The organism is Conexibacter sp. JCM 18997, from assembly GCF_055391915.1.
This window is the reverse complement of record NZ_AP043885.1, coordinates 4,751,054-4,807,394: the sequence shown is the minus strand read 5'-3', so window position 1 is coordinate 4,807,394 and position 56,341 is coordinate 4,751,054. Positions and strand designations below refer to the sequence as shown.

The 56,341-nt window shown below is 73.8% G+C and carries 49 protein-coding genes (2 of these 49 cut by a window edge); 19 read left to right on the top strand and 30 right to left on the bottom strand.

The window, feature by feature from the left end; all coding sequences use genetic code 11:
• Positions 1–811: the 5' portion of an L-glyceraldehyde 3-phosphate reductase gene (mgrA, locus tag ACZ5UI_RS24085; RefSeq protein ID WP_464191900.1), read on the bottom strand. It extends 254 nt beyond the left edge of the window; only the first 811 of its 1,065 coding nucleotides appear in the window; the start codon lies at positions 809–811; the stop codon falls past the left edge of the window.
• Positions 812–871: 60 nt separating this feature from the next.
• On the opposite strand from mgrA, the gene ACZ5UI_RS24080 reads away from it, so the two are divergent.
• The 3 genes from ACZ5UI_RS24080 to ACZ5UI_RS24070 are packed head-to-tail and all read left to right on the top strand — an operon-like array spanning position 872 to position 9,057.
• Positions 872–4,204: a tandem-95 repeat protein gene (locus tag ACZ5UI_RS24080; RefSeq protein ID WP_464191898.1), complete on the top strand. Its 3,333-nt coding sequence runs from the start codon at positions 872–874 to the stop codon at positions 4,202–4,204.
• A gap of 33 nt (positions 4,205–4,237) precedes the next feature.
• Entirely contained in the window at positions 4,238–6,622 is a 2,385-nt protein-coding gene (locus ACZ5UI_RS24075; protein WP_464191896.1) for a choice-of-anchor Q domain-containing protein, read from the top strand.
• A gap of 32 nt (positions 6,623–6,654) precedes the next feature.
• Positions 6,655–9,057: a choice-of-anchor Q domain-containing protein gene (locus tag ACZ5UI_RS24070; protein WP_464191894.1), complete on the top strand. Its 2,403-nt coding sequence runs from the start codon at positions 6,655–6,657 to the stop codon at positions 9,055–9,057.
• 3 nt (positions 9,058–9,060) lie between these two features.
• Here ACZ5UI_RS24070 and ACZ5UI_RS24065 read toward each other — a convergent pair whose 3' ends face one another.
• Together ACZ5UI_RS24065 and ACZ5UI_RS24060 are read right to left on the bottom strand one after the other, a co-directional pair.
• Positions 9,061–10,065 (bottom strand): asparaginase, encoded by a 1,005-nt coding sequence (locus ACZ5UI_RS24065; protein WP_464191890.1) that lies wholly within the window; start codon positions 10,063–10,065, stop codon positions 9,061–9,063.
• A 68-nt stretch (positions 10,066–10,133) separates the two neighbouring features.
• Positions 10,134–10,853 carry a hypothetical protein gene (locus ACZ5UI_RS24060; RefSeq protein WP_464191888.1) on the bottom strand — a complete coding sequence of 240 codons (720 nt, stop codon included), beginning with the start codon at positions 10,851–10,853 and terminating at the stop codon, positions 10,134–10,136.
• A 296-nt stretch (positions 10,854–11,149) separates the two neighbouring features.
• Between ACZ5UI_RS24060 and ACZ5UI_RS24055 the strand changes: the two genes are divergently transcribed.
• Genes ACZ5UI_RS24055 through ACZ5UI_RS24045 form a run of 3 tightly spaced genes read left to right on the top strand, consistent with a single transcriptional unit; the run spans position 11,150 to position 16,775 of the window.
• Positions 11,150–13,933, top strand: coding sequence for a helix-turn-helix transcriptional regulator (locus ACZ5UI_RS24055; protein ID WP_464191885.1), 2,784 nt, complete (start codon positions 11,150–11,152; stop codon positions 13,931–13,933).
• Between the two features lie 20 nt (positions 13,934–13,953).
• Positions 13,954–15,327 (top strand): GntT/GntP/DsdX family permease, encoded by a 1,374-nt coding sequence (locus ACZ5UI_RS24050; RefSeq protein WP_464191883.1) that lies wholly within the window; start codon positions 13,954–13,956, stop codon positions 15,325–15,327.
• Entirely contained in the window at positions 15,324–16,775 is a 1,452-nt protein-coding gene (locus ACZ5UI_RS24045; RefSeq protein WP_464191880.1) for a gluconokinase, read from the top strand. Before ACZ5UI_RS24050 ends, ACZ5UI_RS24045 begins: the two co-directional genes overlap by 4 nt.
• Here ACZ5UI_RS24045 and ACZ5UI_RS24040 read toward each other — a convergent pair whose 3' ends face one another.
• From ACZ5UI_RS24040 to ACZ5UI_RS24030, 3 genes are read right to left on the bottom strand one after another with little or no spacing between them, the layout of a single operon-like run.
• Complete coding sequence (locus ACZ5UI_RS24040; protein WP_464191878.1) at positions 16,776–18,149, bottom strand: FAD-binding oxidoreductase; 1,374 nt, start codon at positions 18,147–18,149, stop codon at positions 16,776–16,778.
• A 35-nt stretch (positions 18,150–18,184) separates the two neighbouring features.
• Positions 18,185–18,862, bottom strand: coding sequence for a hypothetical protein (locus ACZ5UI_RS24035; RefSeq protein ID WP_464191876.1), 678 nt, complete (start codon positions 18,860–18,862; stop codon positions 18,185–18,187).
• Positions 18,862–19,482: an O-methyltransferase gene (locus tag ACZ5UI_RS24030; RefSeq protein ID WP_464191874.1), complete on the bottom strand. Its 621-nt coding sequence runs from the start codon at positions 19,480–19,482 to the stop codon at positions 18,862–18,864. The genes ACZ5UI_RS24035 and ACZ5UI_RS24030 overlap by 1 nt, the downstream gene beginning before the upstream one ends.
• A 38-nt stretch (positions 19,483–19,520) precedes the next feature.
• Between ACZ5UI_RS24030 and ACZ5UI_RS24025 the strand changes: the two genes are divergently transcribed.
• Both ACZ5UI_RS24025 and ACZ5UI_RS24020 read left to right on the top strand, forming a co-directional pair.
• The gene (locus ACZ5UI_RS24025) at positions 19,521–21,893 is read left to right on the top strand and encodes an HAD-IC family P-type ATPase (protein ID WP_464191872.1); all 2,373 of its coding nucleotides are present in this window, start codon (positions 19,521–19,523) and stop codon (positions 21,891–21,893) included.
• Positions 21,890–22,849, top strand: coding sequence for a glycerate kinase family protein (locus ACZ5UI_RS24020; RefSeq protein ID WP_464191870.1), 960 nt, complete (start codon positions 21,890–21,892; stop codon positions 22,847–22,849). The genes ACZ5UI_RS24025 and ACZ5UI_RS24020 overlap by 4 nt, the downstream gene beginning before the upstream one ends.
• Before the next feature lie 259 nt (positions 22,850–23,108).
• Here ACZ5UI_RS24020 and fdhD read toward each other — a convergent pair whose 3' ends face one another.
• The 4 genes from fdhD to ACZ5UI_RS24000 are packed head-to-tail and all read right to left on the bottom strand — an operon-like array spanning position 23,109 to position 28,251.
• Positions 23,109–23,864, bottom strand: coding sequence for a formate dehydrogenase accessory sulfurtransferase FdhD (gene fdhD / locus ACZ5UI_RS24015; RefSeq protein ID WP_464191868.1), 756 nt, complete (start codon positions 23,862–23,864; stop codon positions 23,109–23,111).
• 10 nt (positions 23,865–23,874) lie between these two features.
• Entirely contained in the window at positions 23,875–25,962 is a 2,088-nt protein-coding gene (gene fdhF / locus ACZ5UI_RS24010) for a formate dehydrogenase subunit alpha (protein WP_464191866.1), read from the bottom strand.
• A gap of 4 nt (positions 25,963–25,966) precedes the next feature.
• On the bottom strand, positions 25,967–26,599 hold the full coding sequence (locus ACZ5UI_RS24005; RefSeq protein ID WP_464191864.1) for a 2Fe-2S iron-sulfur cluster-binding protein: 633 nt from the start codon (positions 26,597–26,599) through the stop codon (positions 25,967–25,969).
• Positions 26,596–28,251: an NAD(P)H-dependent oxidoreductase subunit E gene (locus ACZ5UI_RS24000; RefSeq protein ID WP_464191862.1), complete on the bottom strand. Its 1,656-nt coding sequence runs from the start codon at positions 28,249–28,251 to the stop codon at positions 26,596–26,598. Before ACZ5UI_RS24000 ends, ACZ5UI_RS24005 begins: the two co-directional genes overlap by 4 nt.
• Before the next feature lie 84 nt (positions 28,252–28,335).
• On the opposite strand from ACZ5UI_RS24000, the gene ACZ5UI_RS23995 reads away from it, so the two are divergent.
• Positions 28,336–29,238, top strand: coding sequence for a LysR family transcriptional regulator (locus ACZ5UI_RS23995; protein WP_464191860.1), 903 nt, complete (start codon positions 28,336–28,338; stop codon positions 29,236–29,238).
• Here the strand turns inward: ACZ5UI_RS23995 and mobA are convergent.
• From mobA to ACZ5UI_RS23980, 3 genes are read right to left on the bottom strand one after another with little or no spacing between them, the layout of a single operon-like run.
• On the bottom strand, positions 29,224–29,838 hold the full coding sequence (mobA, locus tag ACZ5UI_RS23990; protein ID WP_464191858.1) for a molybdenum cofactor guanylyltransferase: 615 nt from the start codon (positions 29,836–29,838) through the stop codon (positions 29,224–29,226). The genes ACZ5UI_RS23995 and mobA overlap by 15 nt on opposite strands.
• Positions 29,835–30,383, bottom strand: a complete 549-nt coding sequence (locus tag ACZ5UI_RS23985) for a cyclodeaminase/cyclohydrolase family protein (RefSeq protein WP_464191856.1) — start codon at positions 30,381–30,383, stop codon at positions 29,835–29,837. The genes mobA and ACZ5UI_RS23985 overlap by 4 nt, the downstream gene beginning before the upstream one ends.
• 4 nt (positions 30,384–30,387) lie before the next feature.
• Positions 30,388–32,037 (bottom strand): formate--tetrahydrofolate ligase, encoded by a 1,650-nt coding sequence (locus tag ACZ5UI_RS23980; RefSeq protein WP_464191854.1) that lies wholly within the window; start codon positions 32,035–32,037, stop codon positions 30,388–30,390.
• Between the two features lie 21 nt (positions 32,038–32,058).
• Between ACZ5UI_RS23980 and ACZ5UI_RS23975 the strand changes: the two genes are divergently transcribed.
• Positions 32,059–32,757: a 2-keto-4-pentenoate hydratase gene (locus tag ACZ5UI_RS23975; RefSeq protein WP_464191852.1), complete on the top strand. Its 699-nt coding sequence runs from the start codon at positions 32,059–32,061 to the stop codon at positions 32,755–32,757.
• Here the strand turns inward: ACZ5UI_RS23975 and ACZ5UI_RS23970 are convergent.
• Positions 32,750–33,934, bottom strand: coding sequence for a multidrug effflux MFS transporter (locus ACZ5UI_RS23970; RefSeq protein ID WP_464191850.1), 1,185 nt, complete (start codon positions 33,932–33,934; stop codon positions 32,750–32,752). The two genes, ACZ5UI_RS23975 and ACZ5UI_RS23970, sit on opposite strands and share 8 nt — an antisense overlap.
• Positions 33,935–34,039: 105 nt before the next feature.
• Between ACZ5UI_RS23970 and ACZ5UI_RS23965 the strand changes: the two genes are divergently transcribed.
• Positions 34,040–35,206 carry a TolB-like translocation protein gene (locus ACZ5UI_RS23965; RefSeq protein WP_464191848.1) on the top strand — a complete coding sequence of 389 codons (1,167 nt, stop codon included), beginning with the start codon at positions 34,040–34,042 and terminating at the stop codon, positions 35,204–35,206.
• On the opposite strand, the gene ACZ5UI_RS23960 is transcribed toward ACZ5UI_RS23965, so the two are convergent.
• Positions 35,203–36,096 (bottom strand): alpha/beta hydrolase, encoded by an 894-nt coding sequence (locus ACZ5UI_RS23960; protein ID WP_464191846.1) that lies wholly within the window; start codon positions 36,094–36,096, stop codon positions 35,203–35,205. The two genes, ACZ5UI_RS23965 and ACZ5UI_RS23960, sit on opposite strands and share 4 nt — an antisense overlap.
• On the bottom strand, positions 36,093–37,613 hold the full coding sequence (locus tag ACZ5UI_RS23955) for an FGGY-family carbohydrate kinase (RefSeq protein ID WP_464191844.1): 1,521 nt from the start codon (positions 37,611–37,613) through the stop codon (positions 36,093–36,095). The genes ACZ5UI_RS23960 and ACZ5UI_RS23955 overlap by 4 nt, the downstream gene beginning before the upstream one ends.
• A gap of 7 nt (positions 37,614–37,620) precedes the next feature.
• Here ACZ5UI_RS23955 and ACZ5UI_RS23950 point away from each other — a divergent pair, with 7 nt between their 5' ends.
• Positions 37,621–39,207, top strand: a complete 1,587-nt coding sequence (locus ACZ5UI_RS23950; RefSeq protein WP_464191843.1) for a Na+/H+ antiporter — start codon at positions 37,621–37,623, stop codon at positions 39,205–39,207.
• 12 nt (positions 39,208–39,219) lie between these two features.
• Here ACZ5UI_RS23950 and ACZ5UI_RS23945 read toward each other — a convergent pair whose 3' ends face one another.
• Together ACZ5UI_RS23945 and ACZ5UI_RS23940 are read right to left on the bottom strand one after the other, a co-directional pair.
• Positions 39,220–39,609, bottom strand: coding sequence for a hypothetical protein (locus ACZ5UI_RS23945; protein ID WP_464191842.1), 390 nt, complete (start codon positions 39,607–39,609; stop codon positions 39,220–39,222).
• A gap of 11 nt (positions 39,610–39,620) precedes the next feature.
• Positions 39,621–40,877 (bottom strand): Glu/Leu/Phe/Val family dehydrogenase, encoded by a 1,257-nt coding sequence (locus tag ACZ5UI_RS23940; RefSeq protein WP_464191840.1) that lies wholly within the window; start codon positions 40,875–40,877, stop codon positions 39,621–39,623.
• Positions 40,878–40,994: 117 nt separating this feature from the next.
• On the opposite strand from ACZ5UI_RS23940, the gene ACZ5UI_RS23935 reads away from it, so the two are divergent.
• Positions 40,995–41,933 carry a helix-turn-helix transcriptional regulator gene (locus tag ACZ5UI_RS23935; RefSeq protein WP_464197868.1) on the top strand — a complete coding sequence of 313 codons (939 nt, stop codon included), beginning with the start codon at positions 40,995–40,997 and terminating at the stop codon, positions 41,931–41,933.
• Here ACZ5UI_RS23935 and ACZ5UI_RS23930 read toward each other — a convergent pair.
• The gene (locus tag ACZ5UI_RS23930; protein WP_464191838.1) at positions 41,921–42,310 is read right to left on the bottom strand and encodes a hypothetical protein; all 390 of its coding nucleotides are present in this window, start codon (positions 42,308–42,310) and stop codon (positions 41,921–41,923) included. The genes ACZ5UI_RS23935 and ACZ5UI_RS23930 overlap by 13 nt on opposite strands.
• A 197-nt stretch (positions 42,311–42,507) precedes the next feature.
• Between ACZ5UI_RS23930 and ACZ5UI_RS23925 the strand changes: the two genes are divergently transcribed.
• From ACZ5UI_RS23925 to ACZ5UI_RS23915, 3 genes are read left to right on the top strand one after another with little or no spacing between them, the layout of a single operon-like run.
• The gene (locus tag ACZ5UI_RS23925; RefSeq protein WP_464191836.1) at positions 42,508–42,933 is read left to right on the top strand and encodes a MarR family winged helix-turn-helix transcriptional regulator; all 426 of its coding nucleotides are present in this window, start codon (positions 42,508–42,510) and stop codon (positions 42,931–42,933) included.
• A complete protein-coding gene (locus ACZ5UI_RS23920) occupies positions 42,930–43,355 on the top strand; it encodes a helix-turn-helix domain-containing protein (protein WP_464191834.1) in 426 nt (141 codons plus the stop codon). Before ACZ5UI_RS23925 ends, ACZ5UI_RS23920 begins: the two co-directional genes overlap by 4 nt.
• A 10-nt stretch (positions 43,356–43,365) precedes the next feature.
• Positions 43,366–43,785 carry a VOC family protein gene (locus ACZ5UI_RS23915; protein WP_464191832.1) on the top strand — a complete coding sequence of 140 codons (420 nt, stop codon included), beginning with the start codon at positions 43,366–43,368 and terminating at the stop codon, positions 43,783–43,785.
• Here the strand turns inward: ACZ5UI_RS23915 and ACZ5UI_RS23910 are convergent.
• Positions 43,778–44,098: an ArsR/SmtB family transcription factor gene (locus ACZ5UI_RS23910; protein ID WP_464191830.1), complete on the bottom strand. Its 321-nt coding sequence runs from the start codon at positions 44,096–44,098 to the stop codon at positions 43,778–43,780. The genes ACZ5UI_RS23915 and ACZ5UI_RS23910 overlap by 8 nt on opposite strands.
• Positions 44,099–44,151: 53 nt before the next feature.
• On the opposite strand from ACZ5UI_RS23910, the gene ACZ5UI_RS23905 reads away from it, so the two are divergent.
• On the top strand, positions 44,152–45,363 hold the full coding sequence (locus tag ACZ5UI_RS23905) for an MFS transporter (RefSeq protein ID WP_464191828.1): 1,212 nt from the start codon (positions 44,152–44,154) through the stop codon (positions 45,361–45,363).
• A 10-nt stretch (positions 45,364–45,373) separates the two neighbouring features.
• Here the strand turns inward: ACZ5UI_RS23905 and ACZ5UI_RS23900 are convergent, their stop codons facing one another.
• From ACZ5UI_RS23900 to ACZ5UI_RS23890, 3 genes are read right to left on the bottom strand one after another with little or no spacing between them, the layout of a single operon-like run.
• Positions 45,374–45,514 carry a hypothetical protein gene (locus tag ACZ5UI_RS23900; protein WP_464191826.1) on the bottom strand — a complete coding sequence of 47 codons (141 nt, stop codon included), beginning with the start codon at positions 45,512–45,514 and terminating at the stop codon, positions 45,374–45,376.
• Positions 45,515–45,523: 9 nt separating this feature from the next.
• Positions 45,524–46,609, bottom strand: coding sequence for an asparagine synthase-related protein (locus ACZ5UI_RS23895; RefSeq protein ID WP_464191824.1), 1,086 nt, complete (start codon positions 46,607–46,609; stop codon positions 45,524–45,526).
• Complete coding sequence (locus tag ACZ5UI_RS23890) at positions 46,576–47,739, bottom strand: hypothetical protein (RefSeq protein WP_464191822.1); 1,164 nt, start codon at positions 47,737–47,739, stop codon at positions 46,576–46,578. Before ACZ5UI_RS23890 ends, ACZ5UI_RS23895 begins: the two co-directional genes overlap by 34 nt.
• An 80-nt stretch (positions 47,740–47,819) precedes the next feature.
• Between ACZ5UI_RS23890 and ACZ5UI_RS23885 the strand changes: the two genes are divergently transcribed.
• Together ACZ5UI_RS23885 and ACZ5UI_RS23880 are read left to right on the top strand one after the other, a co-directional pair.
• Complete coding sequence (locus tag ACZ5UI_RS23885) at positions 47,820–48,155, top strand: ArsR/SmtB family transcription factor (RefSeq protein ID WP_464191820.1); 336 nt, start codon at positions 47,820–47,822, stop codon at positions 48,153–48,155.
• A complete protein-coding gene (locus tag ACZ5UI_RS23880) occupies positions 48,152–48,868 on the top strand; it encodes an SRPBCC family protein (RefSeq protein WP_464191818.1) in 717 nt (238 codons plus the stop codon). The genes ACZ5UI_RS23885 and ACZ5UI_RS23880 overlap by 4 nt, the downstream gene beginning before the upstream one ends.
• Here the strand turns inward: ACZ5UI_RS23880 and ACZ5UI_RS23875 are convergent.
• The 7 genes from ACZ5UI_RS23875 to ACZ5UI_RS23845 all read right to left on the bottom strand — a co-directional run.
• On the bottom strand, positions 48,833–49,780 hold the full coding sequence (locus tag ACZ5UI_RS23875; protein ID WP_464191816.1) for an alpha/beta fold hydrolase: 948 nt from the start codon (positions 49,778–49,780) through the stop codon (positions 48,833–48,835). The two genes, ACZ5UI_RS23880 and ACZ5UI_RS23875, sit on opposite strands and share 36 nt — an antisense overlap.
• Before the next feature lie 19 nt (positions 49,781–49,799).
• On the bottom strand, positions 49,800–50,819 hold the full coding sequence (locus ACZ5UI_RS23870) for an ABC transporter permease (protein WP_464191814.1): 1,020 nt from the start codon (positions 50,817–50,819) through the stop codon (positions 49,800–49,802).
• Positions 50,816–51,766, bottom strand: coding sequence for an ABC transporter permease (locus tag ACZ5UI_RS23865; protein ID WP_464191812.1), 951 nt, complete (start codon positions 51,764–51,766; stop codon positions 50,816–50,818). Before ACZ5UI_RS23865 ends, ACZ5UI_RS23870 begins: the two co-directional genes overlap by 4 nt.
• Positions 51,763–53,223 carry a sugar ABC transporter ATP-binding protein gene (locus tag ACZ5UI_RS23860; RefSeq protein ID WP_464191810.1) on the bottom strand — a complete coding sequence of 487 codons (1,461 nt, stop codon included), beginning with the start codon at positions 53,221–53,223 and terminating at the stop codon, positions 51,763–51,765. The genes ACZ5UI_RS23865 and ACZ5UI_RS23860 overlap by 4 nt, the downstream gene beginning before the upstream one ends.
• An 85-nt stretch (positions 53,224–53,308) precedes the next feature.
• Complete coding sequence (locus tag ACZ5UI_RS23855) at positions 53,309–54,334, bottom strand: sugar ABC transporter substrate-binding protein (RefSeq protein ID WP_464191808.1); 1,026 nt, start codon at positions 54,332–54,334, stop codon at positions 53,309–53,311.
• A gap of 183 nt (positions 54,335–54,517) precedes the next feature.
• Positions 54,518–55,774: an aspartate aminotransferase family protein gene (locus tag ACZ5UI_RS23850; RefSeq protein WP_464191806.1), complete on the bottom strand. Its 1,257-nt coding sequence runs from the start codon at positions 55,772–55,774 to the stop codon at positions 54,518–54,520.
• A gap of 89 nt (positions 55,775–55,863) precedes the next feature.
• Positions 55,864–56,341: the end of a N,N-dimethylformamidase beta subunit family domain-containing protein gene (locus ACZ5UI_RS23845; RefSeq protein WP_464191804.1), read on the bottom strand. It continues 1,718 nt past the right edge of the window; the window shows 478 of its 2,196 coding nt (coding positions 1,719–2,196); its start codon lies off the right edge, out of view; the stop codon is at positions 55,864–55,866.

Sequence of the window (56,341 nt, the reverse complement as noted above, 5' to 3'; positions counted from 1 at the left end):
TCTGCTCGGAGAGCATGTCGGTGGACAGGTAGGGCGACGTGTTCACGCGCGCGTCGTCGGGCACGCCGTCGAGGTACTTGTCGGTGAGCATCCCCTGGGCCAGCGGCGAGAAGACGATCGCGCCCGCGCCGACGTCCTCGAGCACGTCGAGCAGGTCCTCCTCGACCCAGCGGTTCAGCAGCGAGTAGGAGGGCTGGTGGATCAGCAGCGGCGTGCCCAGCTCGCGCAGGATCCGCGCCGCCTCGGTGGTGCGCTCGCCCGAGTAGGACGAGATGCCCACGTACAGCGCCTTGCCCGCGCGGACGGCGGCGTCCAGCGCACCGCAGGTCTCCTCCAGCGGCGTCTCCGGGTCGAACCGGTGGCTGTAGAAGATGTCGACGTAGTCCAGGCCCATCCGCTGCAGCGACTGGTCCAGCGAGGCCAGCAGGTACTTGCGCGAGCCCCACTCACCGTAGGGCCCGGGCCACATGTCGTAGCCCGCCTTGGACGAGATGATCAGCTCGTCGCGGAACGGGCGGAAGTCGTCGGCCAGGTGGCGGGCGAAGTTGCGCTCGGCCGCGCCGTAGGGCGGCCCGTAGTTGTTGGCCAGGTCGAAGTGCGTGATGCCCAGGTCGAACGCCCGGCGCAGGATCGCGCGCTGGTCGCCCAGCGTGCGGTCGTCGCCGAAGTTGTGCCACAGGCCGAGCGAGACGGCCGGCAGCTGCAGGCCGGAGCGCCCACAGCGGCGGTAGGGCATGCGCCCGTCGTACCGCTCTGGGTCGGGGGCGTAGACCGCGGCGGGGGCGGCGTCGGGACGCGGTTCTGAGGGCATGGCCACCAGAGTCGCACACAGCACTTGACGTGGCGCGTTGACACTCAAGAGAATTGCTCCGTGTTCCTGCCGCGTGCCATCCTGGCCGGCCTGGTCCTGGCGCTCTCGCTGCCCGCGGGAGCCCAGGCGGCCACGTGGGTCGTCGAGGTCGAGAGCGACACGCCCGACGGCCGGTCGTGCCCCGGCTTCACGGGCTGCTCGCTGCGCGAGGCGCTGACCTCGGCCAACGCGAACCCGGGAACGGACACGCTCATCGTCGACCCCGGCACGTACGCGCTGACGGGCGGGCAGCTCGACGTGACCGATGCCGTGCGGATCGTGTCGGAGGACGCGAACGGGACGGTGATCGACGCCGGTGACCGATCGCGGATCTTCTCGGTGGGGGTCGACGTCGACCTCACGCTGCGCGACCTGACCCTGCGCAACGGCGCCGGGGTGCTGGCCGGCGGGGCCGTGCGGACGGTGGGCGACCTGTTCCTGGAGCGGGTGATCGTCGAGGCCAGCGATGTCAGCGACAGCACCGGCGACGTCCGGGGCGGCGCCGTGGCGGCGGACGGCGACATTCTCTCCGTCGAGGGCTCGACGTTCCGGCGCAACACCGCCAGCGGCCTGGACAGCACCACGGCCCGGGGCGGCGCCGTGGCCACCGGCCCGAGCACGCTGGCGCTGATCAGCGACTCGACGTTCTCCGACAACCTCGTGTCCGACGGCACCGCGGCCGACGGCGGCGCGCTCGCCGCCCGGGGCGAGACCCGCGTTCAGCGAAGCGCCTTCCGCACCAACTCGACGGCGGGGGACGACGCCTCCGGCGGCGCCGTACACGTGACGGCCGCCGAGCTGCGGGCGGAGGCGTCGGAGTTCTCCAGCAACACGGTCGTCGCCTCCAGCCGCGCGGCCGGCGGCGCGATCGCCGGGGACGTCGGTGACGTCACGCTGGACGACGTCACGATCGCCGCGAACGCCGCGATCGGCGGCTCCCAGGCCCTGGGCGGCGGCATCGCGACGGAGGGCGGACGAGTGCTGACCGTGACCGCCTCCCGCGTGCACGACAACCTCGCGTCGGCCGCGTCCGCCCGCGGAGGCGGCGTCGCGGTCACCGGCCCAGGTTCGAGCATCACCGCCTCGACGATCGACCACAACAGCGCCGCCTCCGGCGGGGACGCTCGCGGCGGCGGGATCGCGACCCTCGGGCCGGCGACGCTCACCGCGACGAACGCCACGATCGTCTGGAACATCGCCGAGGGCCCGGACGCCAGCGCGACCGTCCTCGGCGCCGGGCTGTGGGTGGCCGCCAACGCCAGCCCCGACGAGGTGGTCCTCGAGGCGGCGACGGTCGCCGACAACGACACGGAGACCTCCGGCACCGTCGACGGGGGCGAGGGCGGCGCCATCGCCTCCGACGGCGCCCAGGTTCAGGCTCTCGGATCGATCCTCGCCGGCAACCGCCAGAACAACTCCTTCGCCGACTGCGACGGGGTGACCGTCGCCAGCTTGGGCGGCAACGTCCTGGCGGCAGATCCCCGCGGCAGCTGCGCGCCCGCGGCACCGGAGCCGACGGACCACACCATGCGCAGCGGGTCGGTCTGGTTCGGACCCTTCGGCGACCACGGCGGCCCGACGCCGACGATGGTGCCGGACGAGCGCAGCCCGGCGCTGGACCGCTACGCGACCGGCTGCCCGGCGACCGACCAACGCGGCGTCCCGCGACCGCAAGGCGCCCAGTGCGACAGCGGCGCCACCGAGCGGGCGCTGAACTGGTTCGCCGCGACCCCCGCCGCGCTCGACTTCCCCGACACGGTCGTGGGCCAGACGAGCGCCGGGCAGACGCTCACGGTCGAGAACCTGGGTGACGTCGACGCGACGCCCGACCTGCAGGTCGCCGGTGCGGACGCCTCGTCGTTCGCGCTCAGCGGCTGCGACGCCCCGTTGGCGCCCGCTGCGACGTGCACGGCCACCGTGACGTTCAGCCCGACCGCGGCGGGTGACCGCGCGGCCGAGATCACCGGGCTCGCGGACCCGGTGGAGCTGACCGGCACCGGGCTGGTGCCCGCGCCGGCGTGCTCCGCGGTCGACGCCTCGACGGCATACGACACCGCGACGACGGTGGTGCCCGACTGCACCCCAGCGCCCACGTCGGTGGCGATCGCCGACCCGCCGACCCACGGGACGGCCACGGTCGATGCGGGCACGTTCACCTACACGCCGGCGGCCGGCTACTTCGGGTCCGACACGTTCACGTACACGGGCACGAACTCCACGGGCACGTCGTCCCCCGCCACCGTGACGGTCACGGTGAACCCGCCGCCGCCGCCCGCCTGCGCGGACACCACGCTGACGGTGCCCTACGAGACGTCCGGCCCGGTGACCCTCCCGTGCACGGGCGAGATCGACGGCTACGCGATCACGACCGGTCCGAGCGACGGCGCCGCCGGACTGGCCGGGGCGGTGCTGACGTACACGCCCGACGCGGGCTACGTGGGCCCCGACGCGATCGCGTTCACGGCCTCCGGTCCGGGCGGGACCTCGGTCGCGGCCGAGGTGGCCGTGACGGTGTCCCCGCCGCCTGATCCCGTCTGCGCGGACGGGACGCTCGCCGTCGCGTACGAGACCGAGGGGGATGTCGCGCTGGACTGCACGGGCGTGATCACCGGCTGGACCGTCGTGGACGAGCCCGAGCACGGCACGGTGCTCGTCGACGCGGCCGGTGTGGCGACCTACACGCCCGATGCGGGCTTCAGCGGCCCCGACACGTTCGTCTTCCGCGCCGATGGGCCCGGCGGCACCGCCTCCGACGAGGCCGAGATCGCCGTGACGGTCGGCGCCCCGCCCCCGCCGCCGGCCGCCCCGCCGAGCGCGGCGAGCTGCGCCGACGTGCTCGCCGACACGACCGCCGGCACGCCCGTGACCGTCACCCTGGCCTGTGGCGCCACGACCTGGAGCTGGTCGATCCTCGCCGGCCCGGACGGCGGCAGCCTGGGCCCGGTCGACGGCGCCGGCCGCGTGACCTACACCCCGGCCGCCGGCTTCAGCGGCGTCGATCGCTTCACCTACCGCGCGAACGGCCCCGACGGCGGCTCGCCGGCCGCGTCGGTGATCGTGCGGGTCGCGCCGGTCCCCGCGGAGGCCGCCAGCGCGCAGCCCGCGGCCGGCCCGCCCGCGCGCTGCGCGGGCCGGCAGGTCGTCATCCGGCTCAACCCCCGCGGTGTGCGCTTCACGCGGGCCCGGGTGACGGTCGACGGAGTCCGCGTCCGGGCCACGCGCGACGGTGAGCGCTGGGTGGCCCGCCTGGACCTGCGGGCGGTGCGCGCCGACAGCGTGACGTTGCGCGTCGTCGCCCGCCGCGCCGATGGGCGGCTGCAGCGCGCGTCGCGCAGCGTCAGCGTGTGCGGGTAGCTCGCGCACGGGATCCCGGTGTATCGTCGCCCTGTGCGGCGATTCGGGGCGGGGATGGCGGCTGCGGCCGCGCTGCTGGCGTGGACGGCAGCCGCGAACGCCGCCACGTTCACGACGACCACCACGGCGGACTCCGCCGTCGGTGATGGTGCGTGCACGCTGGCCAGCTGCACGTTGCGCCAGGCGATCACGGCGGCCAACGCCGCCGGGGGCGCCGACACCGTCTCGGTCATCGCCGGCGACTACCACCTGACGACCGGGGTCGAGCTCGTCATCTCCGACTCCGTGTTCCTCCAGCGCGGCGGCGCCGGCACGGTGACGATCGATGCCGACGGGACCTCCCGCGTCCTGCGCATCACGGCGCCCACGTCGATCTCCAACGTGACCATCACGGGCGGCAACGTCGTCGACACCACGGGCATCGTCGAGGCCCACGGCGGCGGCATCGAGGCGTCCGCCGCGCTGGCGCTGGACACCGTCGTGGTGACCGACAACCACGTGTCGTCCAACGGCGGTGGCGCCTACGGCGGCGGTCTGTGGATCGACGCGCAGCTGAGCCCATCGGACACGACGTTCAGCGACAACTCGGTCGACGGGACCGCCAGCTCCCGGGCCTACGGCGGCGGGCTGTACCTCGGTGCCGGCGGGTCCTCGAACCTGCTTGGACTGACCGTCAGCGGCAACAGCGCCTCGACCGAGGACGGTGCCGCCCTCGGCGGTGGGCTGTTCTCCGAGGCCACCGGCGCGACCAACCTCTTCGCCACGTTTGCCGACAACCACGTCACCTCGACCGGCGCCGGCGGTGTGGGCACCGGCGGCGGTGGCGCGTTCATGACCAGCGGGACGAGCTACGGCATCTCCTCGTCGCGCTTCAGCGCCAACACCGCGCAGACCGCCGCTGGGTACGCCAGCGGCGGCGGGCTGGTCGCCGGCGCGCCGACCGTGACCATCCGCGACTCCACCTTCGACGCCAACCGCGTGACCAGCGCGACCGTCCAGGTCAGCGGCGGCGCGATGCAGGTCGGGGGCGACGTCACCATCGCCAACAGCACCCTTGTCGACAACCAGGCCACGGGCGCGGACGCGAGCGGCGGCGCTGCCCTGCTGGGCTTCGTGTACGCGCTGAGCGACGTGTCGCTGCAGGGGGTCACGCTCACGCGCAACAGCGCCGGTACGGGCGGCGGCATCGCGCTCGTGCGCAACACGACCGTGACCCCGACCGGCTCGATCCTGTCGGCCAACACCGCGGGAACGGACGCCGACTGCACGCTGCTGCCCGGGCCGGTCACCCCCACGTTCGTCTCGGGCGGCGGGAACGTGCTCGGCTCGGCCGCGATGTGCGGATCGACGACGACCACCGACGACGTCGTGGCCACCGACCCCGGGGTCGGGCCGCTGGCCGACAACGGCGGGCTGACGCCGACCGCGCTGCTGACCGCGGCCAGCCCGGCCGTGGATCGCTACTCGACGGGCTGCCCCGCGCTCGACCAACGCGGGATCGGCCGACCACAGGGCAGCGCGTGTGACGCGGGCGCCGTCGAGATGCGCGCGGCGACGTACACGGCCGCGCCGGGCTTCCTGGCCTTCGGGTCGGTCACCGTCGGGTCGTCGAGCCCGACGCAGGGCGTGACGATCACCAACGCCGGCGACTTCCCCGGCGTGCCCCCGCTGGCCATCGGCAGCGCCGACGCGGGCAACTTCACCCTCAGCGGGTGCGCCGCCGCGGTGGCGGCAGGCGACACCTGCACCGCCTCGGTCGGCTTCGCCCCGACCTCCACCGGGTTCAAGGCCGCAGGCCTCAACGGCGCGGCGACCACGGTCACGCTGGGCGGCACCGGAGTCGCCGCCCCGCCGCCGCCCCCCGCGCCGACCGCCGGCGGTGGCAGCGTGCCCCAGTGCCGCGACCTCGACGCCTCCACGCCGTTCCAGACCGCGTTCGGCCTCCAGCTGGAGTGCAGCGCGACCGTGTGGAACTGGGCGATCACGCGCGCGCCGGAGCACGGGACGCTCAGCCCGATCGGCCCCCGCGGCCAGGTCGACTACACGCCCGACACCGGCTTCAGCGGCGATGACAGCTTCCGCTACGTCGCCGAGGGCGGCGGTGGTCAGTCGGCCCCCGCGACCGTCGTGGTGCACGTCGGGCCCGGGCCCGCGACGTCCGCGCAGTCGACCAGCACCGCCGGGCGGACCTGCAAGCCGTACCGCGTGACGGTCCGGCTCAACCCGCACGGCGTGCGCTTCGTCCGCGCCCGCGTGAGCGTCGACGGCGCCGGCGTCCAGCCGGTCCATCGCGGCGCGCGCTGGACGGCGAGCTTCGAGCTCAAGGGCGCCCCCGGCCAGCAGGTGACCGTGCGCATCCGCGGTCGTCGGACCGACGGTCGACTGCTGACCCGCACGCGGGTCCTGACGGTCTGCTGACGCCTCGGGTCAGGTCGGATAGGGTCGCGTCCATGCTCCGATCGCTGGCGGCGATCTGCGCGGCTGTCGCCCTGGCGGCGCCGGCGGGCGCCGCGGCCGCGACGTACGACGTGAGCAACACCGCCGACACCCCCGTCGGGCAGGCGTGTGCGGGCACGACCGGCTGCTCGCTGCGTGAGGCGATCACCTCGGCCAACGCCCTGGGCGGCGCGGACACGATCGCCGTCGCCGCCGGGACGTACGTCCTGGCCAACGGTCAGCTGGAGACCGACGACGAGGTCACGATCGAAGGTGCGGGCGCGGACATCACCGGGATCGATGCGGCGTTGGCGTCGCGCGCGCTGTTCGCCAACGCGACGACGACCGTGCGCGACCTGACCATCCGCCGCGGTCAGGTGGGCGACGACGGCGGCACCGTCGACGCGTTGGGCGGTGGGATCCTGGGCGCGGGTGCGCTGATGCTCGATGGCGTGGCGCTGGTCAACAACAGCGCGGTGGGCACCAACACGGCCTACGGCGGCGCGATCTTCACGACGGGGTCGCTGGTGATCGAGAACTCGACGATCAGCCGCAACGGGGTCTCGGGCGGCGCCACCGGCGGCGGCGTGGCCGGCGGCGCGGTGTTCGCCGACAACAGCATCGTCCACATCGTCGACAGCACCCTGTCGGACAACGCCGCGACCGCCTCGGCCGGCGCGACGGCCAACGCCGGCGCGGTGCGCGTCAACACCGACGACCTGCAGATCAGCGGCTCGCTCTTCACCGGCAACTCGGCGACGAGCCCGACGAGCTCGGCCACCGCGGGCGCCATCTCCACCGGCTACGGCGTGACGGCCAGCATCACGGACTCGACCGTGCAGGGCAACAGCGTCGACGGGGCCGGGAGCGCCGGCGGGGCCCTCTTCCTCGGCGGGCCGGCCGCGTTCACGATCACCGGCTCGACCTTCGCCGACAACGAAGCGATCGCCCGCGGCGCCAGCGAGCTGGCCCAGGGCGGCGCGATCGGCGTGAGCCCGTATTCCGGCGGCTCGCTGCGCCTGGAGAACGCGACGCTGATGGACAACCGAGCCACCGCCTACGGCACCAGCGGCGCGATCGGCGGAGCGATCTACGCGAGCCTGGGCGCGACGATCAGCGCGTCCACGCTCACGGCCAACACGTCCGAGGTGCTGGAAGGCGGCGGCATCGCCGCCGGCGGCGCCATCTCCGGTGACTTCTTCACCGCGTCGACCATCGCGCTGCACGGCTCGATCCTGTCCGGCAACACCCAGGCCACGGGCGACGACTGCGCCTACAGCACGATCGCCTCGACGGGCGGCAACGTGGTGAACGCCGGGTCCGCCGCGCCGAGCTGCCCCTACGCCGACAGCGGCAGCGCCGACGTGCTGACCGCCTCGCCCGGGGTCGGCACGCTGGGCGACCACGACGGCCCCACCCCCACCGCGCTGCTGCTGCCGACCAGCCCGGCCCTGGACCTGTACGACGCCGACTGCCCGGCGGCCGATCAGCGCTGGGTCGCCCGCCCGCAGGGCTCCGCCTGCGACGCCGGCGCCGTCGAGATGCGCCCGGCGCTGTTCACCGCCGACCCGGCCGACCTGGACTTCGGCTCGGCGCTGGTCGGCACGACGACGCCGGCGCAGCTGGCCGCGCTGACCAACCGCGGCGACCTCCCGGGTCCGCCGACGCTGGCCCTCGACCCCGCTCCAGCGCCCTTCACCATGAACGGGTGCGACGCCGTCGTCGAGCCCGGCGACACCTGCGACGTCGCGCTGGCCTTCGCTCCGACCGAGGCCGGCGCGCGGGCCGCGGATCTCGTCGTCGACGGCGCGCCGCTCGTCCTGCTGACCGGGGTCGGCACCGTCCCGGCCCCGGCGACGACCACCGCGGTCCCGGCCTGCACCGACGTCTCGGCGAGGACGCCGACGGGCACCCCGACCTCGGTCGCGCTGCGCTGCAGCGCGCCGGTCTGGAGCTGGGAGATCGTCGGGCCGCCGGCCCACGGGACGATCGGGCCGATCGGCGCCGACGGCACGATCGCCTACACGCCCGAGGCCGGCTTCACCGGCGTCGACGCGTTCCGCTACCGCGCCGTCGGACCGGCCGGACCGTCGGGGCCGGCCACGGTGAACGTCGTCGTCGGTGACCTGGCCGCCGCCGCGACGGAGTCGTCCACCAGCCCGGGCGGCGGCGGCGATTCCGCCACCGGCTGTCGCGCCCGCTCGGTCACGCTGCGGCTCAACCGCACCGGCGCCCGCCTGGTGCGCGCCCGCGTCACGGTCGACGGCGTCCCGGCCGCGGTCAGCCACACGGGACGGCGCTGGACGGCGACCTTCGAGCTGCGCGGCAGGCCCGGCAAGCGCGTCACGGTGGCCATCAGCGCACGGCGCGCCGATGGGAAGCTCGTGCGCTCGACGCGCACGCTCACCGTCTGCTGAGCGTCAGCCGTCGTCCTGGCGGAAGGCCCAGCGGGTCTCGTCGATCGAGAGCCCGGAGGCCACGCAGGCCAGCAGCTTCATGCGCGCGGCCTGCGGAGAGAGGAAGCCGACGGGGATCATGTTCGTCCCGCGCAGGTCGCGCTCGGAGCCCGCGTAGCCGTAGGTCCCGGTCAGCACCACGCCGCGCTCGGGACGGCAGTAGGCGACGATCGGGATGCGCTCGGCCGCCTCGGCCCACAGCTCCATCACCGCGGGCGGCAGATGCCCGGCCCCGAGCGTGCCGATCACGACGCCGTCGGGCTCGGTGTCCAGCGCCGCGCGGGCCATCGTGCCGTCGTCGCCGGCGCCCGTGGGCACCACGAGCACGCGCCGGTCGAGATCGGGCGGATCGAGCGGCGGGTTGCGCGGCAGGCGCGACCACAGCGTCGGGTGGCCCTCGGTGACGCGGCCGACCGGGCCGGTCTGGGGCGAGGAGAAGGCGGTCAGCGACGTCGTGTCGGTCTTGCGCGCGCAGCGCGCGTGATGGATCTCGCCGCCGAAGACGACGAGCACGCCCATGCCCGCGGACTCGGGGCTCTCGGCCACCGAGACGGCGTCCATCAGGTTGGCGGGGCCGTCGGCGCCGGCCGCCGTGGCCGGCCGGATCGCGCCGGTGAAGACGATCGGCGCCTCGGCGTCGTGGATGACGTCGCACAGCATCGCCGTCTCCTCCAGCGAGTCGGTGCCGTGCGTGACCACGACCCCGATCCCCCGGCGCGCGGCGTCGCGCGCCTCACGGCAGATCAGCAGGATGTCGGCCAGCTGCAGATGCGCGCTGGGCAGGTTGACGATCGTCCGGGCCTCCAGGCCCTCGCGCGCCTCCAGACCCGGAATCGCGGCCACGAGCTCGGCGGCCGACAGCGCCGGCGTGGCCGACGCCCCCGGCCCGGGGTCGCCCGCCATGGCGATCGTGCCGCCCGCGCCGAGAATGCGAACGCGGCGGGGGAAGATGTCCGTGCGGCTGCCCATGTGAACACGAAGCCTAGAGACCGGTGCCGCCCGCCCGGCACCGGTCCCTGGCGCTCTGCTCCGCGCCGCTACCGGCAGGCGCGGTACGTGCGTTGGCCGGTGATGGTCTGGCCGAGCACGGTCTGGGCCGAGACGCGCACCTTCACGCGCCGGCGCGGCACGTGGGTGAGCGTCTGCGTGCCGATCGCGTTGGTGGCGTCGAGCGCCTTCGCGCGGCGGCCGTTCATCGTGATCCGCACGGACTTCAGCGCGTCGCCGGGCGGCTGACGCAGACGCAGGCGCAGGCTGGAGGTGCGGCAGCTGCGCTTGGCCGTCGGCAGCGTGGCCACCGTCGAGATCGTCGGCTTGGCGGTGGGCAGCGTCGAGATCAGGTCGGAGTCCACGCAGGAGCGCACGACGTCCGTCGACGTCCCGTCGGGGGCGATCTTCGGCTGGGACTCCGGGTTCTCGGGCGGGCTGAAGCAGACGCGCATGAACTGCGCCTGGTTCATCCCGATCAGCACCCGGTAGGCCGTGTTCCCGCGCTCGATCGGCCCGCAGGTGGCCGAGTTGAACCACTGGTGCCTGCCCCAGTAGGAGCCGTCGGCCTGGGCGGTCATCGTGGCCCACACCTCTTCGCCGATCTGGTGCGGGCAGTTCTCGAAGCGGGTCTCGCGGATGACCCACCCCGCGAAGGTCCCGTCGGGTTGGGCCTTGACGGCGATCTGGCCGCCGTTGAACGACCACACTCCCTCGGCGTCGGCGGCCGACGCGATGGCCGGCGCTCCCAACGCCAGCACTACGGCCACAAGGGCCGAACGCAGCAACATCACACTGCCTCCCGGTGAGTTGGTTCCCCTGCCGTCGTGCGCGCCGCTTCGAGCAGCGCGCACAACTCCAACCAGCCCTCGAATCCCCGGGGCACGCCATCGGGACCCTCGACCGACCCCGCGATGGGGCCGGGTGAGGGCTCGACGACGACAACGAGGCGGCGTGGCGGAGCGACGGTCACGCGGCGATCCTCCGCCCGCGGCCCACCGGTTCGCATCGTGGAGCCTCCACGAACCTTGCACGCACCCTCCGCAGGGCCGATACTCGCGGTGTCATGGCGGCGGGGGCCACGGTGATGCTGCTCGAACGCGACCTCGAGCTCGCGGCGCTGGCGGACGCGGTGGCCCAGGCCCGCGAGGGATCGGGCGCGATCGTCGTGATCGACGGACCGGCTGGCATCGGCAAGACGCAGCTGCTGCGCGCGACGATCGAGGACGCGACGCTCGGCGGGGTGCGCGTGCTGCGGGCCGCGGGCGCGGGCCTCGAGCGCGAGCTGCCCTACGGCTGCGCGGTCGCGCTCCTGGCCGGCGCCTTCGCCGAGCTGCCGCCCGCCGACCAGCTGGCCATCCCGGGCGCGGCCCGCGCGCTGCTGATGGGCGGCGAGCCACCCGCCGGCCTGGACCCGACCCTGCCCCTGCTGCACGGCCTGCACGTGCTCTGCGTGCGGCTGGCCGCCGCCGGGCCGCTGATGCTCGTGCTCGACGACGCACACGACGCCGATGCCGCCTCGCTGCGCCTGCTGGCCTACCTGGCCGCGCGGATCGAGGAGCTGCCCGCCGCGCTCGTCGTCGCCGCCCGCGCCGGTGCCGCGCCGACCGACCCCGCCGCGCTGGACGCCCTGCGCGACGGCGCCCGCCGCCTGACCCCGCAGGCGCTCAGCGACGCGGCCGTGGCCGAGTGCGTCCGCGCCGGGCGCCCCGAGGCCACCGACGCCTTCTGCGACGGCTGCGCGCGCGTGACCGCCGGCAACCCGCTCTACCTGTCGGCGCTGCTGGGCGCGCTGGCCGCCGACGCGGTGGCCGCCGACGACGCCTCGGCGCAGCGGCTGTCGCGCCTCGGCGTGGACAGCGTCTCGCGCGCGGTCCTGGCCCGGATCGCCGCGCTGGGCGTCGACGCGACGGCGCTGGCCGGCGCGATCGCCGTGCTGGGCGAGGGCATGCCGCTGCGGCTGGCGGCGACGCTGGCCGGGGTCGACGCCGAGGACGCGCCGGCCGCCGCCGACCGGCTCGCCTCCGCCGACGTGCTGACGCCCGGTCCGCGGCCCGCGTTCACCCACCCGATCGTGCGCGAGGCGGTCTACGACGACCTCGGCGCCGCGCGCCGCGCGCGCGACCACCTGCAGGCCGCGCGCCTGGTCGCCTCCACGCCGGACCTCGCCGCTGCCCACCTGCTGCGGGCGGAGTCCTGCGGCGAGCCCTGGGCGATCGAGCTGCTGCGCGAGGCGGCGTTCGCGGCGCGTGCCCGCGGCGCGCCCGCCCGCGCCGTCGCGCTGCTGGTCCGCGCGCTGGACGAGGCTCCGTCGCGACCCGTCCGCGCCGCCCTGTTGCGCGAGCTGGGCGCCGCGCAGGCGCTCGTCTTCGAGCCCGACGCGGTGCAGACGCTGCGCGCCGCCTGGGACCTGGAGACCGATCCGGCCCAGCGCAGCCGCGTCGCGCTGGAGCTCGGTCGCGCGCTGATCATGCAGGGCCGCCTGGCCGACTGCGTCGAGGTGTGCGATCGCGCCGCGGTCGAGCCGGGCGGCGACCCGTCGCTGGTCGAGCGGCTGCAGACCGAGCTGATCTCCGCCGCGCGCCTGGACCTCTCCACCCGCCCGCTGTCGCTGCAGCGCATCGCGGTGGCGCCCGCCGATCCCGAGGACCCGCTGTGGCTGGCCAACCTGGCCTACGAGCACGCGCTGGCCGGCGATCCGTTCGCGCAGACCGCCGCGCAGGCCCGGCGCGCGTACGGCGGCGGCACGCTGCTCGCCGCGGAGACGAGCGACTCCCCCACGCTGTACCTGGCCACCAACGCGCTGACGCTGTGCGAGCAGTTCGCCGAGGTCGATCGCGCGTTCGCCGACGTCATCACCGAGGCGCGCGGCCGCGGCTCCGCGCTGGGCTTCGCGATCGCCTCGTGCTTCCGGGCCGACGCGGCCAACCGGCGCGGCGACCCGCGTGCCGGCCATGTCCACGCCGCGGCGTCGATCGCCGCCGCCGAGGCGCACGGCTGGGCGCTGGGGCTGCCGATGGCCTTCGCCGTCGCGGTCGACGCGCTGCTCGAGCTCGACCAGGCCGACGCGGCGCAGGCCACGCTCGAGCACGCCCCGCTGACCGCCGGCGAGCTGCCCGAGAACGTCTTCTTCATCCCGGTCCTGTTCAGCCGCGGCCGCCTGCGCATCGCCCAGGGCGACGTGCGCGCGGGCCTGGCCGACGTGCTCGAGGCCGGCCGCCGGCAGGACGACTGGGGCGCGCCCAACCCGTCCGTGCTGCCCTGGCGATCGACCGCGGCCGAGGCGCTGCTGACGGTGGGCGACCTCGAGCAGGCGGCCGAGCTGGCCGCGACCGAGCTCGCGCTGGCCGAGCGCTTCGGCGCGCCGCGCACGCTCCTGGTCGCCCGCCGCGCGGTCGCGCTGGCCGCCGGGGGCGACGCGGCGATCGACCAGCTGACCGCCGCCATCGCCGCCGTCAGCGCCGAGCAGGCGCCCGTCGAGCGGGCCCGCTGCCAGGTCGATCTGGGCGCCGCGCTGCGCCGTGGCGGCCACCGCCGCGACGCGCGCGAGCCGCTGCGCGAGGCGCTCGACGCGGCCGGCGCCGCGGGCGCGCTGGCCCTCGCCCGGCGCGCTGAGGCCGAGCTGCAGGCCACCGGCGCGCGGCCGCGCCGCGTGCGCCTGAGCGGCGCCGACGCGCTCACGCCCTCCGAGCGGCGCGTGGCCGAACTGGCCGCCGCCGGGCGCTCGAACCCGGAGATCGCCCAGTCGCTGTTCGTCACCCGGCGCACCGTCGAGACGCACCTGACCAGCGCCTACCGCAAGCTCGACGTGCGCTCGCGCGAAGAGCTCGCGTTTGCCCTGAACAGCTGACGGGAAGCCCGGTCCCCGGCATGTGGGACAGTCACGACACCGAGCTCGTGATCTACGCGGCGGTGGCGATCGGGCTCGTCATCGTCCTGGTCGCCTGGGCCAAGGTCCACCCGTTCGTCGCGCTGCTGCTCGGGTGCATCACGATGGGCCTGCTGGCGGGCGAGGACCCGCCCAAGCTGATCGAGTCGATCACCGGCGGCGCCGGCGACACGCTGGGCAGCGTCGGCCTGATCCTCGCGCTGGGCACGATGCTGGGAAAGCTGTTGGCCGAGTCGGGCGGCGCCGACCGGCTGGCCGAGGCGGTGATCGGCAGCGCCGGGCCCAAACGCGTGCCCTGGGCGATGGCGCTCGTGGCGATGATCGTCGGGATCCCGCTGTTCTTCGAGATCGGCGTCGTGCTGATGATCCCGATCATCTTCGTCGTCGCCCGGCGCGTGCAGGAGGCCGGCTTCAAGGGCGACGCCTACCTGATGGTCGGCCTGCCCGCGCTGGCCGGCCTGTCCGTGCTGCACGGGCTGGTGCCGCCGCATCCCGGGCCGCTGATCGGCATCGACGCGCTCCACGCCGACCTGGGCAAGACGATGCTCTACGGCTTCATCATCGCGATCCCGACCGTGATCATCGCCGGCCCGCTGTTCGCCCGCTTCGCCACGCACTGGGCCCACGCCGACCCGCCGCAGGCGCTGATCGACCAGGTGGCCAAGGAGACTGAGAACGAGAGCCCGCCGTCGGTCTTCGCGGTCGTCTTCACGATCCTGCTGCCCGTGGCGATCATGCTGCTGCGCACGGTCGCCGACGTGGCGTTCGACGAGGGCAGCTGGCAGCGCGAGTGGGCCGACTTCATCGGCGACCCGATCATCGCGCTGCTGATCGGGCTGCTGGTGGCGATGTGGACCTTCGGCTTCGCGCGCGGCTTCGACCGGGCCAAGCTCAACACGTTCCTGGGCGACAGCCTCGCCCCCGCGGCGGCGATCCTGCTGATCATCGGCGCGGGCGGCGCGTTCAAGCAGGTGCTGATCGACAGCGGCATCGGCGAGGCGCTCGGCGAGGCGGCCAAGTCGATCGACATCTCGCTGCTGATCCTCGGGTGGCTGGTCGCGGTCCTGATCCGCCTGGCCACCGGCTCGGCCACGGTGGCGATCACCACCGCAGCGGGGATCATGGCCGCGATCCTCAAGTCCGGCACCGGCGAGGACGTCAACCTCGAGCTGCTCGTGCTGGCCATCGGGTCGGGCTCGCTGTTCTTCAGCCAGGTCAACGACGCCGGCTTCTGGCTCATCAACCAGTACTTCGGCATGTCGGTCGCCGACACCATCAAGACGTGGTCGGTGATGGAGACGATCATCTCGGTGGTCGGCCTGGTGCTGGTGCTGGTGTTGAATCTCGTCGTATGACAGAAGTCGTCCTCGGCGTCGACGTCGGCACGACCAGCGCCAAGGCGACGGCGTTCGACCCCGACGGCGCCGAGCACGGCCACGGTGAGCACGGCTACCCGCTGGACGAGCCCGCGGCCGGCCAGGCCGTGCAGGACCCCGCGCTGGTGGTCGAGGCGACGCTGGCGGCGATCCGCGACGCCCGGACCGCCGCGCGCGAGGCCGGTGCCGAGGTCGTCGGGCTGTCGGTGTCGACCGCGATGCACGGGCTCGTGGCCCTGGACCGCCACGACCGGCCGCTGACGCCGCTGATCACCTGGGCCGACACGCGGGCCAGCGCGCAGGCCGAGCGCCTCAAGGCCGAGCATCCCGACCTGCATGGGCGCACCGGCACGCCGCTGCACCCGATGTCACCGCTGGCCAAGCTGTGCTGGCTGCGCGAATGCGAACCCGACACGTTCGCCGCCGCGCGCCGCTTCGTGGGCGTCAAGGAGCTCGTGCTTCACGAGCTGACGGGCGAGTGGGCGCTGGACCACTCGGTCGCCTCCGGCACCGGGCTGTTCGACATCCGCGCGCTCGACTGGGACGCCGAGGCGCTGGAGCTGGCGGGCGTCGAGGCGGGTCAGCTGGCCCCGCTGGTGGAGGCCAAGCACCGCTTCGGCGACGTGGTGGCCGGTGCCGGTGACGGGCCGCTGGCCAACCTCGGCGTGGGCGCCGTGCGCCCGGGGGTGGCCGCCGTGTCGATCGGCACCAGCGGCGCGCTGCGGGTGATGGTGCAGCGGCCCACGACCGATCCGGCGGGCCGCGTCTTCTGTTACGCCCTGACGCCGGGGCGCTGGGCGGTCGGCGGCGCGATCAACAACGGCGGCGTCGTGCTCCAGTGGGCCGGCGAGGCGCTAGCGCCGGACCTGGGCGAGCACGCCGAGGATGAGCTTCTGGCCCTGGCCGCCGAGGTGCCCGCGGGCAGCGACGGCCTGATCATGCTCCCCTACCTGATGAGCGAGCGCGCGCCGCACTGGAGCGCGCTGCCGCGCGGGGCCTACGTGGGTCTGACCCGCGCGCACGGCCGCGGCCATCTGATCCGCGCGGCGATCGAGGGCGTCTGCCAACAGCTCGCGCTCGTGCTCGAGTCGGTGCGCGAGGCGGGCAACGACGTCGTCGAGGTGCGCGCCACCGGCGGGTTCGCGCGCAGCGAGCTGTGGCGGCAGATGCTCACCGACGTGCTCGGCACCGAGGTCGGCTTCCCCACCGGGCACGAGGGCTCGGGCTTCGGCGCGGCGCTGCTGGGGATGGAGGCGCTGGGCCTGATCGACTCGATCGAACGGGCCGCCGACCTGGTGGAGATCACGCAACGACGACAGCCCGACGCGGAGGCGGCGGCCTCCTACGCCGGGCTGCGGCCCGTGTTCGCATCCCTCTACGACGCGCTTGCTCCGGCCTTTCGGCACCTGCGGAGTGCGTCGAACTAGCTAGATGGCGTGGTTGGCCACGAAGAGGCGCTCCGGGTCGACCGCGGCCCGGATGGCCCGCAGCCGCTCGTAGGCGTCGGCCTCGAAGAGCTCCGACGCGTGCGCCGGCCGCTCGACGAAGTTCATGTACGTCACGCGCGACGTCCAGCGGCGCATTGCGGCCACGACGCGCGCGCCGCGGGCCTGGGAGGCCTCGACGAGCTCGGGTGACATCGCCGCGCTGGCCAGGAACGCGAGGTACTGCCCGTCGATCGCGCCGCGGGCCCCCTGGCCCGGCCGCTGACGCCCGAGCGCGCCGCCCAGGTGGCGCAGCTCGGCGATCATGAACGGCGAACCCGAGCCCGGCCCCAGCAGCGCGAGGAACTCCTCGATCGCCTGGTCGGACAGCTCGTCGAGCATGAACGAGTCGCTCACGCCCGGCATCGGCTCCTCGGGGTCCATGTGCACGTAGCTGAGCGCGGCCGGCTCGCACGGGCCCCAGCCGTCCATCAGCGGGCCCCGTGCGCGCAGGGGCGCCAGCACCGCGTCGGCCTCGGCGGCCGGCCCGGCGAAGGCGCCGTCGATGACCACGAACGCGCCCCCGCGCAACGGCTCCGGGATCGACGGGTCGTCGGGCACGGCCAGCAGGCGCAGCGAGGTGGTCAACGCGTCCGGCGCGGCGCGGGTCACGTCCCGCCAGATCGGGACGATCTCGGCGGCCCGGGCCAGCGGGAAGAACATCGCGCCCGCGACCAGCTCGGGCTCCTCGAACAGCGCGAACTCCAGCGCCGTGACGACGCCGAAGTTGCCGCCGCCGCCGCGCACGGCCCAGAACAGGTCCGGGTCGCTGTCGGCGGTGATCTCGCGCAGCCGGCCGTCGGCGGTGACGATCTCGATGGCGGTGATGGCGTCGGCGGCCAGGCCGTGCTTGCGACCCAACCAGCTGATGCCGCCGCCCAGCGAGTAGCCGACGACGCTGACCTGCGGCGACGAGCCGGCCAGGGGCGCCAGGCCGTGCGCGGACGCCGGGCCGGTCACCTCCTTCCACTCCGTGCCGGCGGCGACGCGGGCGCGCTTGGCCACCGGGTCGATCTCGACGCCCTTGAGCGCGGTCATGCGCAGGACGACCGTGTCGCGCAGCGACGCCGTGGCGCCCGCGTTGTGGCCCGAGGCCTGCGGCGCGACGTGCAGCCCGAGGTCGGCGGCGGCCTGCACGGCCGCGATCACGTCATCGGTGGTCTGCGGGACGACGACCGCGGCGGGCTGCTGGTCGACGTACAGGTTCCACACGGCGCGGGCCGCGTCCCAGGTCTCGTCGCCGGGGACGTGGACGGGGCAGGTGAGCCGGGCGGCCAGCGCCTCGGCGGGGGTGAAGGTCAGTTCCAGAGAGGACATGGCGCGGATGCTCTCCGCGCCCTATTTCCGTCCGCTTACCGCGCGTCTACCGCGCTTGCCGCTGACTTGCCGCCCCGGCGCGTGCGCGCGGTGAAGGCGCCCAGCACCACCGCGATCAGCGCGGCCGCCGACAGCGCCAGCGCCCAGTTGGGCAGGTCGTTGAGCAGGTTCCAGAAGCCGTGCAGCGGCGTGATGTCGTCCTTGTCCTTGGTGGCGATCTTGTGGCCGATGCCGACGATCACCACCGACAGCGCCAGGATCAGCACGGTCCACACGGCGGGGTGGCGGGGCGTCTTGCCCTTGCGGTGCAGGACGTTGAGCGACTTCAGCAGCTTGGCCGCCTTGGCCAGGTAGAGCACCTGCAGCACGCGCACGCCCTGCAGCGCCGACAGGGCGCGGGCGGCCAGCAGCGCCTCGAGCACGTGCGTCAGCAGCGGCAGCGTGGCGATCAGGATGGCCAGGCCGAACAGGTGGCCGCGGATCCAGGCGCGCCGGTCGGCGACGACCGCGAGCATGATCACCGCCTCGGCCAGGAACACGGCCCAGATCGCCCACGACAGCGAGACCGCGACGATCTCCCAGGCTTCGCCCAGATCGGAGAAGTACAGGAACACCGTGGGCAGCGAGGCCCAGGCGGCGGTGAGCACGGGCAGGTGGAGGCGCTGCTCCCAGCGCGCGCCGCGTGGATCGATCTGGGCGTCGATCGCCGCCATTACGCGGGCCAGACCAGGAGCACGCCGTCCCCGATCGTCAGCAGCGCGTTGTGCACGCGCGGGTCGGCCTCGACCTGCGCGTTGAACTGGGCCGTGTCGTTGCTCGGATCGAGCACGCGCCCGCTGCGCAGGGTGTTGTCGAAGGCCATCACGCCGCGCGGCGCCAGCAGCGGGAGCACGAGCTCGAAGTAGCGCGGGTAGTCCGGCTTCCACGCGTCGACCCAGGCCAGGTCGAACGGCCCGTCCAGGCCGGCCAGCACCTCGCGCGCGTCGCCCACGATCAGGTCCACCTTCGCGCCCGCGGGATCGCCGTCGAGGTGCTCGCGGGCGATCGCGGCGGTGTCGGGATCGGCCTCGATCGTCGTCACGCGCCCGTCGGCGGGGAGCGTGCGGGCCAGGCCCAGCGCCGTCAGGCCGGTGAACGTGCCCACCTCGAGCACGCGCGTCGCGCCTGCGGCGAAGGCCAGCGCCTCCAGCAGGCGCAGCTCGATCAGGCCGCCCATCATCCCCGGCGAGGACATGCGCTCACGGGTCGCCGCGGCCACGTTCGACAGGCCGGGATCCAGGGCGGTCGTGTGGGCGCGGGCATAGTCGGTGACGGCCGGGTCGACGAGATCCATGCCCCACATGGTGCCGACCTCAAATAGCCTTCCGCGCTGTGAGCGACACGAAGGGCCTCACCGAGGCCGAGGCCAAGCGCCGACTGGAGGCGCGTGGGCCCCAGCCTCCGCCCCCGACGAGCCGCTCGTACCGGTCGATCGTGGTGGCCAACACGTTCACCGTGTTCAACGGGATCCTGCTGTTCTTCGGGATCCTCACGATCGCCTTCGGGGACCCCAAGGACGCGCTGTTCGTCGGGATCCTGATCGCCAACATGACGATCGGCATCGCGCAGGAGGTGCGGGCCAAGCGCGCGCTCGACGCGCTGGCCGCGCTGGTGGCGCCCAAGGCCACCGTGGTGCGCGACGGCACCCCGCGCGACGTCCCGGTGGAGGACGTCGTGGTCGGCGACCTGGTCAGCGTCAAGGCGGGCGACCAGGTCGTGGCCGACGGCACGCTGGTGCGCGCCGAGGGGCTCGCGCTGGACGAGTCGGTGCTGACCGGCGAGTCGGAGGCCGTGCGCGGCGAGATCGACCGCACCGTGTTCAGCGGCTCGTTCGTCACCGAGGGCGAGGGCGCGTTCGAGGCGACGGCCGTCGGGCCCGACTCGCGCGCCGCGCAGGTGACGGCCACCGCGCGGGCCTTCCGCCACCCGCGCTCGCCGCTGGAGCGGGCGATGGACCGGCTCCTGATCATCTTCGTCGCGGTGATGCTCCCGCTGGGCATCGCGCTCGGCGTGTCGCTGGCGATCCGCGACGTCAGCCAGGCGCAGGCGGTCGAGACGCTGACCGCGGCCGTGGTGAACATCGTCCCCGAGGGCCTGATCCTGCTCGTGTCGCTGACGATGGCGGTGTCGGCGGCCAAGATGGCCCGCCGCGGCGTGCTGGCCCAGCAGCTCAACGCGATCGAGTCGCTCGCGTCCGTCAGTGTGCTGTGCACCGACAAGACGGGCACGCTGACCGAGGCGGCGCTGCGGGTCGTGGCCGTCGTGCCCAGCGCCGGCCTGGAGGAGTCGGCCGTGGCCTGCGACCTCGCCCGCTACGCGGCCAGCGCGCCGTCGCGCAACTCGACCCTGGAGGCGGTGCACGAAGCCGCGCTCGGTGGCGACGGCCTGGCCGTCGAGACGCCCAGCGCGACCGTGCCGTTCTCCTCGCGCCGGCGCTGGAGCGCGCTGCAGCTGGGCGACGACCGCTTCGTGCTCGGCGCGCCCGAGGCGCTGCTGGAGGGCGACGCCGGCGCCGCCCTGCGCGAGCGCGCGCACAGCGAGGCCGAGGGCGGCCGGCGCGTGCTGGCCATCGCCTCGGCCGGCCAGCCGCTGCCCGAGGCCGCACCCGACGCGCCGCTGCCCGGCGACCTGCGCCCGCTCGGGCTGGTGGTCCTGGCCGAGCGGCTGCGCAACGACGCCGACCGGACCGTCGCCTTCTTCGAGGCCGAGGAGGTCACGCTGCGCGTGCTGTCGGGCGACAACCCGGCCACCGTCGGCGCGATCGCCCGCGACGCCGGCATCGCCGCGGAGACCGACGCGCTCGACGGGCGCGCGCTGCCCGCGGACGACGCCGAGCTCCTGCGTGCGGTCCGCGCTGCGCCGGCGATCGGCCGCATCTCGCCCGAGGGCAAGGAGCGGGTCATCCGCCTGCTGGCCGAGGACGGCGAGTACGTCGGGATGGTCGGCGACGGCGTCAACGACGTGCCCGCGCTCAAGCAGGCGCGCCTGGCCATCGCGCAGGGCAGCGGCACCCAGATGGCCCGCTCGGTGTCGGACATCGTGCTCGTCTCGGGCGAGTTCTCCGAGGTGCCGCCGCTGGTCCACGAGGGCCGGCAGATCCTGCGCAACATCCAGCGCGTGGCGCGGCTGTTCGCGGTCAAGGCGATCATGACCGCGTTCCTGCTCGTCGTGGTCGCGCTGCCCACCGGCGTGTTCCCGCTGCTGCCGCGCCAGTTCACGCTGGCCTCCAGCCTGGCGCTGGGCATCCCGGCCTTCTTCCTGGCGCTGGCCCCGAGCAAGGGCCCGTGGCGACCCGAGGGCTTCCTGAAGGCGATCGCGCGGTTCTCGTTCCCGGCGGGTGTGGCCAGCGGCCTGGGCGCGCTGACCGGGTACCTGGTCGCGCGCTACGGCTTCGACGTGTCGCTGGCCGACGCGCGCACGGTCACCGTCGAGACGGTGGTGGTCGCCGGGCTGTCGGTGGTGATCGTGCTCGAGGACGAGCCGGGCAAGCGCCGGCTGGCGGTGGCCGGCCTGTGCGCGCTGATGGCGCTCGGGTTCATGATCGTCTCGGCGGTCCCGTTCGCCCGCGACTTCTTCGACCTCGAGGTGCCGACCGGGGAGATGCTCGCCTCGTTCGCGATCGGCGTCGGCGTGCTGCTGGTCGCGCTGTGGTCGGCGCTGCGGGTGGTCAAGCTGCTCGACCGCCGCGCGGGAGTGCAGGAATGACGCTGCTGATCGCCCCGGACTCGTTCAAGGGCACCTTCTCCGCGCGCGAGGTGGCCGCCGCGATCGCCGCCGGCGCGGGCGACGCCGACGCCTGCCCGGTGGCCGACGGCGGCGAGGGCACGCTCGAGGCGATCCTCGCGGCGCACGGCGGGTCGGTGGTCGAGCTCGAGGTGCGCGACCCGCTCGGGCGCACGGTCTCCGCCGAGCTGGGCTTCATCACCAGCGGCGAGGTGGCGGTGGTCGAGATGGCCGCGGCCGCCGGGCTGGGCTTGGTCTCGCCGGAGGAGCGCGACGCGGAGGCCGCCTCGACGTTCGGCGTGGGCGAGCTGATCTCGCTGTCCATCGACAGCGGCGCCCGGCAGGTCGTGGTCACCGTGGGCGGCAGCGCCACCACCGACGGCGGCGCCGGCGCGATCGAGGCGATCGAGGCGCGCGGCGGCCTGCGCGGCGCGGAGCTCGTGGTCGTGTGCGACGTGACGACGCCCTTCGAGCGGGCGGCCGAGGTGTACGCGCCGCAGAAGGGCGCCTCCCCGGAGGCGGTCGTGCGCCTGACCGCGCGGCTGAACGAGCTGGCGGCGAGCTTCCCGCGCGATCCGCGGGGCGTGCCGATGACCGGGGCAGCGGGCGGGTTGTCCGGCGGGTTGTGGGCGTTCTACGACGCGGCGCTGGTCGCCGGTGCGGCGTGGGTGCTCGACGCGGTGGGCTTCGACGATCGCCTGTCGCGGGCCGCGGCCGTGGTCACCGGCGAGGGGCGCCTGGATGCGCAGACCTTCGAGGGCAAGCTGGTGGGCGAGGTGGCGGCGCGGGCGCGGCGGGCGGGCAAGCCGGTGCATGCGGTGGTGGGCTCTTCGGCGCTGTCCGATGCGGAGGCTGCCGCCTTGGGGCTGGCGTCCGTCACCGTGGCCTCCGACCTCGCGGCGCTTGAGGCCGCAGGCCGGGCGCTTTCGGCGGGCTGATTCGGTTACGACGGGCAACGATGGCGCGTGGGCGGTTCGCGCGCCGCAGGCCGCCCGGAGTTCTGGCGCGTTCCCACTCTCCAAGCCGGTCGTTGTCAGGTTCGCGTCGCTATGCGACGCCGAGCTGACAACGGTGCCGGCGGAGAGCGGCGACGTGCCACTTCTCGCGAAGGGTGGCGTCGCCGCAACCGCTCACTCTCCTTCGCTGCCCGCCGTTGTCCGCTTCGACCCGGTTACCGGGATCAAGCGGGCAACGGCCCTACGGGCGGACGCGAAACGCGTGCGTGTAGACGTTGACGCTCCCGCCGCGGGCGAAGCCGCACAACGTCAGGCCGCGATCGTCGGCCAGCGAGACCGCGAGCGAGGTCGGGGCGCCGACGCCGACGAGGATCGGCGCGCCGGCGACGGCGGCCTTCTGGACGAGCTCGAAGCTCAGGCGCCCGCTGACGCACAGGACGTGGCCGGCGAAGGGCACGCGGCCCTCGCCCAGCGCCCAGCCCACCACCTTGTCCATCGCGTTGTGGCGGCCGACGTCCTCGCGCAGCGCGAGCAGCTCGCCGGTCGCGTCGAACAGGCCGGTGGCGTGCATCCCGCCGGTGCGGGCGAACGAGGGCTGGCGCAGGCGCTCGGGCAGGTCGGCCAGCAGCGCGCGGTCGATCCGCAGGGCGTCGTCGTGCAGCGGCGGCGCGTGCACGGCGACCTCCTCGAGCGACCCCTTGCCGCACACGCCGCACGAGGACGTCGTGTAGAAGCGACGCGCGCCGGGGTCGCGGGCCAGCGGGCCCTCGACCTCGATCGTGTTGTTGGCGAAGTCCTCGGTCAGGCCCGCGCGGCGCGGGCCGTCGATCAGGCCCTCGCCGTACAGGAAGCCCAGCGCGAGCTCCTCGTCGGCGCCGGGCGTGCGCATCGTGACCGTCAGCGCCGCGCCGTCGACGCGGATCTCCAGCGGCTCCTCGACGGCGACCTCGTCGCGCCGGCCGTCGTGCTCGACGACGGCCACCATGCGCTCGTCCATGGCGCAGACGTTAGTCGCGGGCGGCGAGGGCCGGCATCAGCGTCGGCTCCTCGCTGACCGGCCGCACGTCGACGGCCATCACCTTGTACTCCGGGCAGCTGGTGTTGACGTCGGCCGACGAGCCGATCAGCAGGTTCGTGCGCACCTCGGGGAAGTGGAAGGCGGTGAACACGTGCCCGGGCTCGATCTTCTCGGTGACCTGGGCCGCGAGCTCGATGCGGCCGAACGGGCTGCGCACCGAGACGGTGTCGCCGTCGGTCACCCACAGGCGCTCGGCGTCGTCGGGGTGGATCTCCAGCACGTCGGAGGGGAGCAGCTCGAGGTTGGCCGTGCGCCGGGTCATCGTGCCGGCGTTGTAGTGCTCCAGGCGGCGGCCGGTGACCAGCACCAGCGGGAACTCGTCGCTGGCCTCGCTGCCGGGCGGCTGGTAGGGCAGCGCCGCGAAGCGGCCCAGGCCGTCGGGCTGCGTGAAGCGGTCCTCGTAGAGCGTCGGCGAGTCGGTGCCGTCGGCGGCCACCGGCCACTGCAGGCCGCGGCGGCCCAGGCGCGCGTGGCTGACGCCGGCGAAGTTCGGCGACAGCGCGGCGACCTCGTCCATCACCTCGGCGGGGGTCGCGTAGTCCATCTCGTGCCCGAGCGCGCGCGAGATCGTGGTCAGGATCTCGAAGTCGGTCTTCGCGCCGCCGGGCGGCTGGATCGCCGGCTCGACGAGCTGGATGCGCCGCTCGGCGTTGATGAACGTGCCCTGCTTCTCCAGGAACGCGGAGGCCGGCAGCACGACGTCGGCGTACTTCGTCGTCTCGGTCTCGAAGATGTCCAGGCAGACGAGGAACTCCAGCGACTCCAGCGCGTGGATCACGTGGCTGGTGTTCGGATCGGTCTGGGCCGGGTCCTCGCCGAAGATGACCATGCCGCGCAGGTCGCCGGCGATCGCCGCGTCGAACATCTGCGGGATCGTGTAGCCCTTGCGTCGCGACAGCGGGACGCCCCAGGCCTCCTCGAAGGCGCGGGCGGTGGGCTCGTGGTCGACCGGGCGGTAGTCGGTGTAGGTGTCGGGCAGCGCGCCCATGTCCGAGGAGCCCTGCACGTTGTTCTGGCCGCGCAGCGGGAGCAGCGCGCTGCCGCGCCGGCCGACCTTGCCGGTCATCAGCGCGAGGTTGCACAGCAGCTGCACGACCTCGGAGCCGTACTTGTGCTCGGTGACGCCCAGACCCCAGGACAGGCTGGCCTCGGCGGCCTCGCCGTAGATGTGCGCGGCGGCCTCGACATCCGCGGCCGGGACGCCGGTGATGCGGGCGACCTCGGCCGGCGTGTAGTCCTCCAGCAGGTCCTCGAGCACCTCGTAACCGGACGTGCGCGCGGCCATGAACTCGGGATCGACCAGGCCGTCGCGGCGCAGCACGTGCGCCAGGCCGAGGACCAGCGCGGCGTTGGTGCCCGGCCGCGGCGACAGGTGCAGCACGCCGTAGTCGGCCAGCTCGATGCGGCGCGGATCGACGGTCACCAGCTTCATCCCGGCGATCGCCGCCTGCTTGATGCGGGCGCCGACGACCGGGTGGCCGGCGGTCGGGTTGGCGCCGATCAGGATCATCGCGTCGGCGTGGTCGATGTCGCTGAACGAGCCGGTCGCGCCCGACAGCCCGAAGGCCTTGCGCATCGCGAACGAGGTCGGCGAGTGGCACACGCGCGAGCAGTTGTCGAGGTTGTTCGTGCCGATCGCGGCGCGCATCAGCCGGGCCATCACGAAGCAGTCCTCGTTGGTGGCGCGCGAGGAGGCCAGGCCGGCCAGCGCGTCGGCGCCGTGGTCGACCTTGATGCGGCCGATCTCGGAGGCGACCTTGCCGATCGCCTCCTCCCAGGTGGCGATCCGGAAGGCGCCGTTCTCGCGGATCAGCGGCGCGGTCAGCCGCTCGCGATTGCGCGTGAACTGGTGGGCGAAGCGCCCCTTCAGGCACGTGTGCCCCTCGTTGGCGGGGCCGTCCAGCGCCGGGCTGATCGAGGCGATCTTCCCGCCGCGCGTGTGCGCCTCCAGCCGGCAGCCGACCCCGCAGTACCCGCAGGTCGTGGTCACGTCGGAGTCAAAGCGCTGGTCGGTCATTGGTTCACCCCGCGAGTGCGAGTAGGGAGATCTCGGTGATGGCGCCCGTCGGGCATGTGTCGGCGCAGGCGCCGCAGGACACGCAGGCGGACTCCTTGAAGCCCTGGTCCAGCCCCGCGGCGATGTTCGCCTCGAAGCCGCGGCCGGTGGCGGTCAGCGCGAACGTGCCCTGCACCTCGTCGCAGGCGCGTACGCAGCGCCCGCAGGAGATGCACAGCTCGTGGCGCAGGGCCAGGTACGGATGGCGGTCGTCGTCGTCGACCGGGTGCGTGCGTCCGGGCCAGCGGGTCGTCTCGACGCCCAGGCCGCGGGCCACCGCAGCCAGCTCCGTGTGCGCCGCCGGGGGCTCGGGCAGCTCGGACAGCACCAGCTCGACCACCGCGCCGGCCACGCGCCGGGCCACGGGGTCCGCGGTGTCGACGACCATCCCGTCGCGCAGCGGCGTCGTGCAGGCGGGCACCGGGCGGGGCATGCCCTCGACGGCGACCATGCACACGCGGCAGGCGCCGAACGGGTCCTGCCGCTCGTCGAAGCACAGCGTGGGGATCCACTGGCCGGCCACGCGGGCCGCGTCGAGGATCGTCGTGCCGGGCTCGACCTGCAGCGCGGCGCCGTTGATCGTCACCTCGATGCTCACGCCAGGATCAGCTCCTCGGGCCAGTGGGCGATGATCGAGCGGATCGGCGCGGGCATGCCGCTGCCGTGGGCGCACAGCGAGCCGAGCTCGAGCGTCTCCAGGAGGTCCTCCAGCAGCGCGCGGTCGACCGGCGCGTCGGCCACGACCATCTCGTGCGCCCGGCGCATGCCGATCCGGCAGGGGAAGCACTTCCCGCAGCTCTCGGCCGCGCCGAAGTGCAGCAGGTGGCGGGCCACGCCGCGCATGTCGGTCGTCTCGTCGAAGGCGACGATGCCGCCGTGGCCGAGCATGCACCCCTCGGCGGCCAGCTGGGCGAAGTCGAACGGCGTGTCGAGCTTGGCCGCGGGCAGGATCCCGGCCAGCGGTCCGCCGATCTGCAGCGCCTTGATCTCGTGTCCGTCGATCAGCCCGCCGGCGACGTCCTCGCACAGCGTCCGGGTGGACAGGCCGAACGGGACCTCGTAGATGCCGGGGCGGGCGAAGCGCTCGTTGAAGCAGATGAGCTTGGAGCCGGGCGTCGCGTCGGGGCTGAGCGCGCGGTAGGCCGCGGCCCCCTCGCGGGCGATGAACGGGATGTTCGACAGCGTCTCGACGTTGTTGACCACCGTGGGCATGCCGTGGACGCCGCGCTCGGCGGGGAACGGCGGGCGGGCGCTGACGGTTCCGCGCAGCCCCTGCAGGCAGGCCAGCAGCGCGGTCTCCTCGCCGACGACGTAGGAGCCGGCGCCCTCGACGATGTCGATGTCGAAGGAGAAGCCCGACCCGAGGATGTCCTCGCCGAGCAGTCCCTCGGCGCGGGCGGCCTGCGCGGCGGCCTCCAGCGCGGGCTTGGACAGCGGGTACTCCGAGCGGGTCAGGACGAAGCCGTGCTGGGCCCCGACGGCGTAGCCGGCCAGCGCGATCCCCTCGAGCAGCAGCGCCGGGTTGGACTCCATCAGCCACTTGTCGATGTAGGACCCCGGGTCGCCCTCGTCGCCGTTGGCCACGATGAACGCCACGCCGCGCTTGAGCGCGTTGGCCCGGGTGAACTGCCACTTGGTGCCGGCCGGGAACCCCGCGCCGCCGCGGCCGCGCACGTCGGCCTCCTTGACCGCCTCCAGCAGCGCCTCGGGGGTGTCGCGCAAAGCGGCGCGCAGGCCGTCCCACGTGCCGGCCACGGTCAGGACCGGCTCGGCCAGCAGGCTGACCGGGGGCGGCTCGGCCGCCGGCTCGGCGGCGTCGCGCAGGATCCGCGCGACGGCGCCCGGGCCGGCGTCGATGATCTCGCCGTCGCGGATCGCCGGGGCGCTGTGGCAGAACCCCAGGCAGACGCTCTCGGCCAGCGAGACGGTGCCGTCGGGCGCCTTCACCCCCAGCTCGAGGCCGAAGCCCTCGCGCAAGGCGTCGAGGTGGGCGTCGCCGGTCGCCGCGAAGCAGGCGGTGCCGGTGCACACGCGCACGTGGCGCTGGCCCCGCGGATGCAGCAGGTCGTCGTAGAAGGTCGAGACGCCGTAGACCGTCGCCTCGGGCAGACCCGAGCGCTCGGCGGCGACGCGGCGATCATCATCGGTAATCACGCCGTGGTCGTCGACGGCCTCCTTGAGCACCTGCAACGCGGTCGGCGCGTCCTGGTCGTGGTGCCGGCGGATGAGCTCGACGAGGTTCTTCGACACGGACCCACATCATGGAGCGGCCGCTTGCGCCCGTCCAAAGCCGGTCGTGGATTGTGCGATAAGCATTGGTTATCGTTTGGTGGCGTGCAGCTGCGTCAGCTCGAGTACCTCGCCGCGCTCGACCGGGAGCGCCACTTCGGCGCCGCGGCGCGTTCCTGCCACGTCTCCCAGCCCGCGCTGTCGACCGCGATCCGCGCGCTGGAGCGGGAGCTGGGGGTGCCGCTGGTGCGCCGCAGCGGTCGCTTCGAGGGCTTCACCGAGGAGGGTGAGCGGGTGCTCGTGTGGGCGCGCCGCGCGCTGACCGACGTGCAGTCGCTCAACCAGGAGGTCGATCGGCTGCGCAGCGGCCTGGAGGGCACGCTGCGCATCGGGGCCATCCCCACCGCGCTGACCGCGTCGACGCTGGTCACGGCCCGGTTCCGCCACGCGCACCCGCGCATGCGGGTGCAGCTGCGCTCGATGACCTCGCGCGAGATCGCCCACGGGCTCGAGCACGGCGAGCTCGACGCCGGCCTGACCTACCTCGACAACGAGCCGCTGGCCGACGTCGACGCGCTCAGCCTGTGGCGCGAGCGCTACCTGATCGTCGGCTCGGCCGAGCAGCTGGGCACCGCCAGCACGATCGGCTGGCGCGCGGCGGCGGCGCTGCCGCTGTGCCTGCTGACCGGCGACATGCAGCACCGCCGGATCGTCGATGACGCGTTCGCCCGCGCGGGCGTCGTGCCCGAGCCGGCGATCGAGACCAACTCGATCTCGACGCTGGTCGCGCACGCCGGCGCCGGGCTGGCCGCGGTCACCGCGCAGTCCTGGCTGCACACGATCCCGCTCCCGCCCGGCCTGGTCGCGGTGTCGCTCGTGCTGCCCACGGTCGAGCACGTCGTCGGCCTGGTCGCCGACGCGCGCGGCCAGCAGACGCCGGTCGTGGCCGAGCTGATGAGCCTGTTCGCGCCGCTGGAGCTCGACGCCGAGCTCCTATCGCCGGTGTAGCGCCGCCGCCGCGTAGTCCTCGGGCGTGTCGACGCTGGTCACCGACCGCAGGTGGGGGTCGACCGCGGCCAGCGCGGGATCGGCCAGCAGCAGCGCCTCGTCGGCCCAGGTCACGCGGCAGCGCTCGAGCAGGAATCCGGGGTTCAGGCGCAGCTCGGCGACCAGCGCCGCGGCCACGGGCGCCAGGCTCGTGCGGTAGGCGGCGGCCAGCGTCTGGCGGTGGCCGAGCACCATCGGCATGACGACGTCGGCGTCACCCAGCAGCGCGAGCACGCGGCGCACGTAGGCCGACTCCAGCAGCGGCATGTCGGTCGCCGTGACGAAGGCGACCGGCGCCTCGGCCACCGCGGCCAGCCCGGCGGCGAGGCCCTGCAGCGGGCCCAGGCCTTCGCGCGGATCCTCGACGACGCGGACGTCGGGCGGCAGCACGGGCAGCGCCTGGCCTGCCGCGCGCACGACGACCACCGGGCCGTCGACCGCGTCCCCCACGCGCCCGACGACGTGCGCGAGCAGGCTCGTCGCCCCCCACTCCAGCGCCGCCTTGGGGCGGCCCATGCGCGTCGAGCGTCCACCGGCGAGCACGACGCCCGCCGCGGTCATCCGGCGCGGCCGTCCCGCCGCAGGACCGCGTCGCGGGCCGACGACGCACGCTCGACGTGCATGGCCGCGATCGCATGGCGCTCGCTGCCGGGCTCGTGGGCCAGGTTCAGCTCCACCAGCCGGGCGGCCGAGCGCACCGCCGCCTCGGCCAGCAGGGTCGCCGCGGTCGCGTCGCCCTCCAGGGCCGGGTTGCCCTTCGCCGCCAGACCCGCGGCCAGCTCGGCCAGCTCCGCGCCCAGCGCGGCCAGCGCCAGCGGGATCTCGGCCGCGGCGGCCAGCGCCGCCGCGTCGTCGCCGCCCGCCCGGCGCGCCTCGATCACCGCGGCGAACGAGGTGCGATCGCGCGCGGCCAGGTCCAGCGCGGCCGCGCGCAGGTGCGCCGCGCGGGCGGCGTGCACAGCGGACGCTCCGCCCTGGGTCAACCCCGCGGCCATCTCGGCCAGGCCCGCGGCCAGGGCCGCCGTCCAACCCGCCGCGCTGCCCGCGCCCGGGGCCGGGGTGGGTGCCGCCAGCTCGCCCAGCAGCGCGTCGAAGTCGGCGGTCACGGGCTCAGAACAGGCCGACGATGTGGCCGTCAGGCTCGAGGTCGACGCCGAACGCCGCCGGCGTCCGGCCCAGGCCCGGCATCTGCATGATGTCGCCGCACAACGGCACCAGCCAGCCCGCGCCGGTGTAGGCGCGGATGTCGCGCACCGGCAGGGTGAAGCCCTCCGGCGCGTTCAGCAGCGTCGGGTCGGCCGACAGCGAGTACTGCGTCTTAGCCATGCAGATCGGCAGCGCGCCCAGGCCGTCCTGCTCCAGCTCGGCGATCTTGTGCTCGGCCTCGGGATACAGCAGGACGTCGCCGGCCCCGTAGACCTTGGTCGCCACCGCGGTGATCTTCTCGACGATCGTGTCCTCGTCGCGGTAGACGAGCTCGAAGTCCGACGGGATCTCACAGGCGTCGACCACCGCGCGGGCCAGGTCCGCGACGCCCTCGCCGCCGCGCTCGAAGCCCTCGTTCAGCTCGGCCGCGTCGGCGCCGAAGGCCAGCGCCTGCTCGCGCACCCACTGCAGCTCGTCATCCGCATCGCCCGGCCGGCGGTTGACCGCGACGACGCAGGGCAGGCCGAACGTCTTGACGATCCCCACGTGCCGGCGCAGGTTCCCGATCCCGCGCTCCAGCGCAGCGCGGTCCTCGCCCAGGCCGTGGTGCTTGAGCGCGCGCACCGTGCACACGAGCACGACCGCGCTGGGCACCAGGCCGCCGACCCGGCAGACGATGTCGAAGAACTTCTCCATGCCCATGTCCGAGCCGAAGCCCGACTCGGTGATCACGTACTCGCCCAGCCGCAGGCCGAGCAGGTCGGCGACCAGCGACGAGTTGCCGTGGGCGATGTTGGCGAACGGCCCGCAGTGCATCAGGCACGGCTGCCCTTCGAGCGTCTGGATCAGGTTCGGCTTCAGCGCGTCCTTGAGCAGCACGGCCATCGCGCCGGCGGCCTGCAGGTCCTCGGCGGTGACCGCCGTGCCGTCGAAGGTGTGTCCGACGGTGATCGCGCCCAGGCGCCGCCGCAGGTCGCCCCAGTCGCGCGAGACCGCGGTGATGGCCATGACCTCCGAGGCGGCGGTGATGTCGAAGCCGCTCTCGCGCGGATAGCCGTTGGCCCGCCCGCCCAGGCCGACGGTGATCTGACGCAGCGCGCGGTCGTTGATGTCGACGCTGCGCCGCCAGGTGACCGACAGCGGATCCAGCCGGTGCGGGTTGCCGTGCAGGATGCTCGCGTCGACCATCGCCGCGAGCAGGTTGTTGGCCGCGCCGATCGCGTGGATGTCGCCGGTGAAGTGGAGGTTGAGGTCCTCCATCGGGACGACCTGCGTGTAGCCGCCGCCCGCCGCGCCGCCCTTGATGCCGAAGACCGGGCCGAGCGACGGCTCGCGCAGGCACAGCACCGGCTTGCGCCCGATGTGGCCGAGCCCCTGGGTCAGGCCGACCGCCGTCGTCGTCTTGCCCTCGCCGGCCTTCGTCGGGTTGATGCCGGCGACGCAGACGATCTTGCCCTGCGGCTGGCCCGCCAGCCGGTCGGTGGCGCTCAACGCGATCTTCGCCTTGTAGCGGCCGTAGGGCTCGACCTCGTCGGGCCGCAGGCCCAGCGCGGCGGCGATCTCGTCGATCGGCCGTAGCTGCGCGTCCTGGGCGATCTCGAGGTTGCTCTTCATCGCCGCGTATGTTCTCAGGGAATGTCTTCGATCGACGACCCTCGCGTGCGCACCGGCCTGGAGCGCCAACTCACCTCTCGTCGCGACCGCCTCGACGGCGGCGCCCAGGCGATCGGCTGGAAGGCCGGCTACGGCACCAAGCCCGTCCTGGAGTCCCTCTCGCTGGCCGGTCCGCTGGTCGGGTTCATGACCGACGCGTCGCTTCTGGAGGACGGCGCGGCGATCGACATCAGCGGCATGATCGGACCGGCCATCGAGGCCGAGATCGCCGTCCGCCTGCGCACCGACATCGAGCCGGGCTCGACGCCCGACCAGGTGGCCGACGCGATCGACGCGATCGCGCCGGCGATCGAGGTCGTCGACTTCGACGGCACCGAGCGCTCGGACGTCGAGGAGGTCCTGGCCCGCAACATCTTCCACCGCTACGTCGTGCTCGGCACCTGGGACGAGGGCCGCGCCGGCCTCGACCTCGAGGGCGTCACGCTCGACGTGCAGGCGGGCGAGACCGCGCTGTCGGGCGTCGGGCCGACCGACGTGCTCGGCGACCTGGTCGAGGTCGTGCGCTGGCTGGCCGACCTGGTGGCCGGCGCGGGCGAGCGCCTGCGGGCCGGCGAGATCGTCATCACCGGCTCGGCCATCGTGCCCGCCCAGCTGCAGTCCGGCGACGCGGTCAGCGTGCGCTACAACGGCCTCGGCGAGGTCGGCCTGCGCGTCACCTGAGGACGCGCAGGACGATCGCCGCCCCGGCCGAGCAGGCGACCATCGTGATGGCCATCGGCAGGGCGCTGGCGCCGGCCACCCCGGCCAGAGGGGCGACGATCGCGCCGGCGGCGAACATCGTCAGGCCGAGCAGTCCGGAGGCGCTGCCCGCCTTGTCGGGGTGGTCGATCATGGCCAGCGTCGTCACGTTGGGCACGACGATGCCGGTCATCGAGACGATCGCGAAGAAGCCGACCAGCAAGGGCACCAGGCCCAGCCCGGCGACCACGCTGACCAGGACGAGGGCCGAGCCGAGCAGCTGCACCGCATGAGCGGCGCGCAGCAGCCCGGACGGTCCCAGCGTGCCGACCAGCGTCCGGCCGAGCTGGGCGGCGCCGATCAGGCCCAGCCCGTTGACGCCGAAGACGAGCGCGAAGGTCAGCGGCGACAGGCCGTGCAGATCCTCCAGCACGAACGACGAGCCGGCCAGGTAGGAGCCCAGCGCGCCGAACGAGAGCGCGCCGGTGGCGGCCAGCGCGACGAAGCGCCGATCGCGCGACAGCAGGCCCAGCGCCTCGCGCGTCTGGGTCAGGCCACCACCGTGGCGGCGCTCGGGCGCCAGCGTCTCGGGCATCGAGCGCCAGCACCCGATCAGCAGCGCGCCACCGATCGCCGCCAGCACGACGAACACGCCGCGCCAGGTGCTGACGTGGAGGATCAGGCCGCCGACCGCGGGCGCCAGCACCGGCGCCAGGTTGGAGATCATCGTCAGCAGGGCGAACGCACGGGCCGCGTCGGTCGGGTCGTCGTTGCGGTCGCGCACGATCGCCCGGGCGATGGCGATGCCGGCCGCGCCCGCCATGCCCTGGATCAGGCGCAGGATCAGCAGCACGACGATGCCGGGCGCGAACGCGCAGCCCAGCGAGCTGGCCACGTAGATCGCGATCCCCACCAGAAGCGGCCCGCGCCGCCCGCGCGCGTCGCTGATAGGGCCGGCCACGAGCTGGCCGATGGCCAGCCCGACCATGCACAGGCTGATCGTGGCCTGGGCCGACCAGGCGGGCGCGTCGAGGTCGGCGCTGACCTGCGGGAGACCCGGCAGGTACATGTCCATCGACAGCGGGCCGAAGGCGCTGAGACCGGCCAGGAGAGCGAAGACCCACGGCGACAGCGCCGATCGCCGTTCTGTTGTGTTCAAGACCGCAGCACCGCAACAGGGGTTCGGTCGACCAATAAGGGGAAAACCAGAGTGATGTCCCAGCGACGACGCATCTCAGCTTTCCTGACAACCATGGCAGGTCTGGTGATCGTTGCGCCGTCTGCCGCTCAGGCGGCGAACACCTTCGGCACCGATCCGCTGGCCATCTCGATCAACCCGGGAGCGGGGGCGCCGGACGGCCCGTCGGCCAATCCCGCGGTCTCGGGCGACAACCGCAAGACCCGCTACGCGGCCTTCGACTCGACCGCGACGAACCTGGTGGCCGGCGACACCAACGGCCAGGCGGACGTGTACGTGTGGTCGCGGCCCAGCGGCGCCGCGGGCCTGCTGCTCAGCGCGCCCGGCGGGCAGCTGACCCGCGCGAGCGTCAGCAACTCCGGCGGACAGGCCGACGGCGCCTCGACGAACCCGTCGCTGGACGGCTCGACCCGCAACACGGCTCACTGCGTGGCCTTCCAGTCCACCGCGACGAACCTCGCCGCGGGCGACTCCGACGCGACGTCGGACATCTTCGTGCGCGACCTGCGCTCCAACAAGACGACGCTGGTCTCCCGCGGCACCGCGCCCGCGGCGTCCAACCCGTCGATCGACGGCCTGTGCAAGAGCGTCGCGTTCGAGGCCGGCGGCTCGGTCTACACCGCCAACGTGCGCGGCGGCTCGCCCAAGCGCGTGGCCGCGGGCGGCGACCCCGACTACGCGCTGGACGCCTCGGCGATCTCCTGGACGCAGGGCGGCAACGTCTACATCCGCCGGATGGGTCACACCGACAAGGTCGGCCCGGGCGCCAACGCGACCGTGGGCGACAACGACTCGGGCTCGTGGGCGATCAGCTTCGACAGCGCCGACGCGCTGGCCGGCAACGACAACAGCGGTGGCCGCGACGTCTACCAGCGGCTGCTGCACGCCGACGGCGGGCCGTACGAGACCGACCTGATCTCGGCGGCCAAGCGCGGCGGCCCCAGCCTGGGCGGCGACTCGTTCAACGGCGGCCTGACGGCCTACGCGGGCACCCGCGGCATCGTCGTGTTCGTCAACAACCAGGCGTCCTCGTCGGACCTCTACTACCGCAACAACCACAGCGGCAACATCGACGACCTCGCGCACGCGCCGGCGGGAACCCCGATCTCCCAGGTGGTGACCAGCGCCCGCGCGAACTTCGTCGCGTTCACCTCGTCGGCGCCGTTCGTCGGCGACACCGGCGGCCAGCAGTCCGTCTTCTTCAAGCACCTGATCGACGGCGAGGCGATCTAGTCGATCGCCTCCGCGATCGCGTCGCCGACGAGGTCGACCGCCTCGTCGGCGCGCGTGAACGCGTTGACCATGAAGAAGAAGCCGTGCATGCAGTCGTCGAAGCGCTCGACGCGGGTGGGCACGCCGGCCGCGTCCAGGCGGGCGCCGTAGGCCAGCACCTCGTCGCGCAGCGGATCGACGCCGGGCTGGATCAGCAGCGCGGGCGCCTGGCCGTGCAGGTCGCCGGCTCGCAACGGCGACGCGTCGGGCTCGTCGCGGCGCTCGGGCGGCGCGTACAGATCCCAGAACCAGGCCAGCTCGCGGGCGCCGACCGGTGAGCCGCTGTCGCCGAACTCGACGTAGGAGCCCGTCGTGGGATCGCCGTCGCAGACCGGGTTGACCAGCACCTGCAGAGCCAGCGCCGGTCCGTCGCGCTCGACGGCGCGGCGCGCGCAGGCGGCGGCCAGCGTGCCGCCGGCGCTCTCGCCCGCCACCACGAGCGGGCCGCCCCAGCGCTCGGCCGCCCAGACCACCGCGTCCCAGGCGTCCTCGACCGCGGCCGGGTACGGATGCTCGGGGGCCAGGCGGTAGTCGACCGACACCACGCGCGCACCCGCCCGCAACGCCAGCCGGCGGCACATCGCGTCGACCAGCGCCAGCGTGCCGGTCACCCAGCCACCGCCGTGGAAGAAGACCACGGTGCCGCGCGGCCCCTCGGGCGCGTACACGCGGGCCGGACGCTGCGGCACGCGCGCGTCGCGCACGGTCGCCACCGGCGGTCCCGCGCCGATCACGTCGGCCACCGCCTCCTGCCCGTCGCGGGCCTCCTGGGGCGTCATCTGCCACAGCTTGGGCCCATCCATCGCGGCCAGCCCGTCGACGTAGGCCTGGATCTGCGGGTGCAGGGTCACGCGCCGTCCTGCAGCGCGGCCAGCGCGTGCACCTGCGTGCGGGTCGCCGGATACAGCTCGCGGTAGGTCGCGTACAGCCGGTCGTAGCGCTCGCGATGCTCGGGGCGCGGGACGACCGTGTGCGCCGCGACGGCCCAGTCCGTGCCCGGCAGCCCGATCGCGTCGGCGGCCAGGCGGGCGGCGCCGAACGCCGCACCGATCGTCTCGCGCGGCACCTCCTGGGTCACCCCGGTGACGTCGCTGACGATCTGCGGCCACAGCCCGCCCGCCGTGCCGCCACCGACCGCGACGACCCGGCTGGGACTGGCGCCCATCTCGGCCAGCACGTCGAGGTGATGGCGGACGGCGTACGCGGTCGCCTCGAGCATCGCCCGGTACAGGTGGCCGCGGCCGTGGCGCAGCGTCAGCCCGGCGATCACGCCGCGCGCGTCGGGATCGAACAGCGGGCTGCGCTCGCCCAGGAAGTACGGCAGCACGACGAGGCCGTCGCTGCCGGGCGCGACGTCGGCCGCCTCGCGCAGGAGCTGCCCGTAGTCGGCGCCGCCGGTCAGGTCGCGCAGCCACGCCGTCAGCGCGCCCGACGTGGCCATGCCGCCGGCCAGGCTGTAGGTCCCGCGGCGCACGCCGGCGGTGCTCCACAGGCGCGCGTCCGGGCGCGGCGCGTCGACGGTCGCCACGAGGAACATCGTCGTGCCGTACATGAGCATCAGGTCGCCGGGCGCGCGCACGCCGGCGCTCAGCGCCTCGGCCCACGCGTCGATCGTGCCCGCCGCCACCGGCGTGCCCTGCGGGATCCCCGTCGCGGCGGCGGCCGCCGCGTGGACCGTGCCCGCCTGCTCGCCCGGCCACAGCAGGCGCGGCAGCGGCGGGCCGGGCGCGATCTCGTCGGCCCAGGGCGCGATCCAGGTGCCATCGCGCAGGTCGTACAGCGGGTCCCACTGGCTGGCGCTGTGGTGGTCGAGCACGTACGCGCCGGTCAGGTGGTCGACGGCGAAGGCGTTGGCCCCCAGCAGCCGCCGGGTGCGCGCCCACACGTCGGGTTCGTGGCGGGCCAGCCAGGCCAGCTTGGGCCCGATCGCCTGGCTGGTCAGGCGCGACCCGCCGCGCCGCACGATCGCCTCGGCGCCGTAGCGCTCCTCCAGCTCGGCGATCTCCGCGGTCGCGCGCGTGTCGACGCCGTAGAGGATCGCCGGGCGCAGCGGCCGGCCCGCGTCGTCAGCGGCCACCACGCACGGCCCCAGGCCGGTCACGCAGACCGCGTCGGGCGCCGGCGCGGTCTCCAGCAGCGGGGCGACGACGGCGCGGATGCCGTCCCACCAGTCGCGCTCGGCGTCCTGCTCGACCCAGCCCGGCCGGGGCATCGAGGTGGTCAGCGGATGGGTGGCCCGGGCCAGGATCGCGCCGCCGGTGTCGCACACGACGCCCTTGACCGAGGAGGTCCCGACATCGATGCCGATCAGGCGGGCGTCGTTGGGGCCGATCGGTCCGATGCGTCCATCATGGCGCTCCGCGATCATGCGCGGCTTGAACGACCTGCAGATCGTCCTCGCCGCGCTGTTCGTCTCGGCCGCGGGACTCAACGCGCTGGCCAACTGGCTGAAGGTCCCCTACCCGATCCCGCTGGTCATCGGGGGCCTGGTGCTGGGCCTGATCCCGGGCATCCCCGACATCGAGCTGGACCCCGACCTCGTCCTGCTCGTGTTCCTGCCGCCGCTGCTGTACGCGTCGGCGTTCTTCTCCGACCTGCGCGCGCTGCGCGAGGACGCGCGGGTGATCTCGCTGTCGGCCATCGGGCTGGTGCTGGCCACGGCGGCGGCCGTCGCGGTGATCGCCCACACGCTGATCGGGCTGCCGTGGGCGGTCAGCCTGGCGCTCGGGGCGATCGTGTCGCCCACCGATCCCGCGGCGGCGACGGCGATCATGCGTCGCGTCGGCGCGCCCCGGCGGCTGGTCAACATCCTCGAGGGCGAGAGCCTGTTCAACGACGCCACCGCGCTGGTGCTCTACAAGGTCGCCGTCGCCGCGGCGATCGGCGAGAGCGTGTCGGTGGCCGAGTCGGTCGGCGCGTTCTTCCTGGGCTCCTTCGGCGGGATCGCCATCGGCCTCGCGGTGGGCTGGCTGATCGGCCAGGTGCGCCGGCGCGTGGAGGACATCAACACGCAGCTGACGATCTCGCTGTTCAGCGCCTACGGCGCGTTCGTCCCGGCCACCGAGCTGGGCCTGTCGGGGGTGCTCGCGGTGGTCAGCTGCGGCGTCTACCTCGGGTGGAACGCGCCCCGCATCGCCACGCTCGAGAGCCGCATGCAGGCCTATCCGCTGTGGTCGATCATCTCGTTCCTCCTCAACGCGGCCCTGTTCATCCTGATCGGGCTGCAGCTGCCGACCATCATCGACGGGCTCAGCGGCCAGTCGGCCGCGACGGTCGTCGGCTACGCCGCGGCGGTGTGCGCGACCGTCATCGCGGTCCGCTTCCTGTGGAACTTCATGACCACCGCGGCCATCCGCACGATCGACCGCCGGCCGTCGCAGGTGGCGCGACGCGTGGGCTGGCGCGTGCGGGTGGTGGGCGCCTGGTCGGGCATGCGTGGCGCCGTGTCGCTGGCCGCCGCGCTGGCGCTGCCGCTGCAGACCGATGCCGGTGACCCGTTCCCCGGGCGCGACCTGATCCAGCTGATCACGTTCACGCTGATCCTGGTCACCGTCGTCGGGCAGGGTCTGACGCTGCCCTGGCTGATCCGCCGCCTGGGCGTCACCGACGACGGCAGCGACGAGGAGAGCGAGGAGGTCCGCGCCCGGCTGGTGATCGTCCGGGCCGCGCTCGAGCGTCTCGACGAGCTCGAGGGCGAGGACTGGACGCGCGAGGAGACGATCGGGCGCGTCCGCCGGCTCTACGAGTTCCGGCTGCGGCGCTTCAAGATCCGCGCCGGCAAGCTGGACGACGAGGACGGGCTCGAGGACAGCTCGCAGCGCTACCAGCGGATGATGCACGACATCTACAGCAGCCAGCGCGAGGCGCTGGACGGGCTGCGGCGCGGTCGCGAGATCTCCGGCGACGTGGCCCGCCGGCTGGAGCGCGAGCTGGACCTGGAGGAATCGCGCCTGGAGATCTAGGGTCGTGCGTCGCTAGCCAAGCGCGGCGGTCCAGTGGTGGGTGTCGCTCGGGTGCGCGGCGACGTGGCCGTGCGCGCCGTGGAACACCTTGACCGTGCCGCTCGCGCGCTCGGCCGCGCCGAAGTGGCCGTTGATGCAGTACTCGCGGAACAGCACGCTGTTGATGCGCACGCGCGCGCAGGTGTGGAACGTGCCGTCGTCGTGCACGAAGGCCGGCGCGAAGCCGGCGTGGTGGTCGAACCTGGCCAGGTCGATCGTCGGCGTGCCGTGGGGGCTCAGGCGCACGTGGAAGCTGACGCCGTCATCGCCGCGGAAGGCCCCCGTGTCGGGCGTCGCGGCGGAGGCGGAGGCGGGGATGGCCAGCGCCACGAGCGCGGCGACGACCAGGAACAGGCGGGACATGACCCCGCAATCTAGGCAAACGCCCCGCGCAGCCGCAGCGCCTCGACGACGCGCGCGATGCCCAGCGCGTAGGCCGCTTCGCGCCACGAGGACCCGTGCTGCTCGGCGCCGGCCCGGACCTCGCCCAGCGAGCGGCGCAGGATGGTGGCCAGCCGCTCGTGGACCTCGCGCTCGTCCCACCGGAAGTGCTGCAGGTTCTGCACCCACTCGAAGTAGCTGACGATCACGCCGCCGGCGTTGGCCAGCACGTCGGGGATGACCAGCACGCCGTTGTCGGCCAGGATCGCGTCGGCCTTCGGCGTCGTCGGGCTGTTGGCGCCCTCGAGCACGACCCGGGCGCGAATCCGGCCCGCGTTGTCGCCGTGCACGAGCCCGCCGAGCGCGGCCGGGATGAACACGTCGCAGTCCAGGCCGAGCAGGTCGTCGGGGGTGATGACGTCGACGCCGGGGAACTCGGTCAGCCCGCCGCCCTCGGCCACGTGCTGGGCCAGCGCGTCGGGGTCCAGCCCGGCGGGTGCGGAGATCGCGCCGCTGTGGTCGGCCACACCGACGATCCGACACCCCCGCCCGTGGGCGATCCGGGCCGCGGCCGCGCCGACGTTGCCGAAGCCCTGCACGACGACGCGCAGCCCCTCGACCGACAGACCGAGCTGGGGCGCGGCCTCGCACAGCACCTCGATCACACCGCGCCCGGTCGCGGTCTCGCGCCCGTAGGAGCCGCCCAGCGCGATCGGCTTGCCCGTCACCACCGCGGGCGCGTCGCCGTGGAGCTTGCCCCACTCGTCCATGATCCAGGCCATCACCTGCGCGTTGGTGTTGACGTCGGGCGCGGGGATGTCGCGCTGCGGTCCGAGCGTCTCGTCCAGGCGGTCGACCAGTTGGCGGGTGATCGCCTCGATGTGGTGCGGCTGCAGCTCGCGGGCCGGGCAGTTGACGCCACCCTTGGCGCCGCCAAACGGGATGCCGACGATCGCCGTCTTCCAGGTCATCAGCTGGGCCAGCGCGCGGACCTCGTCGAGATCCACCTCGTGGTGGTAACGCAGGCCGCCCTTGAACGGGCCCCGCGCCCCGTTGTGCTGGACGCGGTAGCCGTGGAAGACGCGGATCTGGCCGTCGACGCGGACCGGGATCTGCACCTGCACCTCGCGCCGCGACGTGCGCAGGATCTCGCGGAGGTCGTCGGGCACCTCGAGCCGATCGGCCGCGGCGTGGAAGTGCTGGTTGACCGTCTCGTACGTCGACAGCTCGGCGGGGGACAGGATCGCCATGGTCACCGGCGACCTTCCCTTTCGAACGCGGTTCTACGCGAACGACGGCATTGCGGTCATGACCTGACCGCAATCCGTACGATCCTGATCGGCGTGTCCACCGATCCGTCATCGCGCATGCTGCGGCTGCTGACGCTGCTGCAGACCCATCGCTTCTGGCCCGGCATGGAGCTGTCCGACCGCCTCGAGGTCAGCCCGCGCACGCTGCGCCGCGACATCGACCGCCTGCGCGAGCTCGGCTACCTGGTCGACGCGACGCGGGGGGCCGCGGGCGGCTATCGCCTGCAGGCCGGCACCGACCTGCCCCCGTTGCTGCTCGACGACGACGAGGCGGTGGCGATCGCCGTCGGGCTGCGCACCGCCGCGGGCTCCGCCGTCGAGGGCATCGAGGAGACGTCGGTGCGCGCGCTGGCCAAGCTCGAGCAGGTGCTGCCCAAACGCCTGCGCCGCCAGGTCCGGGCGCTGGCCGGCTCGACGGTGCCGCTGACCTACCGGCGCGACCTGGTCGACCCCGAGACGCTGACGACGATCGCCCAGGCCTGCCGCGACGAGGAGCGCCTGCAGTTCGACTACACGCGCCGTGACGGCGAAGCCGCGCAGCGCGCGGTCGAGCCGCATGCGCTGGTCGCGGTGACCGGACGCTGGTACCTCGTCGCCTGGGACACACACCGCGGCGACTGGCGCACGTTCCGCGTCGACCGCGTGCGCGCCCCGCGCACCGGCGGCGCCCGCTTCCACCCGCGCACGCTGCCCGCCGACGACGCCGCCGCCTACGTGCGCGAGTCGATCCGCCAGGTCCCGCGCACCTACGAGGCGGCGCTCACGGTGTACGCCCCGGCCGATCAGGTGCGCGAGTCGATGCGCTGGTTCGGCGGCGGCGTGGAGCCGATCGACGACGTGTCCTGCGCGCTCACGCTGCGCGGCGACTCGATCGCGTGGCTGGGTGCGCTGGTCGGGATGGTCGACGCCGAGTTCAGGGTGCACGGACCGCCCGAGCTGGCGGCGTGGCTGGTCCGGTTCGCGGCGCGCGTGGGGCGCGCCGACTACTCGGCCTGACGGCCGAGCGTCGCGACGAAGCGCTCGATGCGCTGGCGCTCGTCCTCGGGCAGCGCGCCGTCGGCCGCCACCAGGAGCGTCATCGGCCCGCGGTCGCGCGCCCACTTCTGGGTGGCGTCGGAGAACGCCGCCGCGATCCACACGAGCGGGAAGCGCCCCGCGTAGGCCTGGACCGTGCGCTCCTGCTCGGCCGGCGTCGCCTCGGTGCGCAGCAGCGGCACGCTGATCAGATCCAGCGCCCGCGCGACGCCGTTGACCGCGTCCAGGCCGCCCTCCCCCGCCAGCAGCGCGAGCTCACCTTCGGCCAGCAGGTCGGAGGCCCAGTCGCCGTCCAGCGCGGCGGGGACACAAGCGAGGCGGAAGATCGGGTCGGGCATGCGCCGCCCAGACTAGTTGGCGCGCGAGGCTGTGGCGCGCGGGCGGCGCCAACGGCGGGGCCGTTGTCCGATTGGTCCCGCATACCGGGCCTGATCGGACAACGGCATCGGGCCGTCAGGCGGGGACTCCCTCATTCCACCAAAACTATACAGGCTACCTGCGCAGTTTGCCTGTCGACCTTTACACTGAGCGATCCATGCCGCGCCGCGCCACCGCCGCCGAGTTGGCCCACGACCTGCGCGAATCCGTCGGACGCGTGGTCCGCCGCCTGCGCTCGGAGAGCGACTTCCCGATGAACCAGATGGCGGTCCTCGGCCGCCTCGACCGCCAAGGGCCGGCCAGCATCAGCGACCTGGCCACCGACGGGCGGGTGCGCCCGCAGTCGATGGCCCAGACCGTCCGCGAGCTGGAGACGATCGGCTGGGTCTCGCGTCGTCCGGACCCCGACGACGGGCGCCGCGCGATCATCGAGCCGACTGCCGCCGGCCTGGAGCGCCTGCAGGCCAACCGCGCCGGCCGCGAGGACTGGCTCACCCAGGCGCTGGAGCGCGAGCTCGATCCCGCCGAGCGCGAGCAGCTCGGCCAGGCGCTGGCGCTGCTGCGGCGGGTGGCCGACGCATGAGCCGCGCGACCGAGGACGCCAACCGGCGCATGCTGCGCGCGCGTGATGCCATGGACCGCGACTACGCCCGGCCGCTCGACGTCCCCAGCCTGGCCCGGATCGCCTACGTCTCCGAAGCGCACTTCATCCGCACGTTCCGCGCGACGTTCGGCGAGACGCCGCACCGCTACCTGCAGCGCCGCCGGGTCGAGCGGGCCATGGCCGCGCTGCGCGAGAGCGACCTGAGCGTGACCGAGATCTGCTTCGAGGTGGGCTTCGCCAGCCTGGGGACGTTCAGCCGCACGTTCAAGGAGATCGTCGGCGAGTCGCCCGCCGCGTTTCGCCGGCGACTCGGCGGCGCGCCGTCCGCGCCGACCTGCTTCACCAAGGCCTGGACGCGGCCCAGCAGTTTCGGAGAAGCGAGAGCGCGCCCGGCGGATTAGCGTCGGACCCATGATCACCACCCTCCGCATCAGCCAGATCTACGTCCTGGACCAGGATGAGGCGCTCGCCTTCTACGTCGACAAGCTCGGCCTGGAGGTGAACACCGACCAGGACCTCGGGTTCATGCGCTGGCTGACCGTCAGCGTGCCCAGCGAGCCGGACCGCGAGATCCTGCTCGAGCGCCCGGGCGCGCCCTCACTCGACGACGCCACCGCCGATCAGGTGCGCGAGCTGCTGACCAAGGGCGCCGCGGGCGGCCACCTGTTCTTCTCGGTCGACGACGCGCGCACGACCTACCAGGAGCTCGTCGACCGCGGGGTCGAGATCACCGACGAGCCGACCGAGCGGCCCTACGGGATCGACTTCGGACTGCGCGACCCGTTCGGCAACCACATCCGCATCGCGCAGCTGACGCCGCCGGTCAGCTGATCAGCACGGCCACGAGGCCCGGGAACCGGGCCTCGAGGTCGTCGCGACGCAGCGAGATGAAACGCGTCGTGCCCACCGCGCGCGTGCGGGTGATCCCGGCCTCGCGCATCAGCCGCGTGTGGTAGCTGCTGGTCGACGCGGGGAGGCCGAGCTTGTCGGACAGCTCGCCGCAGGGGTACTCGTTGCCGTCGGCCAGGATCTTCACCAGGTCCAGGCGCAGGGGATCGCCGAGCGTGCGCAGGATCGTGGCCAGCTCGAGCGCGTCGACCGACGGATGCGGGATCCGATCGCGTGAGGTGGAGGCCGTAGCCATGGCTCGTATGCTACAACTGTTGGGAACTTCCAAGAGTTTGGAAATACAGAACCATGAACCGCCTCTCCCAACCCCGCGCCTACGCGCTCGTCACCGCCGTGATCGGCCTGGCGCTGTTCGCCTCGGCCACGCCGTCGCCGCTGTACGGGACCTACCGCGAGCTGTGGGGCTTCTCCCCCGCCGTGCTCACGCTCGTCTACGCGACCTACGCGTTCGGCGTGCTGGCCAGCCTGCTGCTGGCCGGGCGGATCTCCGACGACGTCGGCCGCCGTCCGGTGCTGATCGTCGCGCTCAGCACGCTGCTGGCCACGACCGTGCTGTTCATGCTCGCCGACTCGGTCGTGTGGCTGTTCGTGGCCCGCGGCCTGCAGGGTCTGGCCACCGGTCTCGCGCTCGGCGCGGCCAGCGCCGCGATGCTGGATCTCCACGCCCGCAAGGACCCGGCCGGCGTCGGCCTGGCCAACGGCGTCGTCTCCGCCGCGGCGCTCGGGCTCGGGGTGCTGGTCGCCTCGATGATCGTCGAGTGGCTGCCCGCCCCACGGGTCCTGCCCTACGTCGTGCTGGCCATCCTCTTCGCCGTGACGCTCGTGGGTGCGGTCCTCATGCCCGAGCCGGTCCAGAACCGCTCGCGCCTGCGCCTCACACCCGAGCGCCCCGGGGTGCCCGCCGTGGTGCGCCGCCCGTTCGCGCTCGCCGCGCTGGCCGTCATCGCGTCCTGGTCGATCGGCGGGCTGTTCCTGTCCCTCGGCCCCCAGCTGACCGCGACCCTGCTGCACTCCACCGACCACCTCGTCGCCGCCCTGGGCGCCTTCGTCCTGTCGGGCACCGGCGCGCTGGCGCAGCTGCTGCTCGGCGGCCGTCTGGCACCGTGGCGCAGCGCGACGTTCGGCTCGCTGGCGCTGGCCGCCGGCGTGCTGCTGATCGTCGCCGCCGCCTCGACCGACTCGGGCGCGCTGCTGCTGGTCGGCGCGGTCGTCGGCGGCGCCGGGTTCGGCCTGGCCTTCCTGGGCGGGCTGCGCACGCTGTCGGTGGCCATCCCGCCCGAACACCGCGCCCAGGTGATGTCGGCGTTCTACGTCGTCGCGTACGCCTCGCTGTCGCTGCCCGCCGTCGCGGCCGGGTTCCTGGTCACGCCGCTCGGCCTGGAGTCGACGTTCGAGCTGTTCGGCTCGTTCGCCGCCGCCGTCGCGCTGATCGTCGCCTTCGAGGCCTGGCGCACGCGTCCCGCCGAGGCTCGGCCGGTGCGTCGGCCGGTCCCCGTCTAGTCTCAAGGCACTAGGAGGTCATGCTCGCGCCCTTGCTGCCGTCGCTACCGGGCGACAGAAAGGCGCCGTGCGTGAGCTCGGCCACCGTGCCGATATCCGTGCCGGCCGGAGGCACGTACTCACGGTCGGGCTTGGGGATGCGCTTGTCCATGGCGCAAGTCTAGGGACGCAATTCCCGGCGCACCAGATTTCTTGCCCACGCGTTCTGCAGCAGCGTCGCGGAGCGAAAGTCGACCGCCTCCAGCCAGGCCTGGCGCAGGCGCCTGGCGTCGACCAGCTCGGCGTCGACCGGACCGTCCCACGTCTGCGCGAACGCGCGTGCCGCCGGGCCCCAGAACGCGCGGTCGAAGGTCGCCTTGGTCTCCCGCTCGAGGATCGCGCGCGGGAGCAGGTCGCCGAACAGCGTCGTCAGCGCCGCGGTTCGCGAGCGCAGGCCGCGCGTCTGGGCCAGCGCACCGAGGAAGCGCGCGTCCAGCAGCGGCGCGCCGTACCCGGCCCCGGCATCGGCCGCCGCCCGGCGGTTGGTGGCCACCGTCACGCTGACGTGGCGCTGGGCCCGGATCCAGGCCAGGCGCCGATCCCAGCGCGCCGGGCCGCCCGCCCACAAGCGCGCCGTCTCATCCACCCAGCGCCGCTGCCCCGCGGCCGTCAGCCAGGCCGGCACGCCGGCGCGGACGCGCGCCCGGGCGCTGCGGCGACGCACCAGGACGTTGCGCCGCAGCGGCCATCCGAGGTACAGGTCGTCTCCGCCCTCGCCGGTCAGGAGCGTCCCGCCGGCGGCCGCTTCGGCCAGCCGGTGGGCGAAGTGCGCGTTGGGCGGCCAGTACGGGCCGATGCGCTCCAGGAGCCCGGTGGCCCGCGGCCCCAGCAGGTCGAGCTCGGCGGCCAGCTCGATGCGCTCCCAGTCGGCCAGCCCCAGGTGGGCGATCACCCGCTCCTGCCAGGCGGACTCGTCGGAGCGCGGCTCGTCGGGGAAGCGCAGGGTCAGCGCGACCGGCGCGGGCAGGCCGGTACGGCGGGCCATCGCGGTGGCCGCGGCCAGGACGAGCGACGAGTCGCGCCCGCCGGAGAAGCCCACGACACACCGGCCTGGACCGCGCAGCGCCGCCAAGCAGGCCGCCTCCAACGCCCGCGCCGGAGGCGCGTCGTTGCGCGCCAGCCGCTCGACGCGGTCCATCCCGACCGGGAGGCCGAGCGCGATGTCCAGGCCGCTCAGCACCGGCCGGCGGCCGCGTCGTGCAGCCACGCCGCCTGCATCAGCGACGACCCGCGCCAGTCGAACCGCGGCTGCCGCCAGGCCCGCCGCAGCGCCGCCGGATCCACGAGCGCCTCGTCGAGCCCCTCCCCGCTCCAGCGCGCCGCGAAGGCCTGCGTGTCGGCGCCGTGGAACACACCCCCGTAGGCCGTGCGATCGCGCCGATCGGGGATCGCCGCCGGCAGGCCGTCGGGCAGCAGGACGCGGCGGCTGGCCGCGGGATCGCGGAAGTCGACCGTGGCCCGGTTGGCGATGAACGTCGCCACGGTGTCGTCCTGGGCCCAGGGCAGCAGCACGCGGGCGCCGAACTCCCCGGCCACCGCGTTGTAGGCCTGGGGCAGCGCGACGTGGCAGCGCCAGCCGCGCATCAGGTTGAGCGTCTTCTCCAGGCTCAGCGAGGGGTAGAACGTCCCACCGGCCTGGGCGATCCGGCGGCCGACGCCGGGCCGCAGCCACGGCTGGTCCTGCGCCGGGACGCGGGCGCGGATCGTGCGCGCGCGCTGCTGGGGCGGCAGCGCGGCGAAGGCCGCCAGCTTCACGGTCTGACGCGAGGGCCGTCGGCGTCCGCGGACGACGTCGTACAGCGCGCCGAAGGGCCAGGAGCCCAGGAACTCGCTGTCGCCGTTGGGCAGCAGCAGCGTCCCGCGGTCGCCGATCCGCTGGGCCAGCGGCCGCATCCAGGCCGCGTTGGCCGGGAACAGCAGACCCTCACGCGCGAGCACGATGCGCGCGTGCGGGCCGACGATCTGCAGGTCGTCGTCCGTGGCGATCCGCTCCCACGTGTCGGCCACCCCGAGCGCGCGCGCCACCAGCGCCTGGTAGGCGGCGTCCTCGGCCGTCTCCGGATGCGCGATGTCCAGCGACAGCGGGATCGGAGCGGGCAGGCCGCGTTCGCGGGCGACGCTCAGCGCGGCGGCCAGCAGCGTCGCCGATGCCGAGCCGCCCATCAGCGGGATGCCGACCGGCCCGCGGCGCAGCGCCCCCTCGATGTGACGCTCGACGACGGTGCGCACGGTCTCGCCCGCCACCGCCCCGGGCAGGGGGTCGCGCGGCTCGAAGCCGAGCAGCGCACCCGCCGCCAGATCGAGCGGGCCGAACGGACCGTGAGCGTCCTGGACCACGCGCGCCAGTCTGGCGCACCGGATCCCGGTCCGGCGTATATGCCTTGACAGGAATATTCCTTGGTGGGAATGTTCAGGACGTGCCCGACCCCGAACCGCTCGCCGTGCTGGCCGAGCCGACGCGCCGCCAGATCCTCGAGCTGCTGCTCCAGGAGCCGCGCTCGGTCGGCGAGCTGGCCGTCGCGCTGGACGCCAACCAACCGTCGACCTCCAAGCACCTGCGGGTGCTGCGCGAGGCCGGCCTGGTGCACGTCCATCCCGACGCGCAGCGGCGCGTGTACGCGCTGCGGCCTGAGGGCTTCGCCGAGCTGGAGGCCTGGCTGGCGCCCTACCGCCGCCTGTGGGAAGGGCGCCTGGACGCGTTGGAAGCGCGCCTGGACGAGACCACCGACGACCCCGGGAGGACGACACCATGACCGCCACGATGCAGACCGGGGACGGTCACAGCACCCTGCGCTTCGAGCGCGTGCTCCCCTACGCCCGCGACCGCGTGTGGCGCGCCGTCACCGATCCGACCGAGCTGGGCCAGTGGTTCCCCAGCGACGTGATCTACGAGCCGAAGGTCGGCGCGTCGATGACCTTCGACTTCGGCGGCGAGCACGGCCTGGAGCCGCTGCCCGGCGAGGTGCTGGCCTGGGACCCGCCCAACCTGTTCGCGTTCGCCTGGGGCAAGGACGAGCTGCGCTTCGAGCTCAGCGACGCGCCGGACGGCGGCACTCGCCTGGTCTTCTCGCACGCGTTCGCCCACGAGCCGGGCAAGGAGGCGCGCGACAGCGCCGGCTGGAGTGCCTGCTTCGACGCGTTCGACACGCTGCTGGCCGGCGACGGAGAGCCGCAGATGGGCGACTGGGCCGCCTACGAGGAGACGTTCCTGGACCGCTACGGCGAGCTGACGCTGACCGACGGCCGCCGCGTGCGGCTCGTCGGCCCGCTGCTGGAGCACGACGGCCACGCGGCGATCGCCGTGCGGTTCGGCGGTCAGGACGGCGTGATGGTGGTGCGCGACGCGGGCGCCGCGCTGGCCGACGGCGAGGCGGTGCAGGTGCGCACCGGCAGCGTCAGCGAGCCCGGCGAGCTGCTGGCCGAGGGGGCCCTACGCGACCCGCTGGCCGGCGTCGCGGGCGGCTGAGCCCGTCGCCGCGTCGGCGGCGTGCGCGTGATCGGCGATCAGCCCGGTCAGCTGATCCCAGGCGCCGGCGGGAAGGTCGTGGCCCATGCCCTTGATCGTCTCCAGGCGCGCGCCGGGGATCGCCGCGGCGGTCGCGGCGCCACCGGTGGGGTTGACCATGCGGTCGCCGTCACCGTGGAGGACCAGCGTCGGCGCGGTGATCTGCCCCAGCTGCGCCGTGCGGTCGCCCGACTTGATGATCGCCGCGAGCTGACGCCCGGATCCGGCCGGGTTGAAGCCCCGATCGAAGGCCGCGCCGGCGATGCGGCGCAGGCGCGCCTCGTCGAACGGGAAGCCCTGGGAGCCGATGTGGCGGAACATCGTCACGGACCGCTCGATCGCCGTGTCGCGGTCGCGCGGCGGCTTGCCCAGCATCATCCGCATCGTCGACGGCGCCGGGCGCCCGATCCGGCGCGCGCCGGTGGTCGACATGATCGAGACCAGGCTGCGGACCTTGTCGGGATGGCGCACGGCCAGCATCTGGCCGATCATCCCGCCCATCGAGACGCCGACCACGTGCGTCGGGGCGATCCCGATCGCGTCGATCAGGCCCGCGGCGTCGTCGGCCATGTCGTCGAGCGTGTACTGCCCGGCCACGAAGCGTCCGGCCAGCAGCCGCATCGAGGTGGGCGGCGGGACGTCGGTGATGCGCGTCGAGCGCCCGATGTCGCGGTTGTCGAAGCGCACGACGTAGAAGCCCTGCTCCACGAGCCGCTCGCACATCTCCGGAGGCCAGGCGATCAGCTGGGTGCCCAGGCCCTGGACGAGCAGCAGCGGCGTGTCGCTCGGGTCGCCGAACGCCTGCCAGCACAGCTTGATGCCGCGCCCGGCGTCAGCGAGCTGCTCGGGCGGGTCGATGGTCGAGTCAGCCATTGGTACGCCATGGTACCGATCAGTCCCCGGCGCCGCCCCCACCCCGGTCGGCCACCCGCGCCCGGACCACGATCAGCCGGCGGCGCAGGTCGGGCGCGTCGATGGCCACGACGACGACGAGCAGGCCGCCCAGCACGAGGTTGGCCACGTAGGCCGGCGTGGCCAGGATCGTGAACAGCTGCTCGAGGAGCTGCAGGACCAGGGCCCCCAAGGCGATGCCGATCGCGCCGCCCTGGCCGCCGGCCAGCGAGACGCCGCCCAGGAGCACCGCGGTCACCGCCACGATCAACGGACCCGTGCCCGGGTCGGGGGTGGCGGTGGCCAGGCTGAACGCCTGCAGGGCCCCGCCCAGTGACGCGCACAGGCCGGACACGACGAACACGCCGACCAGGTTGCGGTCCACCCGCACGCCCGCGGTACGGGCCGCGCGGCGGTCGCCGCCCAGCGCGCGCACGTCGCGGCCGAACCGCGTCCACGTGAACACGGCGGCGGCCAGGAGCACGACGGCGATCGTGACCAGGCTGCGCGGCGAGAAGAAGCCGGCGATCGTCTGGTCCAGCCACAGGCCGACGCTGTAGTTGTCGTAGGCCACGCTGTCGCCGCCGGAGATCACGTTGGTCAGCCCGAGCAGCGCGATGTAGGTGCCCACGGTGACCGGCACGGAGTTGATGTCGAACCGAGTGACGATCAGACCCTGGATCAGGCCGACGATCAGGCCGGCGCCGAGCGCGGCGAGCAGTCCGAGGATGGGCGAGCTGCCGCCCAGGGTGACGGCGAGCATGGCCGACAGCGCGAACGTGCCGACGGCCGCGAGGTCGAACTCGCCGGCGATCACCGTCGTGCCGATGCCCAGCGCGAGCAGCGCTACGGCGGCCCAGCTCTGGAACGAGTTGAAGATGTCGAAGACCGACACGCCCTCGTCGTGGTAGAGCGGCAGGCCCAGCAGCGCGAGCGCCAGCAGGATCAGCAGCACCACCGGCAGACCGGCCTGCACGGTGCGGCGCAGCCGGTGCCCGCGCAGGGGACGTCGTCCGCTCATGTCCGCCGCTCCCGCGTCTGCAGGTGGACGGCCAGCACCACGGCCAGCACGAGCAGCCCCTTGACCAGGATCTGGACCCCGGTGCTGTAGCCGCGCAGCAGCAGCAGGTCGGTGATCGCGGAGATGGCGATCGCGCCCAGCAGCGTCCGCCACACGGCTCCGCGACCACCGGCGATCGCCGCGCCGCCGACCAGCGTCGCGCCGATCGCGTCGTAGGTCAGCGTCGTGTCCAGCAGCAGGGACGCGCTCTGGTTGTACGCGCCGAGCAGGATGCCGGCGATCGCGGTGACCGCGCAGGCCAACGCGAACACGCCCGCCCCGATCGCGCCGAGCGGCAGGCCGGCCGCGCGTCCCGCGGCCCGGCTCTCCCCCACCATGTACACGCGGCGGCCAAAGGTCGTGCGGCGCATGATCAGCTCGGTGACGATCACCGTCCCGACCAGCACGTAGACCGACACCGGCAACCCGATCGGCGTGGCGTTGAGGAAGCTGTAGGCGCCGGAGGGCGGCGAGACCGATTGGCCCTCGGTGATGGCCACGGTGACCCCGGTCTGGATCGTGCCCGCGGCGATCGTGAGGATGATCGGGTTGGCGCCCCAGCCGCCGATCATCACCCCCTGGACCGCGCCGATCAGGGCGCCCAGCAGGATGGTCAGGACGATCGCCGCGCCGACGCCGAACTTCAGCGTGTACACGAAGAAGATCGCGGTGACCGCCGCGGTCGTGCCCAGCGACAGCGACACGAACGCGCCGCTGATCATGATCAGCGTCATGCCGACGGCGACGATCCCGACGAAGCCCGTCGACGAGACGATCGCGCGGGCGTTGTGGGCGGAGAAGAAGCCCTTCGTCGTGAACATCCCGACGAGCAGGACGATCACGGCGATGACGCCGAGCACCTGCAGCGCGCGCAGGGCGATCCGCTGGGTGGGCAGCGAGCGGCTCATGCGTCCAGGCCGATGTCGGAGTGCGTCATGTCGGCCAGGATCTGCTTGGCGTCCGCCTCGGCGCGGTCGCGGCGCGAGACGATCCGGCCGCTGCGCATGGTGATCACGACGCTGGCCAGGTCGAGGATCTCCTCCAGCTCGGTCGAGGCGAACACGACCACGGCCCCCGAAGCGGCGACGGACCGGACGAGCTCGTGGATCTCCGAGCGCCCCCGCACGTCCACGCCGCGCGTGGGCTCGTCCAGCAACAGGACGCGCGTGTCGGCGCGTTCCAGGCAGCGGCCGAGCAGCACCTTCTGCTGGTTGCCGCCGCTCAGGCGCAGCACCGGCTCGCGCAGTCGTTCGCGGCCGACGCCGATCGTGTCGGTCAGCGCCCGCGACGAGGCCCGCTCGGCGCCGCGGCGCAGGATGCCCAGGCGGCTGAGCTGTCCCAGCCGCGTGGCCACGAGGTTGAAGGCGACGGTGTGGCCGAGGAACAGCCCCTCGCCCTTGCGGTCGTTGGAGACGTAGGCGACGCCGGCCCGGACGGCGGCGCCGGGCGCCCCGAGCGCCAGCCGGCGCTGGCCGATGGTCACCGCGCCGCGCGCGTCGGGCGCCAGGCCGGCGATCGCCCGCAGCACGTCGCTGGCGCCGGAGCCGACCTGCCCGGCCAACGCGTAGATCGCCCCGCCCGGCGCCTCGAGGTCGAAGTCGCTGGCCGTGCCGACGGACAGGCGCGCCACCTGCAGCACGGGCGCGCCGCCGCCACCCCGCGTCGGCGCGCTGGGCGGAGCGGGGGTCTCGTGCGCGTGGCCGAGCATCATCGTGACCAGGTTGTCGACGCTCAGATCGGCCGTCGGCCGTGTGTCGATGTGCTGGCCGTCGCGCAACACCGTCACGCTCTGGCACAGGTCCATCACCTCGTTGAGGCGATGCGAGACGAACAGCACCGAGCGTCCGCTCGCGGCGACGCTGCGAACCGCGGCGAACACGTGCTCGATCTCCGCGCCGCTGAGCGTGGCGGTCGGCTCGTCGAGGATCAGCAGCCGCGCGTCGCGCCCGAGCGCCCGCGCGATCTCCACGAGCTGGCGATGACCGATGGGCAGATCCTCGACGTAATCGCGAGGGTCGACGTCCTTGAGGCCGACGGCGTCCAGCAGCGCACGCGTGCGGGCGATGACCTGCGCCCGGCGCACCAGCAGCGGCTCGTCGACGCCGCCCAGGAACACGTTGTCCATCACGGTCAGCGTCGGGATGACGCTGAGCTCCTGGTCGACGAGGGCCACGCCGGAGGCCTGCGCCTCCTGCGGCGAGCCCAGCGCCGCCGGCTCGTCACCGAACAGGATCGCGCCGGCGTCGGGCTGCAGCAGCCCGGCCAGCATCTTCACGACGGTGCTCTTGCCGGCGCCGTTGTGGCCGCACAGCGCGTGCACCTCCCCGGGCGCGACGGTGAACGACACGCCGTCAACCGCCTTCACCGCCCCGAAGCTGCGTGACACAGCCTCGAGGCGGATCGGGCGAAACGGGCGTTGCGTTGAGGTCAGACGGTCCACCAGGTGCGGGCTACGAGCTGTAGCACGGCTCCGCGTACTGCTCGACGGTGTCCTGGGTGATGCGGTCCTCCGGGAGGATCACCTCGGCCGGGATCTCCTCGCCCTGGAGTGCCTTGACGATCCAGGACGCCGTGTCGGTGCCCTGGGTCAGCGGGTCCTGCGTCGCCGACCCGTACAGGTCGCCGGCGCGGACGGCCTCGATGCCGGCCTTGGTGCAGTTGCTCCCGGTGACGATCAGGCCGTCGTTCTTGACGCCGACCTTCATGCCCGCCTGCTTGGCGGCCTGCACGATCGGGATGGCCTGGTAGTCGGCCATGCCGTAGGCGGCCTGGATGCCGCCCTCGGAGGCGTACTTGGCGAACAGCTCCTGGGCGATCTTGCCGGTCTTGACGGCGTCCCAGTTGCCGTCCTCGACGGCGACGAGCTTGTACTCCGGTGCCGTCGCGAGCTCCTTCTTGAACGCCTCCAGGCGGGCCTCGGTGCTCTCGGCGCCGCGTGTGCCGGTGATGGCGATCACGTTGCCCGAGTCCAGGCCCTCCTCCTTCAGACCGTCGATGACGTTCTGGGCGGCGAACTTCCCGAGCGCGGCGTTGTCCGGGATGATCTGCGAGACGACATCCGGGGTGGCCGCGGCCTCGGCGCGGCCGGAGACCACGATCACGGGAACGCCGGCGGCCTTGGCCTTCTTGATCGGCGCCGTCACCGACTTCGCGTCGATCGGCAGGATCACCAGCATGTCCGGCTTGTCGGCGATCGCCTGGTTGAGCTGCTGGACCTGAGCGGCCGGGTCGAACTCGTTCTCCAGCACCGTCACCTCGGCACCGGACGTCTCGATGCTCTCCTTGGTCGCCTTGTTGAAGGCGCTGCAGTTGGGGTTCGACGAGGCACAGCTGGCCAGGATGACCTTCTTGCCCGCGGCGCCCTCCGACGTCGCGGCCGCAGCTGTGGCGGTGGTCGACGATGCGGCGGCCGTGCCGCTGGTGTTGGCCGTCGTGCTGCTGTCGTCGTCCGAGCCGCAGCCGGCGACGACCAGCACGGCGAGACACGCGCCGAGTGAGGCCACCATCGTCAAGGGGCGGCGAGTGAATCCCATCGCACTTCTCCAGGTCTGTGTGGGGATCGCGACATCCACTGTGCCGCGTGAAACGACGTTACGCGGGCGTTACCGCGGCAACCATGGGCACACGGCCAAGCTTTGACGCCTCGGATCGAACACATGTCACAGCGTCACCAGCGCCGCGCCGAGACGGTCGAGCACGTCGTCGATCAGGTCCGTGTCCATCGCCGTCGAGATGGCCAGCTCGCCGCGCGGCGCGATGTAGACGCCCCGGTCGAGCGCGGCCAGGTGGAAGGCGGCCAGCAGCGGGCTGCGCGGGTTCGTGTCGGCGCCGCGCCGCAGCTGCGCGGGCACGTCGAAGTGCACCTGGACGAGCGAGCCGTCCTCGGTGATCAGCGCCGAGTGCGGCAGGTCGTCGATCAGCGTGCGCAGACCGGCCGCCAGCTGCGCGCCCAACGCGTTGATGCGATCGATCTCGGCCACCGTGAGCAGGTCCAGCGTCGCGACGCCGGCCGCCATGGTCAGCGAGTTGCCGTTGAAGGTGCCCTGGTGGGTGAGCGCGCCGTCCTCGCGCGGGTCGTAGAGCGCCATCAGGTCCGCGCGGCCGCCGAAGGCGCCGACCGGGAGGCCGCCGCCGATCACCTTGCCCAGCGTGGTCAGGTCGGGCGTCAGGTCCAGGCGTCGCTGGTAGCCCGAGTACTCCAGGCGCAGCGTCACCACCTCGTCGAGGATGAACACCGCGCCGCAGCGCCGGGCAGCGGCCTGCGCGGCGTGCAGGAAGGCGGGCTCGGCCGGGATCACGGCGGCGCCGAGCACCGGCTCGAGGATGATCGCGGCGATGTCGTCGCCGTGCGCGTTGACGACCGCGTCGAGCTGGTCGATCGCGTTGAAGTCGATCCAGTGGATCGTGTCGAGGACCGCCGCGGGGATGCCGGCGGCCGCCTCCAGGGAGCTGGGCAGCCCGTCCCACGATCCGTGGTAGCCGTCGTGCACCTTGACCACGTGCGAGCGGCCCGTCGCGGCCCGTGCGCAGCGCAGCGCGTGCATGTTGGCCTCGGTGCCGGAGTTCGTGAAGCGCAGGCTGTCGATCGAGGCGATGCGCTCGACGATGCGCTCGGCCAGGTCGGCCTGGACCTCGATCGGCGCCGGGAAGACGGTGCCGCGCTCGGCCTCGCGGACGATCGCCGCGGTGACCGCCGGGTTGGCGTGCCCGTGCACCAGCGACGTGTAGTTGTTGACCAGATCGACGTAGCGATTGCCGTCCAGGTCGAAGACGAACGCTCCCTCGCCGCGATCGAGCGCCAGCGGGAAGGGCGCGAAGAAGGTGGCGGTGCGGGTGTTGCCGCCGGGCAGCGTCCGGCAGAGGCGATCGAAGAACGTGCCCGATCGCCCGGTCCCGTTTGTCTGAGCGGTGGTCATCGCTGCCAACGTAACTTCGGGGCGGCGCGCCATCTACGCGCGAACGTCAAGACTTGCCGGGGCATCCCCCGACGTCTGTGCAAGGCGCGTCAGGAAGCGTCGAGAAACCGCTGGAGCACGTTGCCCGTGATCCGGGCGACGTTGTTGTCGTAGCCGTTGTGCGAGAGGCTCGCGGTCCAGTCGATCGAGCCCGTGGAGAACACCGCCCCGCCCTCCGGCGTCTCGAAGTAGGTCAGGTCGGCGCGCACCCCGGCGTTCTCCGTTCCGCCCTGTCCGGGGAGCATCACGGGCACCTCTTCGACGGTGCGCTGGTAGCGGTCGCTGTGGCGCAGGCTGGACGTGGCCAGCAGCAGCGCATGTGGCGGCGTGCCCAGCGCGTAGTCGAGGCGATCGACCTCGTCGCCCGCGGCGCCGTCCATGTTGTTGCCGAACGTCCCGATCAGCTCGTCGGGGTCGACGCCGGCGAAGATGAAGGCCGCGCGGGGATCACGCGCCGCGTCGGTCTGCTCGTAGGGCGCCGAACCGCCGCCACCCTGGGCGGAGAAGCCCACGCCGAAGGCGACCTGC

Bases quoted from the DNA above. Each gene is read 5' to 3' on its own strand.
- ACZ5UI_RS24070 (WP_464191894.1), top strand. From the start codon at position 6,655: ATGCTCCGATCGCTGGCGGCGATCTGCGCGGCTGTCGCCCTGGCGGCG.
- ACZ5UI_RS24065 (WP_464191890.1), bottom strand. From the start codon at position 10,065: ATGGGCAGCCGCACGGACATCTTCCCCCGCCGCGTTCGCATTCTCGGC.
- ACZ5UI_RS24055 (WP_464191885.1), top strand. From the start codon at position 11,150: ATGGCGGCGGGGGCCACGGTGATGCTGCTCGAACGCGACCTCGAGCTC.
- ACZ5UI_RS24050 (WP_464191883.1), top strand. From the start codon at position 13,954: ATGTGGGACAGTCACGACACCGAGCTCGTGATCTACGCGGCGGTGGCG.
- ACZ5UI_RS24045 (WP_464191880.1), top strand. From the start codon at position 15,324: ATGACAGAAGTCGTCCTCGGCGTCGACGTCGGCACGACCAGCGCCAAG.
- ACZ5UI_RS24040 (WP_464191878.1), bottom strand. From the start codon at position 18,149: ATGTCCTCTCTGGAACTGACCTTCACCCCCGCCGAGGCGCTGGCCGCC.
- ACZ5UI_RS24035 (WP_464191876.1), bottom strand. From the start codon at position 18,862: ATGGCGGCGATCGACGCCCAGATCGATCCACGCGGCGCGCGCTGGGAG.
- ACZ5UI_RS24030 (WP_464191874.1), bottom strand. From the start codon at position 19,482: ATGGATCTCGTCGACCCGGCCGTCACCGACTATGCCCGCGCCCACACG.
- ACZ5UI_RS24020 (WP_464191870.1), top strand. From the start codon at position 21,890: ATGACGCTGCTGATCGCCCCGGACTCGTTCAAGGGCACCTTCTCCGCG.
- fdhD (WP_464191868.1), bottom strand. From the start codon at position 23,864: ATGGACGAGCGCATGGTGGCCGTCGTCGAGCACGACGGCCGGCGCGAC.
- fdhF (WP_464191866.1), bottom strand. From the start codon at position 25,962: ATGACCGACCAGCGCTTTGACTCCGACGTGACCACGACCTGCGGGTAC.
- mobA (WP_464191858.1), bottom strand. From the start codon at position 29,838: ATGACCGCGGCGGGCGTCGTGCTCGCCGGTGGACGCTCGACGCGCATG.
- ACZ5UI_RS23980 (WP_464191854.1), bottom strand. From the start codon at position 32,037: ATGAAGAGCAACCTCGAGATCGCCCAGGACGCGCAGCTACGGCCGATC.
- ACZ5UI_RS23975 (WP_464191852.1), top strand. From the start codon at position 32,059: ATGTCTTCGATCGACGACCCTCGCGTGCGCACCGGCCTGGAGCGCCAA.
- ACZ5UI_RS23955 (WP_464191844.1), bottom strand. From the start codon at position 37,613: ATGATCGCGGAGCGCCATGATGGACGCATCGGACCGATCGGCCCCAAC.
- ACZ5UI_RS23945 (WP_464191842.1), bottom strand. From the start codon at position 39,609: ATGTCCCGCCTGTTCCTGGTCGTCGCCGCGCTCGTGGCGCTGGCCATC.
- ACZ5UI_RS23940 (WP_464191840.1), bottom strand. From the start codon at position 40,877: ATGGCGATCCTGTCCCCCGCCGAGCTGTCGACGTACGAGACGGTCAAC.
- ACZ5UI_RS23935 (WP_464197868.1), top strand. From the start codon at position 40,995: ATGCTGCGGCTGCTGACGCTGCTGCAGACCCATCGCTTCTGGCCCGGC.
- ACZ5UI_RS23930 (WP_464191838.1), bottom strand. From the start codon at position 42,310: ATGCCCGACCCGATCTTCCGCCTCGCTTGTGTCCCCGCCGCGCTGGAC.
- ACZ5UI_RS23925 (WP_464191836.1), top strand. From the start codon at position 42,508: ATGCCGCGCCGCGCCACCGCCGCCGAGTTGGCCCACGACCTGCGCGAA.
- ACZ5UI_RS23920 (WP_464191834.1), top strand. From the start codon at position 42,930: ATGAGCCGCGCGACCGAGGACGCCAACCGGCGCATGCTGCGCGCGCGT.
- ACZ5UI_RS23915 (WP_464191832.1), top strand. From the start codon at position 43,366: ATGATCACCACCCTCCGCATCAGCCAGATCTACGTCCTGGACCAGGAT.
- ACZ5UI_RS23910 (WP_464191830.1), bottom strand. From the start codon at position 44,098: ATGGCTACGGCCTCCACCTCACGCGATCGGATCCCGCATCCGTCGGTC.
- ACZ5UI_RS23905 (WP_464191828.1), top strand. From the start codon at position 44,152: ATGAACCGCCTCTCCCAACCCCGCGCCTACGCGCTCGTCACCGCCGTG.
- ACZ5UI_RS23900 (WP_464191826.1), bottom strand. From the start codon at position 45,514: ATGGACAAGCGCATCCCCAAGCCCGACCGTGAGTACGTGCCTCCGGCC.
- ACZ5UI_RS23880 (WP_464191818.1), top strand. From the start codon at position 48,152: ATGACCGCCACGATGCAGACCGGGGACGGTCACAGCACCCTGCGCTTC.
- ACZ5UI_RS23875 (WP_464191816.1), bottom strand. From the start codon at position 49,780: ATGGCTGACTCGACCATCGACCCGCCCGAGCAGCTCGCTGACGCCGGG.
- ACZ5UI_RS23870 (WP_464191814.1), bottom strand. From the start codon at position 50,819: ATGAGCGGACGACGTCCCCTGCGCGGGCACCGGCTGCGCCGCACCGTG.
- ACZ5UI_RS23865 (WP_464191812.1), bottom strand. From the start codon at position 51,766: ATGAGCCGCTCGCTGCCCACCCAGCGGATCGCCCTGCGCGCGCTGCAG.
- ACZ5UI_RS23850 (WP_464191806.1), bottom strand. From the start codon at position 55,774: ATGACCACCGCTCAGACAAACGGGACCGGGCGATCGGGCACGTTCTTC.